This is a genomic window from Pseudomonas sp. B14(2022), assembly GCF_012030485.1.
In the GTDB taxonomy this organism is placed as follows: Bacteria; Pseudomonadota; Gammaproteobacteria; order Pseudomonadales; family Pseudomonadaceae; genus Aquipseudomonas.
On record NZ_JAAUVM010000014.1, the window covers coordinates 57,672 to 115,342 of the forward strand.

At 59.3% G+C, this 57,671-nt stretch carries 49 protein-coding genes (1 of these 49 only partly in view); 34 read left to right on the top strand and 15 right to left on the bottom strand.

Going from position 1 to position 57,671, the window contains the following annotated elements:
- Nucleotides 1–47 precede the first annotated feature (47 nt).
- From HCF10_RS19980 to trbL, 5 genes are all read left to right on the top strand, one after another.
- On the top strand, nt 48–893 hold the full coding sequence (locus tag HCF10_RS19980) for a helix-turn-helix domain-containing protein (RefSeq protein WP_237683156.1): 846 nt from the start codon (nt 48–50) through the stop codon (nt 891–893).
- Nucleotides 894–992: 99 nt separating this feature from the next.
- Nucleotides 993–1,154 (top strand): TraK family protein, encoded by a 162-nt coding sequence (locus HCF10_RS19985; RefSeq protein ID WP_237683158.1) that lies wholly within the window; start codon nt 993–995, stop codon nt 1,152–1,154.
- A gap of 328 nt (nt 1,155–1,482) precedes the next feature.
- Nucleotides 1,483–1,857 (top strand): conjugal transfer transcriptional regulator TraJ, encoded by a 375-nt coding sequence (gene traJ, locus HCF10_RS19990; protein WP_167656240.1) that lies wholly within the window; start codon nt 1,483–1,485, stop codon nt 1,855–1,857.
- 42 nt (nt 1,858–1,899) lie between these two features.
- Nucleotides 1,900–2,652 carry a P-type conjugative transfer protein TrbJ gene (trbJ, locus tag HCF10_RS19995; protein WP_167656241.1) on the top strand — a complete coding sequence of 251 codons (753 nt, stop codon included), beginning with the start codon at nt 1,900–1,902 and terminating at the stop codon, nt 2,650–2,652.
- A 205-nt stretch (nt 2,653–2,857) separates the two neighbouring features.
- Nucleotides 2,858–4,252, top strand: a complete 1,395-nt coding sequence (gene trbL / locus HCF10_RS20000) for a P-type conjugative transfer protein TrbL (protein WP_167656242.1) — start codon at nt 2,858–2,860, stop codon at nt 4,250–4,252.
- A 388-nt stretch (nt 4,253–4,640) separates the two neighbouring features.
- Here the strand turns inward: trbL and HCF10_RS20005 are convergent, their stop codons facing one another.
- Nucleotides 4,641–5,150 carry a hypothetical protein gene (locus HCF10_RS20005; protein ID WP_167656243.1) on the bottom strand — a complete coding sequence of 170 codons (510 nt, stop codon included), beginning with the start codon at nt 5,148–5,150 and terminating at the stop codon, nt 4,641–4,643.
- A 532-nt stretch (nt 5,151–5,682) separates the two neighbouring features.
- Here HCF10_RS20005 and HCF10_RS20010 point away from each other — a divergent pair.
- From HCF10_RS20010 to pqqE, 14 genes are all read left to right on the top strand, one after another.
- Nucleotides 5,683–8,481 carry a type I restriction endonuclease subunit R gene (locus HCF10_RS20010; RefSeq protein ID WP_167656244.1) on the top strand — a complete coding sequence of 933 codons (2,799 nt, stop codon included), beginning with the start codon at nt 5,683–5,685 and terminating at the stop codon, nt 8,479–8,481.
- A gap of 15 nt (nt 8,482–8,496) precedes the next feature.
- On the top strand, nt 8,497–10,221 hold the full coding sequence (locus HCF10_RS20015) for a type I restriction-modification system subunit M (protein ID WP_167656245.1): 1,725 nt from the start codon (nt 8,497–8,499) through the stop codon (nt 10,219–10,221).
- Nucleotides 10,218–11,678, top strand: a complete 1,461-nt coding sequence (locus tag HCF10_RS31095; RefSeq protein ID WP_205885780.1) for a restriction endonuclease subunit S — start codon at nt 10,218–10,220, stop codon at nt 11,676–11,678. Before HCF10_RS20015 ends, HCF10_RS31095 begins: the two co-directional genes overlap by 4 nt.
- A complete protein-coding gene (locus HCF10_RS20025) occupies nt 11,675–13,453 on the top strand; it encodes a restriction system-associated AAA family ATPase (RefSeq protein WP_167656246.1) in 1,779 nt (592 codons plus the stop codon). Before HCF10_RS31095 ends, HCF10_RS20025 begins: the two co-directional genes overlap by 4 nt.
- Nucleotides 13,453–14,541: an HNH endonuclease gene (locus tag HCF10_RS20030; RefSeq protein WP_167656247.1), complete on the top strand. Its 1,089-nt coding sequence runs from the start codon at nt 13,453–13,455 to the stop codon at nt 14,539–14,541. Before HCF10_RS20025 ends, HCF10_RS20030 begins: the two co-directional genes overlap by 1 nt.
- Nucleotides 14,542–14,871: 330 nt before the next feature.
- Nucleotides 14,872–15,318, top strand: a complete 447-nt coding sequence (locus tag HCF10_RS20035) for an Lrp/AsnC family transcriptional regulator (RefSeq protein WP_131699115.1) — start codon at nt 14,872–14,874, stop codon at nt 15,316–15,318.
- Between the two features lie 168 nt (nt 15,319–15,486).
- Nucleotides 15,487–17,169 carry a flavin monoamine oxidase family protein gene (locus HCF10_RS20040; RefSeq protein ID WP_145336948.1) on the top strand — a complete coding sequence of 561 codons (1,683 nt, stop codon included), beginning with the start codon at nt 15,487–15,489 and terminating at the stop codon, nt 17,167–17,169.
- 10 nt (nt 17,170–17,179) lie between these two features.
- Complete coding sequence (locus HCF10_RS20045; RefSeq protein WP_167656248.1) at nt 17,180–17,974, top strand: carbon-nitrogen hydrolase family protein; 795 nt, start codon at nt 17,180–17,182, stop codon at nt 17,972–17,974.
- A gap of 48 nt (nt 17,975–18,022) precedes the next feature.
- Nucleotides 18,023–20,392: a pyrroloquinoline quinone biosynthesis protein PqqF gene (gene pqqF / locus HCF10_RS20050; protein WP_167656249.1), complete on the top strand. Its 2,370-nt coding sequence runs from the start codon at nt 18,023–18,025 to the stop codon at nt 20,390–20,392.
- Nucleotides 20,393–20,551: 159 nt separating this feature from the next.
- Nucleotides 20,552–20,626, top strand: coding sequence for a pyrroloquinoline quinone precursor peptide PqqA (gene pqqA / locus HCF10_RS20055; RefSeq protein ID WP_003194766.1), 75 nt, complete (start codon nt 20,552–20,554; stop codon nt 20,624–20,626).
- A 71-nt stretch (nt 20,627–20,697) separates the two neighbouring features.
- Nucleotides 20,698–21,609, top strand: coding sequence for a pyrroloquinoline quinone biosynthesis protein PqqB (gene pqqB / locus HCF10_RS20060; protein ID WP_032883902.1), 912 nt, complete (start codon nt 20,698–20,700; stop codon nt 21,607–21,609).
- 106 nt (nt 21,610–21,715) lie between these two features.
- On the top strand, nt 21,716–22,468 hold the full coding sequence (gene pqqC / locus HCF10_RS20065; protein ID WP_131699111.1) for a pyrroloquinoline-quinone synthase PqqC: 753 nt from the start codon (nt 21,716–21,718) through the stop codon (nt 22,466–22,468).
- The gene (gene pqqD, locus HCF10_RS20070; protein WP_167656250.1) at nt 22,465–22,740 is read left to right on the top strand and encodes a pyrroloquinoline quinone biosynthesis peptide chaperone PqqD; all 276 of its coding nucleotides are present in this window, start codon (nt 22,465–22,467) and stop codon (nt 22,738–22,740) included. Before pqqC ends, pqqD begins: the two co-directional genes overlap by 4 nt.
- On the top strand, nt 22,733–23,863 hold the full coding sequence (gene pqqE, locus HCF10_RS20075; RefSeq protein ID WP_065938222.1) for a pyrroloquinoline quinone biosynthesis protein PqqE: 1,131 nt from the start codon (nt 22,733–22,735) through the stop codon (nt 23,861–23,863). Before pqqD ends, pqqE begins: the two co-directional genes overlap by 8 nt.
- A 5-nt stretch (nt 23,864–23,868) precedes the next feature.
- On the opposite strand, the gene HCF10_RS20080 is transcribed toward pqqE, so the two are convergent.
- Together HCF10_RS20080 and HCF10_RS20085 are read right to left on the bottom strand one after the other, a co-directional pair.
- Nucleotides 23,869–24,027 (bottom strand): YqaE/Pmp3 family membrane protein, encoded by a 159-nt coding sequence (locus tag HCF10_RS20080; protein WP_010207008.1) that lies wholly within the window; start codon nt 24,025–24,027, stop codon nt 23,869–23,871.
- A gap of 181 nt (nt 24,028–24,208) precedes the next feature.
- Nucleotides 24,209–25,477, bottom strand: a complete 1,269-nt coding sequence (locus HCF10_RS20085) for an aminotransferase class III-fold pyridoxal phosphate-dependent enzyme (RefSeq protein WP_167656251.1) — start codon at nt 25,475–25,477, stop codon at nt 24,209–24,211.
- A 209-nt stretch (nt 25,478–25,686) separates the two neighbouring features.
- Here HCF10_RS20085 and HCF10_RS20090 point away from each other — a divergent pair, with 209 nt between their 5' ends.
- Nucleotides 25,687–26,586, top strand: coding sequence for a LysR family transcriptional regulator (locus tag HCF10_RS20090; protein ID WP_131699108.1), 900 nt, complete (start codon nt 25,687–25,689; stop codon nt 26,584–26,586).
- Between the two features lie 240 nt (nt 26,587–26,826).
- Here HCF10_RS20090 and HCF10_RS20095 read toward each other — a convergent pair whose 3' ends face one another.
- From HCF10_RS20095 to bioB, 10 genes are all read right to left on the bottom strand, one after another.
- A complete protein-coding gene (locus tag HCF10_RS20095; RefSeq protein ID WP_131699107.1) occupies nt 26,827–28,605 on the bottom strand; it encodes an acyl-CoA dehydrogenase C-terminal domain-containing protein in 1,779 nt (592 codons plus the stop codon).
- Between the two features lie 122 nt (nt 28,606–28,727).
- Nucleotides 28,728–30,497, bottom strand: a complete 1,770-nt coding sequence (locus HCF10_RS20100; protein ID WP_167656252.1) for an acyl-CoA dehydrogenase C-terminal domain-containing protein — start codon at nt 30,495–30,497, stop codon at nt 28,728–28,730.
- Between the two features lie 90 nt (nt 30,498–30,587).
- Complete coding sequence (locus tag HCF10_RS20105) at nt 30,588–31,877, bottom strand: GGDEF domain-containing protein (protein ID WP_131699105.1); 1,290 nt, start codon at nt 31,875–31,877, stop codon at nt 30,588–30,590.
- A 203-nt stretch (nt 31,878–32,080) separates the two neighbouring features.
- Nucleotides 32,081–33,886, bottom strand: a complete 1,806-nt coding sequence (locus HCF10_RS20110; RefSeq protein ID WP_131699104.1) for a phenylacyl-CoA dehydrogenase — start codon at nt 33,884–33,886, stop codon at nt 32,081–32,083.
- A 253-nt stretch (nt 33,887–34,139) separates the two neighbouring features.
- Complete coding sequence (locus HCF10_RS20115; protein WP_053131056.1) at nt 34,140–34,421, bottom strand: hypothetical protein; 282 nt, start codon at nt 34,419–34,421, stop codon at nt 34,140–34,142.
- A 106-nt stretch (nt 34,422–34,527) separates the two neighbouring features.
- Entirely contained in the window at nt 34,528–35,208 is a 681-nt protein-coding gene (gene bioD, locus HCF10_RS20120) for a dethiobiotin synthase (protein ID WP_131699103.1), read from the bottom strand.
- Nucleotides 35,205–36,017 (bottom strand): malonyl-ACP O-methyltransferase BioC, encoded by an 813-nt coding sequence (bioC, locus tag HCF10_RS20125; RefSeq protein ID WP_167656253.1) that lies wholly within the window; start codon nt 36,015–36,017, stop codon nt 35,205–35,207. Before bioC ends, bioD begins: the two co-directional genes overlap by 4 nt.
- On the bottom strand, nt 36,010–36,741 hold the full coding sequence (locus tag HCF10_RS20130) for an alpha/beta fold hydrolase (protein WP_167656254.1): 732 nt from the start codon (nt 36,739–36,741) through the stop codon (nt 36,010–36,012). Before HCF10_RS20130 ends, bioC begins: the two co-directional genes overlap by 8 nt.
- Nucleotides 36,734–37,915 (bottom strand): 8-amino-7-oxononanoate synthase, encoded by a 1,182-nt coding sequence (gene bioF / locus HCF10_RS20135; RefSeq protein WP_131699100.1) that lies wholly within the window; start codon nt 37,913–37,915, stop codon nt 36,734–36,736. The genes HCF10_RS20130 and bioF overlap by 8 nt, the downstream gene beginning before the upstream one ends.
- A 46-nt stretch (nt 37,916–37,961) precedes the next feature.
- Nucleotides 37,962–39,017: a biotin synthase BioB gene (gene bioB / locus HCF10_RS20140; RefSeq protein ID WP_010207025.1), complete on the bottom strand. Its 1,056-nt coding sequence runs from the start codon at nt 39,015–39,017 to the stop codon at nt 37,962–37,964.
- Between the two features lie 92 nt (nt 39,018–39,109).
- Here bioB and HCF10_RS20145 point away from each other — a divergent pair, with 92 nt between their 5' ends.
- The 5 genes from HCF10_RS20145 to rarD all read left to right on the top strand — a co-directional run bounded on the left by HCF10_RS20145 (nt 39,110) and on the right by rarD (nt 44,809).
- Nucleotides 39,110–39,847: a ComF family protein gene (locus tag HCF10_RS20145; protein ID WP_145336849.1), complete on the top strand. Its 738-nt coding sequence runs from the start codon at nt 39,110–39,112 to the stop codon at nt 39,845–39,847.
- 52 nt (nt 39,848–39,899) lie between these two features.
- Nucleotides 39,900–40,664, top strand: coding sequence for a TOBE domain-containing protein (locus HCF10_RS20150; RefSeq protein WP_167656255.1), 765 nt, complete (start codon nt 39,900–39,902; stop codon nt 40,662–40,664).
- A gap of 79 nt (nt 40,665–40,743) precedes the next feature.
- Nucleotides 40,744–42,642 (top strand): PhoX family protein, encoded by a 1,899-nt coding sequence (locus tag HCF10_RS20155; RefSeq protein WP_167656256.1) that lies wholly within the window; start codon nt 40,744–40,746, stop codon nt 42,640–42,642.
- Nucleotides 42,643–42,821: 179 nt separating this feature from the next.
- Nucleotides 42,822–43,796, top strand: coding sequence for a serine/threonine protein kinase (locus tag HCF10_RS20160; RefSeq protein WP_015886213.1), 975 nt, complete (start codon nt 42,822–42,824; stop codon nt 43,794–43,796).
- Nucleotides 43,797–43,924: 128 nt separating this feature from the next.
- Nucleotides 43,925–44,809: an EamA family transporter RarD gene (gene rarD, locus HCF10_RS20165; protein ID WP_131699096.1), complete on the top strand. Its 885-nt coding sequence runs from the start codon at nt 43,925–43,927 to the stop codon at nt 44,807–44,809.
- Nucleotides 44,810–45,028: 219 nt separating this feature from the next.
- On the opposite strand, the gene HCF10_RS20170 is transcribed toward rarD, so the two are convergent.
- Nucleotides 45,029–45,541, bottom strand: coding sequence for a glycine cleavage system protein R (locus HCF10_RS20170; protein ID WP_145336852.1), 513 nt, complete (start codon nt 45,539–45,541; stop codon nt 45,029–45,031).
- Nucleotides 45,542–45,807: 266 nt separating this feature from the next.
- Between HCF10_RS20170 and HCF10_RS20175 the strand changes: the two genes are divergently transcribed.
- The gene (locus HCF10_RS20175) at nt 45,808–47,985 is read left to right on the top strand and encodes a malate synthase G (RefSeq protein ID WP_167656257.1); all 2,178 of its coding nucleotides are present in this window, start codon (nt 45,808–45,810) and stop codon (nt 47,983–47,985) included.
- A 118-nt stretch (nt 47,986–48,103) separates the two neighbouring features.
- Here HCF10_RS20175 and HCF10_RS20180 read toward each other — a convergent pair whose 3' ends face one another.
- Nucleotides 48,104–48,550, bottom strand: coding sequence for a response regulator (locus HCF10_RS20180; protein ID WP_131699148.1), 447 nt, complete (start codon nt 48,548–48,550; stop codon nt 48,104–48,106).
- 246 nt (nt 48,551–48,796) lie between these two features.
- On the opposite strand from HCF10_RS20180, the gene HCF10_RS20185 reads away from it, so the two are divergent.
- The 8 genes from HCF10_RS20185 to HCF10_RS20220 form a co-directional block, all read left to right on the top strand.
- The gene (locus tag HCF10_RS20185; protein ID WP_184745321.1) at nt 48,797–50,719 is read left to right on the top strand and encodes a putative nucleotidyltransferase substrate binding domain-containing protein; all 1,923 of its coding nucleotides are present in this window, start codon (nt 48,797–48,799) and stop codon (nt 50,717–50,719) included.
- The gene (locus HCF10_RS20190) at nt 50,716–51,423 is read left to right on the top strand and encodes a 3'-5' exonuclease (protein WP_131699092.1); all 708 of its coding nucleotides are present in this window, start codon (nt 50,716–50,718) and stop codon (nt 51,421–51,423) included. Before HCF10_RS20185 ends, HCF10_RS20190 begins: the two co-directional genes overlap by 4 nt.
- A gap of 100 nt (nt 51,424–51,523) precedes the next feature.
- Nucleotides 51,524–52,042 (top strand): RNA polymerase sigma factor, encoded by a 519-nt coding sequence (locus tag HCF10_RS20195; protein WP_131699091.1) that lies wholly within the window; start codon nt 51,524–51,526, stop codon nt 52,040–52,042.
- Complete coding sequence (locus HCF10_RS20200) at nt 52,039–53,007, top strand: FecR domain-containing protein (protein ID WP_131699090.1); 969 nt, start codon at nt 52,039–52,041, stop codon at nt 53,005–53,007. The genes HCF10_RS20195 and HCF10_RS20200 overlap by 4 nt, the downstream gene beginning before the upstream one ends.
- 204 nt (nt 53,008–53,211) lie before the next feature.
- On the top strand, nt 53,212–55,644 hold the full coding sequence (locus tag HCF10_RS20205; RefSeq protein WP_167656258.1) for a TonB-dependent siderophore receptor: 2,433 nt from the start codon (nt 53,212–53,214) through the stop codon (nt 55,642–55,644).
- 62 nt (nt 55,645–55,706) lie between these two features.
- On the top strand, nt 55,707–56,810 hold the full coding sequence (locus HCF10_RS20210; protein WP_167656259.1) for a PepSY-associated TM helix domain-containing protein: 1,104 nt from the start codon (nt 55,707–55,709) through the stop codon (nt 56,808–56,810).
- On the top strand, nt 56,807–56,989 hold the full coding sequence (locus HCF10_RS20215; protein WP_131699087.1) for a hypothetical protein: 183 nt from the start codon (nt 56,807–56,809) through the stop codon (nt 56,987–56,989). Before HCF10_RS20210 ends, HCF10_RS20215 begins: the two co-directional genes overlap by 4 nt.
- 189 nt (nt 56,990–57,178) lie before the next feature.
- On the top strand, nt 57,179–57,671 hold the 5' portion of the coding sequence (locus HCF10_RS20220; RefSeq protein ID WP_167656260.1) for a glutathione S-transferase. It continues 137 nt past the right edge of the window; only the first 493 of its 630 coding nucleotides appear in the window; it begins with the start codon at nt 57,179–57,181; the stop codon falls past the right edge of the window.

Consider the following 57,671-nt stretch of genomic DNA (forward strand, 5'->3'; position numbering starts at 1 on the left):
CTATAACTTTGATCGTGGAAAGACAGGGCCACTCAAAGGGTTTCACAATGATACCCAATCATATAATCAATGACGAAAACCTTAGCCTGAAGGCTAAAGGAATAATCGCATCATTACTTTCATTGCGCCCAGACTATGAGGGTCTCAGTATCGAGCATCTTGCCAAAATACACCAGGCAGGGACCACGGCCATTAGGTCTGGGGTGCAGGAGCTGAAGGATGCAGGCTATTTAGAAATCGAGCAAAAATATGACGCGCGAGGGCATTACTCTGGGTACGAATGGAGACTAAGGGATCGTTCAAAGCGGTCCAAAATGCCAGAGCCCGGCATCGAAATTCCGAATGTGGAAAATCCGCGATCGGATCATCCGACTGCGGGAATACCTAGACCTACAAATACATATACAAAACAAAAACTAAAAAAACCAAATACAACTACATCTCAGGCAAATGCCGATGGGCTTCCGGTGCCGCCGCTGCGGTTGACAGCCCCAATGCTTACGGAAACCCGTGAGCAGGTTTTCAAAGCACTTGAGCAGGTTCCGCTCGCCGACCAGCAGCGGATGCTCGACGAGTTGTCCGCTGCGATCAAGGCGGGGACGATCAAAACGACGGCTATCCGCTGGTTCCACGGGGTGATCAAACGATATCGGGAAGGGACCTATAACTTTAAGCCACAGGCCCTACAACCTGATTTGGAGCGAGGCCCACAGCCACTGCCCAGCACGCCTCAAAAAGCAGCGCAAAACGCCCCCCCAAGTGTTAGGGCTAACGAGCGCTCTGATTTAGGCAAGGAGTACTTAAGCAAATTAAAGAGATCTAGGCGTAGCTCGAATTCGTCTCCAGTTTGCGAGTTATCAAATGAGGGGCGGCTACTAGGTCAAGACGAATAACGTCGTCAGGAGGAAGCAATGAAACCATTAACGCTCAGAATCGCAGAGTATGTGATTCAACACGCAGATCCATCTAGTCCATCAGCCCATCGTGCAGTGATGGTCATACATCGGCCGCAGATACAGGATGCGGTTCAGCGCGGATATTCATTGTTGAGTATTTGGAAAACGCTGAGCGAGGAAGGCGTAGTTAATTTTGGTTACCAGGCTTTTCGTCGGTACAGTCGGAAGCTCATCACGAAAAAAAGCGACGATTGCTAAAGAGATCAATCAGGCTTTCACCTATCGGTATTTAGCCGTTGTTATCCCGAACAATATTGCTTTTGACGTTCATTTACCGAACAACAGAGTTGTTTTTCAGATCAACACTCGATTTATCCGCAAAACAACGTCATAGCTCGTCCTAAGAAATGGACACTGTTCGCCAAAACAACAGCGAGATCTTGGGCAAGATAGGTGAAGTTAGCCAACCGACAAGTCGGTTAGCCAATTTCACTATCGCGTATTCGCGCCTGCGGCACTCAATGCTGTCTTGCTCTGCGAGGCATGTCGCTACCGCAACGTTCTGGACACCAGAAGGAGGTTAACTATGAGTTCTAACAAACGGCTGGAACACACTCGAAAACACGGAAAGCATCTTCGAGTGCCGGTCTTACCGAGCGAGGAGCAAATCATTAAAGAGAATGCAGAAAATGTGAGTTTGACAGTTGCGGAATATCTACGGCGGCTAAGTCTAGGTTACGTGATTAAAAGTACGCTCGACTCTCAATACGTATTGCAACTCGTTAAGGTCAACGCGGACCAGGGCAGACTTGGTGGATTACTGAAGCTGTGGCTAACCGATGACCCCAAGCTGGCTGCCTGCGGCAGTGCTTGGACGCCCGGTGTCGTGCGAGCTCTTTTGAAGCGAATCGAAGCCAACCAAGACGAAATGCTCCGGCTAGTCCAGGCGCTGAAATTTTAGCGGCTAAAAAATCCGTACCTCACTTTTCCTTTTGGAGTCCACATGAGCATGCCACGAACCATACGAAGAATAAGCTGGCTGATTGTAGCCCTGCCCTTCCATGTCGTTGCCGGCATTCCGGTGATCGACGCTGCCAACGCCGGTCAAGCGACGATCAGCGCGCTTCAAAACGTCGCGGCGGTGACCAAGCAGATTGAGCAATACAAGACCCAACTGCAGCAGTATCAAAACATGCTGCAAAACACTGCTGCGCCTGCGGCCTACATCTGGAGCGAAGCCGACCAGACGATTTCTAAGCTGCTCGCAGCGCAGGACACACTCAGCTATTACAAAACTCAAGCAGGGAGCCTCGAACAATACCTTTCGCGCTACCAGGACACAGCTCATTACGACGAAGCACCCTGCATAGGTGTGGACACTTGTACGACTCAGGACCACGAAGCCATCGCCAATGCACAGAGCCAAGCCACCACTGCCCGTAAAAAGGCAAACGACGCCCTTTTAACCAGCGTCTCGAACCAACAGGGGACCCTGCAAACAGATGCCGACGCGCTTGCGCGCATGCAACGCTCGGCGACCAGTGCCACTGGCCAAATGCAGGCGATTCAATCGGCCAATCAGTTGGCCAGCGCTCAGACCAACCAACTTCTACAAATTCGCAGCCTGCTAATCGCTCAGCAAAATGCTCTCGCCACCAGTGCCCAAATTGAAGCTGATCGTGACGCTCAAAGTCTTGCAGCTAGTAACAGGGCGCTTGCCGGTCGCAACAGCAAAAGCAGCGACAAGGAGTGGTGAGCAAATGCGCCGAGCTATTCGACTTATCTCCGGTATAGCGCTCGTGGTTCTACTCATGAGCGGTTGCGATGCACCGGACAATCCCAAGCCTCCCGGTTGCCTTGGATCAGATGGACGACAGTTACAGCAGAGCGGCCCCACCGACTATGCAGGCTGCGTCCTAGGGCATGGAAACACCCCAAGCACAGACAGGAAATGGTGACCCATGAAGAAGCTACTCCCCATCTACCTATTGCTCATCACACTGGCATTTAGTCATACCGCTCAGGCAGCCGGCCTGGACAGCGGCAACATGCTCAACAAAATTCTCGATAGCTTTTCGACGGTTGCGGTCACCTGGCGCTCCGAGATCACCAGCAAAGCATCTTGGCTATTTTGGGGATTAGCGTTAATCAGCATGACTTGGACCTATGGCCTGATGGCACTGAGGAACGCTGATATACAGACCTTCTTTGCCGAAACAATTCGCTTCTTCGGTACTTTGGGCTTCTTTTGGTGGCTACTCGTCAATGGCCCCGCTATATCTTTAGCCATCATCGATACCATGCGGGCCATCAGTGCAAACGCCTCTGGGCTAGGTAGCGGCTTGTCGCCATCGAGCATCATCGATATCGGTTTCAATATTCTCACGAAGGTCGGGGAATCCTCATCGGTGATGTACCCAGTAATTACAGCGCTGATGCTTGCCGCTGCCATCGTGGTGCTGGTGATACTGGCCCTAATCGCGGTCAATATGCTCCTGCTGCTCGTATCGGCATGGTTGCTTGCTTACGCAGGTATCTTCCTCTTAGGATTTGGTGGCAGCCGCTGGACCTCGGATATCGCAATCAACTTCTATAAAACCGTGCTTGGCGTGGGCATCCAGCTTTTCACCATGACGTTTCTGATCGGCGTAGGTAAGTCATTCCTGGACCAGTACTACAAGGCGTTTGAGGTTGGAACTCCAGATTTGAATAGCCTCTGCGTGCTGCTTGTGGCTTCCGTGATATTGCTCACGCTGGTCAACAAGCTCCCGCCCATGCTGGCTGGCATCGTCGGCTCAGGCGGACAAGCTTCGGGGATCGGCAGCTTCGGTGCTGGAGCCGCACTAGGGGCAGCCACAATGGCGGCATCAGCAGTAGCGTCAGCAGGTAGCGCCGCATTGGCAGGAGCTAATGAGTTATCAGGAGGCGCTTCGGCAATCAGCGCAGCTTTCAAATCGGCTCACGCCAATATGGAAGGCACCTCGAACGACACCGGTACCGTTATGAGTGACTCAGCGAGTGATCAGCAAACATCAGGCGGCCAAGGGCAATCTGCTTTTGCGCAAGCTATGGGCTCAGGCACCGGGCAAGAATCAGGGTATGCATCGCGAGTGGCGACTGCGGGAAGGCTAGCCGCTAACGCAGCTTCGCTTGTTGCGGACCATGTGGGTCAAAGCATCAGCAACCGTGCCAGTGACGCGATAGCAGGTACGGCAGGTGGAAGGTTAGCGACAGAGATTGATGAAAGCAGTAAGAAATCGCAGTCTGGCGAGAATCCTGTATTCGAGGGCAACAGTTTGAGCATGCGCTCTGATGACATTTCGGACTTCGTTAACAACCATCCAACCCAGGACTAGGCTCAAATGGCACCGCCGCAGGCATACTGCTGCGACCAGTCCTAACCTTTCAGCTCGGGAGCAGGCATATGAAGCAATCTATTCCTCCAATTGAACCACGATTCATTGATGATCAAAACGAACTTATTGATTCGCTGCCTACCTTCGTCACGCGCACGACACTTCGATCTATCCTTCATGCGAATGGCGCGAAAACCCTCCTGGAGCTTAAAGCTCGTTCAACCGCCTCAATAGGGGTTGAAGCGGTGCCCTCTGAGGAACGTAGGATCGAATAGCTACTATCTGACACGGCAGCCCCCATTGGCAGCCTTGGCAGCCTTGTCTGCCTTATTCACGAGCTGAAGGACGATAGGCGTTTCGTTCCTGACCTATCCTCGCCCGCTGTGTATCAACGAACTAGTTCATCGAAGGCCAATGTAGCTCGGGCATTTGCAAGAAATCCATCTTCCTTTTCGAATTTCTCACACACGTACTCACCATCCCGATTTCGGTAGCCCAAGGCCAGATCCGTCAGATGCTCTCGATGAATCATGTATGCCGCAGTTACTCTCGCTTGGCTAGCGTACGCTGAGCCTTGAAAAATCGCCCTCAGCCCACCCATGGCGCAATCCATTGCCTCGTTTTGCTCGCGCAAAAAGTCGATGAAAAGCTGTTGTCGTTCAGCCGGTTCCGTTTTGACGCCCCTCGGCCGGCCGTCCTCATGCTCAATCCCGAAGATGAATGCGGCACCATTGGACTCAACGAACATTACGTCGCTGAACACCTGACATTTGCCGCCTGACACACATGCTTTGATATCAGCTACCCATAGCTCGTCGGCATTGCTATCTGGAAATTTCCCAGCAAAGCGTGGGGTTGACGCTGCATAGATCGATGCGGCCCGCATAGACTCAGCCATAGACGGTTCCTCCTATTGAGCAGTTCACTGGTCCACAATTGTAGTATCAACTCAGGCATGTGCAGACGTTGCTGGCAATGGCTCCTATCAGCTTCAAAGGTGGTATCGACACGCTGCTTTACTAGGCAGTGGTCAACGTATCTGGAGCCACTGCAAACCATCACTTGGGCGAATAGTGAGAAACACCGGATGCGGCCTCTGTCTGGCCGCAGGCGCAGCATCCACCTCCAACTCGATAATGGGATGCCTGCGTCAGAGAAGCGACTTGAGAAAGCGGGGGCCGAATGGCTCCGTAGAGATGCCCACGGCTGACTTGCTCAAACTGCGATCAATTTCACCTAGTTACGTTAGAATCAGCAGCTGGACATATTGGAGGCAGGATCGGTCGATCTGTATGGGCAGAGGTATCCATGACATAGATGAGCACCCAAACTGACCAGACCAGCTGCCCTCGCGGAAATCTGCTGTTCTGGGCGGAGCATCCGCACACGGGTTGATCTCAAAGTCGCTAAATTGGAAGAGACTATAAAAAATGTTTCAATCGGAAGCGCAAACACGATCAGAGCTTGTAAATCAGCAGCTTGCGCGATCTGGCTGGAACGTCAAAGACCCCACACAGGTGGTTGAAGAGTTCGATATCTTGATCGGCTTGCCTGAAGGCGTGGCTGAACCACGTACGACTTACGAAGTTCATCAGTTCAGTGACTACGTTTTGTTGGGCAAGGATCGCAAGCCGCTGGCCGTCATTGAGGCCAAGAAGACCAGCCGAGACGCCGCCATAGGCCGCGAGCAGGCCAAGCAGTATTGCTACAACATTCAAAAGCAGCTGAGCGGCGAACTGCCTTTCTGTTTCTACACTAACGGTCACGATATCTACTTTTGGGATCTGGAAAACGCCCCGCCGCGCAAGGTCATCGGCTTTCCCACGCGCGACGATTTGGAGCGCTTCGCCTATATTCGCCGCAATCGCAAGCCGCTGACGCAAGAGTTCATCAACACTTCGATTGCAGGTCGTGATTATCAGATCCGCGCCATCCGTTCAGTACTCGAAGGCATCGAGCAGAAAAAGCGCGACTTTCTGCTGGTGATGGCTACTGGCACCGGAAAAACCCGCACCTGCATCGCCATGGTCGATGCGCTGATGCGCGCGGACCACGCCGAGAAGGTGTTGTTTCTAGTCGACCGTATTGCCCTGCGCGAGCAGGCACTGGCGGCCTTCAAGGAACACATGCCCAACGAGCCGCGCTGGCCCAATATGGGCGAAAAGCTGATTGCCACGGACCGTCGCATTTACGTTGCCACCTATCCCACAATGCTCAACATCATTCGGGATGAGGCGCAACACCTGTCGCCACACTTCTTCGATTTCATCGTCGTCGATGAAAGCCATCGCTCCATTTACAACACCTTCGGCGAAGTACTCGACTATTTCAAAACCATCACCTTGGGTTTGACGGCTACGCCAACCGATATCATTGATCACAACACATTTAAGCTCTTTCATTGTGACGACGGCCTCCCGACCTTTGCCTACACCTTCGAAGAAGCCGTGAACAACCTACCGCCTTACCTCTCCGATTTCCAGGTCATGAAGATCCAGACCAAGTTTCAGATGGAGGGCATCAGCAAGCGCACCATTTCGTTGGAAGACCAGAAAAAGCTGATATTGCAGGGCAAAGAGGTTGAAGACATCAATTTCGAAGGCACCCAGCTCGAAAAGCAGGTAATCAATAAGGGCACCAACACCCTGATCGTCCGCGAGTTCATGGAAGAATCCATCAAGGACGCCAACGGCGTGCTGCCAGGCAAGACCATTTTCTTTTGCGCCACTAAGGCGCACGCCCGGCGTATGGAAGAAATCTTTGACAAGCTCTACCCACAGCACCACGGCGAGTTGGCCAAGGTGCTGGTGTCGGACGATCCGCGCGTCTACGGCAAAGGCGGTCTGCTCGACCAGTTCACCAACAACGACATGCCACGCATCGCCATCAGTGTGGACATGCTCGACACCGGCATTGATGTGCGCGAAATCGTGAACCTCGTGTTCGCCAAACCAGTTTATTCTTACACCAAGTTTTGGCAGATGGTCGGGCGCGGCACTCGCTTGCTGGAAACCAGCAAGCCCAAGCCCTGGTGCCTTGAGAAAGATGCGTTCCTGATCCTCGACTGCTGGGACAACTTCGAATACTTCAAGCTCAATCCCAAGGGCAAAGTACTCAAGCCGCAATTGTCGCTGCCCGTGCGGCTGGTGGGTCTGCGGCTCGATAAGATCGAGAAGGCCAACGACAGCGGCCATGTCGACATTGCCAGTCGTGAAATCACCAAGCTCCGCCTGCAGATTACTGCGCTGCCCAAGGAATCCGTGGTGATCAAGGAGGCCGCCGCTGCCCTGGCAAGGTTGGACGACGACAACTTCTGGATCAGCCTCAGCCACGACCGGCTAGAATTCCTGCGCGCCGAAATAAAGCCGCTGTTCCGCACCGTCTCCGAGGCCGACTTCAAGGCCATGCGTTTCGAGCGCGACCTGCTCGAATATTCGCTGGCCATACTGAACGAAGACAAGGAGCAAGCGGAAATCCTCAAAGAGGGCATCGTCGAACAGATCAGCGAGCTGCCACTCTCGGTCAGTTTCGTGAAGCAGGAAGAAACCCTGATCCGCGCCGCGCAGACCAGCTACTACTGGGCCAAGGCCGATGAAGACGCCTTCGACAATATGGTCGCCAAACTCGGCCCGCTGATGAGATTTCGAGAACAGAGCACTGGCCAGGAGCAAACCCACCTCGACCTGGCCGATGAACTGCACAAGAAGGAGTGGGTGGAATTCGGCCCGCAGCACGAGGCCGTGAGCATCACCCGCTACCGTGAAATGGTAGAAAGCCTGATTGCGGAACTGACCGAGCGCAACCCTGTGCTGCAGAAAATCAAGAACGGTGAAGTAGTGAGTGCAGATGAGTCCTGTGAGCTAGCCGATATACTCCACGAAGAGCATCCGCATATCACCGAAAACCTACTGCGCCAAGTCTATAGAAACCGTAAGGCGAGCTTTATCCAGTTCATCCGCCATATCCTGGGCATAGAAGTGCTCAAGAGCTTCCCGGACGAGGTCAGCGCGGCCTTCGCCCAATTCATCCGCGCCCACACCACGCTCAGCAGCCGGCAGATGGAGTTCCTCAACCTGCTGAAGAACTTCATCATCGAGCGCGAAAAGGTGGAGAAGAAAGACCTGATCAACACCCCCTTCACGGTCATTCACCCACAGGGCATCCGTGGAGTATTCAGTCCGGGCGAAATCAACGAAATCCTGCAGCTGACCGAACGGTTGTCTGCCTAAATATCAGGGCAACTCATGCTACAGAACAACCGCGAACTCAAAGGCAAAATCGATCTGCTCTGGGACAAATTCTGGAGCGGTGGCATCAGCAACCCGCTCACCGCCATCGAGCAGATCACCTACTTGCTTTTCATGAAGCGGCTAGATGAGCTCGATCTCAAGCGCCAGTCCGACGCCGAATGGACAGATGAAAAGTACACATCCAAGTTTGAGGGTGTCTGGGTTCCACCGGAACATCGAACCAAGCTCAGTGGTCGTGAGAGCGCGACGGAGTTAGTCGAAATCCTTGCACATGACCGACACCAGTACGGCGTTGATAAACGTACTCTGCGCTGGAGCGAGTTCAAGCGCATGCAGGCCGAAGAGATGCTGCAGCATGTGCAGGGCAAAGTATTTCCCTTTCTCAAAGACCTGAACGGCGCGGAGTCCAACTTCACCCATCACATGAGAAACGCAGTATTCATCATCCCCAAGCCCGCCCTGCTAGTGGAGGCGGTGAAGACTATCGACGACATCTTCGAGGTGATGGAGCGCGACTCGCGCGAGAACGGCCAGGCCTTTCAAGACATACAGGGCGATGTCTATGAAATGCTGCTGTCAGAGATAGCCACCGCTGGCAAAAATGGCCAATTTCGCACCCCCCGTCACATCATCAAATTGATGGCCGATTTGGTGCAGCCTCAACTGGGCCACAAGATCGCCGACCCGGCCTGTGGTTCCGGCGGTTTTTTGCTCGGTGCTTACCAGTACATTGTCACGCAGCTAGCCATCAATGCGGGCACAAACAACCTCACACCTGATGAAGACGGCTTCGTCCGCACCTCAGTAGCCGCAACCCTCACGGAAAAAGCTCAGGCAATTCTCGCCAGCTCACTGTGGGGGTACGACATCGACGCCACCATGGTACGCCTGGGACTGATGAACCTGATGATGCACGGCATCGACGAACCACACATTGACTACAAAGACACCCTCAGCAAGAGTTACACCGAGGAATCTGAATACGACATCGTGCTGGCCAACCCTCCCTTCACCGGCAGCATCGACAAGGGAGACATCAATGAAAATCTGCAACTGGGCACAACCAAAACGGAGCTGCTGTTTGTCGAGAACATCTTCCGCTTACTCAAGAAAGGCGGCACTGCCTGCGTGATTGTGCCGCAGGGTGTGCTGTTCGGCTCAGGCGGCGCATTCAAGACCCTTCGCCAGTTGCTGGTGGAGCGCTGCGACCTCAAGGCCGTCATCACGATGCCCAGCGGCGTGTTCAAGCCCTATGCCGGAGTCAGCACAGCCATTCTGCTGTTCACCAAGGTCTGGGGGTCGAAGGACAAAGTCACCCAGCCTGCGACCGAAAAAGTCTGGTTCTATGAGATGGCCGCCGACGGCTATTCGCTAGACGACAGACGCAGCAAGCAAGAAGGCAACGGCGACCTTCAAGACATCATTGTTCAATTCCATAACCGCGATTCCTGCAGTACCGCCGCCGACACCGACACCGACCGCACGACCAAGTGCTTCATGGTGCCGCGCACCGAGATTGCGAGCGAAAAAAACAACTACGACCTCTCGCATTCCCGCTACAAAACCAACGTGTTTGAGGACGTACACTACGACGCACCGGGCGTGATTCTGGAACGTTTGATTCAGGCCGAAGTAGGTGAAGTGGATGAAATGGAACTCGCCAGGGTGCAAAGCGGCATAGTGCGCGAGCTTCTCGAATTGAAGGGGATGCTGGGATGAAGTGGTACCCCTTTTCCGAGGTTATTACAGATGCCACTTCCAAGTTTTCGAAAATCAAGGCCTCTGAATATCACGCTCAAGGCAAATACAAAATCATTGATCAAGGCAAAGCGCCAATTGCCGGTTACACCGATGACACAAACCTTGTTAATGGCCAATTACTTCCAATATTGATTTTTGGCGATCACACGCGTGCACTGAAATATGAAAATGATCCGATTGCACTCGGTGCAGACGGTGCCAAAGCGCTTTGGGTAAATCCTGACCTGGCGCACACCCGCTACATTTACTACTACCTTCGTTCCATTCAGCTTAAAGAAGCCGGATACAGCAGGCATTTCAAATTTCTCAAACAGATTGAAATACCGATTCCTTTCGAGAATAACGCCCCAGATTTCAACAACCAAATACGCATTGCACATCTGCTCGGCAAAGTGGAAGGGCTCATCGCCGTACGCAAACGAAATCTGAAGGAGCTTGACGACCTGCTTAAGAGCCTATTTTTAGAATTCTTTGGCGATCCGGTGCGGAATGAAAAGGGGTGGGAACCAACGATAATTGGGCAGCTCATCAAGGTGGCCAGTGGAAATGGCCTAGTGGCCAAAGACATGAACACCGAGGGGCCGCATAAAGTTTACGGCGGGAATGGTGTAAATGGTGTTCATTCAGAATATATGTTTGATGCGCCAACGCTTGTCATTGGACGAGTGGGGTACTACTGCGGTTCAGTGCACATCACAGAGCCAAAGTCATGGGTTACTGATAATGCGCTTTACGTTAAAAAATTTTTGAAGAGAACAGACCTCGTGTTTCTCAAGCACTTGTTAGCAGCTCATGATCTCAACAAGATAGCAGGAAGGGCCGCGCAGCCGCTTGTGTCTGGTTCTCGAATATATCCAATCCCCACAATTGACGTGCCGTTTGAAAAACAACAGGCGTTTTCAGCCATCGTCGAAAAAGTCGAAGAGCTCAGATCCCGCTACCAACAAAGCTTCATTGATCTGGAAGCCCTCTTCAACACGCTGAGCCAGCAGGCATTCAAGGGTACGCTGGATTTGTCGCGCGTTCCGTTGCCGGGCATACAACCTGAAGAAGAGAAAGCCATGCCAGTAGAACTCTTACATAATCCGTCCGCAGAAGGCTTCGCCATCCACCTACCCGACACTGAAAACTTGCTGGAGACGCTTGAGAATGCTGACGCGAGAGCGGCGTTGATCACGCAGTGGCTGGAGGCCTACCGAGGTCAACTGGGAAACACGCCGTTTTCGATACAGCACTTTATGACGGCGGCGCAAACCCGCTTGGTGGAGCGGCATCCCGACAACGATTTCGAGCTGGGCACTAATGAATTTGAACACATCAAGACGTGGGTGTTCGAGGCACTGGCTGCTGGCAAGCTGGTGCAGGCTTTTGACGACGCAGGCAACCGTATCGAACTCAAGGCTGTGCAGGTATGAAACTGCTGCGCATCAAGATCACCGACCCGGCAGGCTTTCGCAGTTTGCCCTGCGGCTTTGAACACCTTTTTCGCACCGAATGGGGACTCCAGGACGAGCTGACAGAACCCGAAGACTTCGCCCCTTTCGTATGCGCAGGCCCCAATGGCAGCGGAAAATCCAACTTGCTTGAAGCCCTGGCAGCGATCTTTTTCCAACTTGAAATTTTGCGTGTACGCCGTAGCTTCCTGCCAGAGGTACTCCAGAACGCAGGTGAGGATTTCTCGCCTGTGGCGTTCGAGTTGGACTACCTGATTCGTGTGCCAGCGGAATACATCCAGCCCGATGGTCCAGTGTGGGCCGAGGTAGGCGTCTGGAAAAAACCCGGCGAATCCGTACGTTTCCTTTGGAACAACCAAGGCGACTTCAACGCTAATGTTTACGACGCGCTTGACGGCGGCCACGCTGACATTCTGATGCCGCAATACGTGCTGGGCTACTCGTCAGGCGAAAACGAAATTCTCAGCCTGCCATTCTTCAAACTGCGCTTCGTGCAGTTCGACGAATACTGGAATTCGCTGATTCAACAGTTGAGCTATCCCGGGCACCCCGAAACACGGCTGGCCTACCTGGACAACGGATTCAGTCAGGCCATTCTGCTTTGCAATCTGCTTTTCCAAGACCACACAACACTGCAACCCTTCCGCGAAGATGTAGGTATCGAGGCGCTTAGGCAGTTTCGCATCATCCTCAAGCGGAGCATTGAGGTGCCTGCTAAGCAAGCAGCACAATTGACTTCAGGCGACTACTTCTCCCTTGGATATTCAGAGGACGGCTATTTCACAGACAACCCGGCCATATCATGGAATTCAGAGACGGGTGCCTATACAGTTAATCTAATGCGCCTTCTGGAAGGCGATGAAAGATCTTCAATAATAGAAAAGCTAAAGCGTTGCGCCACTTTGAGTTATCAAGATGACGCCACAGACACACTGACTCTCGATTATTGGGTAAATGAAGCTACCAGGGAGGCATTTCATGACAACTTCGACGGGTCCCCCCTCAACTTGTTTCAAGCTTTTCAAGTGTTACTAGTACTAAATCTTCATTCGGTGAGTGACAGCCTAAAGACCGATATCTATCGATCAAAAAGTTACTACGTGAGTGAAACGGTACCTACGCTGGCCTCCGACGAACGTGCTATGCGCTTTAAGAATTTTTACTTAAAGAAGAAGGGTGTAGCCAAACCGATGCTACTCAAAGAGTTGTCGGACGGTGAGCACCAGTTATTGCACAGCCTAGGCCTATGCCTGCTATTTCGTAATACTAACAGTCTGTTTCTGCTGGATGAACCTGAGACTCATTTTAATCCAGCGTGGCGAGCGAGTTTCATCAGCCGTCTACGTGAATGCTTACAAGCACAAGCGGAAACCAGTCAGGAAATGCTCATTACTACCCACTCGCCGTTCCTAATATCAGACAGCAAGCCCGGTAAGGTACTGGTATTCGACAAAGACTCGGATACCGGTACGGTTAGCATCGCGCACCCTGAGTACAACACGCTAGGCGCATCAATCAACAAGATCACCATGACAACTTTCGGCAAGCGCGAAACCATCGGTGGACATGCTCAGTCAATCCTTGCAGGGTTACGGGAACGCTTTGAACGTGGAGAGGATGTCTCCACTCTCATTACCGAGCTTGATCGAGAGCTTGGCGACTCGTTGGAAAAAGTACTTTTGGTCAACACCATGCTCGACCGCGTTCAGATGCGCCGAGAGAGGGGGGAAAGCTGATGTTGTTCCCTTATACCTATGTGCCGCACCAAATGGAGAAGATGCAGGAGTTCGTCGACTACATCTTCTTTGAAGTGTGGTGCAACGCGCCAACTGTGGGTACGTTCGGTCTGCACCTATTTGATTACAAGATCGAACTGCGCGAGGTGATGGAGGCGTTTTACTACTCAGATAAAAATAACGCAGACTTTTTTTATGGTCACGTTGAGAGGATTTTCCAGGGCTTTAGCAATCTGAATCAAAAACAGATTCGGCGGTTGAAATGGTGGTACTGTAGTAACAATAATATCGAGCAGCTATGTACCAACCATTCTGGAAATCACGCTACTCGACATTCAGACATTGAAAGCAAATTCCCAGCTATCGCTCGCGACATACGCATGTTCTTTGTCGGGCTCTATGACTTCGATGCCTCAGCCATGAAGAAAAAAACCGGTGACATAGGTGATCATTATAAGCAATTCGTAAATACCAACGACAGTGGCACTTGCCCTTTCTGCGGCATCAGCGATCTGCTGGGGGGAAATCATACCAAACGCGAAGCATATGACCACTATATGCCAAAGACGATCTATCCATTCAACTCTATCAATTTCAAGAATTTAGTACCGGCCTGCCACCACTGCAACAGTAGCTATAAGAGCAGTAAAGATACGGCATTTTCACCTAAAGACCCGTGCGGCTTGCAGGTTCGCCGCAAGGTGTTCTACCCGTTTTCGACCCAGCCTTACAGCATTAGTTTGCAGGTGCTCATCCGGCACGCTGACCATGAAAAGCTGACTACCGCCGACATTAGCCTTAGCTTCGGCCCACCTGAACTGGACGAGCAAATTGCTACCTGGAAGGAAATCTATAGCATTGAAGAGCGTTATCGCGCAAAGCTGTGCGGCTCAGATGCAAAGGCATGGGTCGTAGAAGTTATGGATGAATGGCGCTGGCACGAGGAATCAGCAGGCGCGGACGGAAGAGCCCCCGAAGCCTATCTGCAAGCTGTGGCCCGGCACACAGCAAAATCACCATATACCAACGAGAATTTTTTGAAGTATGGATTTCTGCAAGCCTGCAAAGCAGCCGGAACTTTTGGTTAAAAAGCTAACGCGCCCTCCGACAGTTCGAGGCGTGGCCTTTAGTACCAAACGTTTGACCAGCGGTACACCAGCAGTACAGTGCAAAGCTTCCGCTTCTTTCCCCAAATTACGTTCAACACCTTTAACTATGATATTTTCAGCTCTTTGTACCTACGTTAAACTACCGCCGCTTTATCTAGACATATCAGCTCGCCCAACAACTCATAATCCTTTGGTCCACGGTTCAAGTCCGTGTGGGCCCACCAAACAAGAAAGCCGCGCATTGCGCGGCTTTTGCGTATCTGGAAGATTGTAATATGGCTCCCCTCACCGCCCATACTGGAGCCACCCTTGGCCGTCCTCGATGAAATCGATCGTCAATTGATCGCCGCCCTGCAGATCAACGCACGCGAAAGCGTGGCCATGCTTGCCCGGCAGTTAGGCATCGCGCGCACCACGGTGACGTCGCGCCTTGCGCGCCTGGAAAAAACCCAGGTGATCACCGGCTATGGTGTGCGCCTGGGCCAACGCATGGCAGATGGCGGCTTGCAGGCCTATGTGGGGATCACCGTGCAACCGCGTTCGGGCAAAGAAGTGCTGCGCAGGCTGAGCGCCATGGCCCAGGTTCAACAACTGTGCGCGGTCAGCGGCGAGTTCGATTACGTGGCCTGGTTGCGCACCGATTCGCCGGAACAGCTCGATCAACTGCTGGACCAGATTGGCAGTGTCGATGGCGTGGAGAAAACCACCACATCGATCATCCTCAGTAACAAATTAGACCGCGGACAACCAATCTGACCACTAAATTCGTCACTATGACTAAAAACAATTCATTCCGACGACACTTTGCGTCTTATTAACGAACGCAACGCTCCCTAAACTGGCTGCCATCTTTTCCTATACTCAGCGGGTCACTTCCCGCCGAGTCGTCAGCAAGGGCCCGCCATGAGCATTCCGTCCAGCACCATCAGCAAGACCAATCGCCACCCAGCAGACGGTAAAAAACCCATCACCATCTTTGGCCCGGATTTCCCGTTCGCCTTCGATGACTGGATCGAACATCCGGCTGGACTCGGCAGTATCCCCGCCGCCAACCATGGCGCTGAAGTGGCCATCGTCGGCGCCGGTATCGCCGGGCTGGTCGCCGCCTACGAATTGATGAAGCTGGGCCTCAAACCTGTGGTGTATGAAGCCTCGAAGATGGGCGGCCGTTTGCGTTCCCAGGCCTTCGAAGGCGCCGAAGGCATCATCGCCGAGTTGGGCGGGATGCGTTTTCCGGTGTCATCTACCGCGTTCTATCACTACGTCGACAAGCTGGGCCTGGAAACCAAACCCTTCCCTAACCCGCTGACACCAGCCTCCGGTAGTACGGTGATCGACCTGGAAGGCCAAACCCACTACGCACAAAAGCTGTCCGATCTGCCTGCGCTGTTCCAGGAAGTGGCTGACGCCTGGGCCGACGCCCTGGAGGCCGGCTCGCAGTTCGGCGATATCCAGCAAGCCATCCGCGACCGTGATGTACCGCGCCTCAAAGCGCTGTGGAACAAGCTGGTGCCCTTGTGGGACGACCGCACCTTCTACGACTTCGTGGCGACCTCCAAGGCTTTCGCAAAGTTATCGTTCCACCACCGCGAGGTGTTTGGCCAGGTAGGTTTCGGCACCGGCGGCTGGGACTCGGATTTCCCCAACTCGATGCTGGAAATCTTCCGCGTGGTCATGACCAACTGCGACGATCACCAACATCTCATCGTCGGCGGCGTTGCCCAGGTGCCGATGGGCATCTGGCGCCATGTGCCGGAGCGTTGCGCCCATTGGCCGGCCGGTACCAGCCTGAGTTCGCTGCACCGCGGTGCACCGAGGGCCGGGGTCAAACGCATTGCCCATGCTGCCGATGGCCGTTTCGCGGTGACCGACAATTACGGCGACACTCGCGAATACGCGGCCGTGCTCACCACCTGCCAAAGCTGGCTGCTGACCACCCAGATCGAGTGCGATGAAACCCTGTTCTCGCAAAAGATGTGGATGGCCCTGGACCGTACGCGCTACATGCAATCGTCAAAGACCTTCGTGATGGTCGACCGCCCGTTCTGGAAAGACAAAGACCCGGAGACCGGCCGCGACCTGATGAGCATGACCCTCACCGATCGCCTCACTCGCGGCACTTACCTTTTCGACAACGGCGACGACAAACCAGGGGTGATCTGCCTGTCGTACTCGTGGATGAGCGACGCACTGAAAATGCTCCCGCAGCCCATCGACAAGCGCGTGAAACTGGCGCTGGACGCCTTGAACAAGATCTACCCGAAAGTCGACATCAAGGCGCGCATCATCGGCGACCCGATTACCGTGTCCTGGGAAGCCGACCCGCATTTCCTCGGTGCCTTCAAAGGCGCGTTGCCGGGTCACTACCGCTACAACCAGCGCATGTATGCGCACTTCATGCAGAAGGACATGCCCGCCGAACAGCGTGGGATTTTTATCGCCGGTGACGACGTTTCCTGGACCCCAGCGTGGGTGGAGGGTGCGGTACAAACCTCGCTGAACGCGGTATGGGGCGTCATGACCCACTTTGGCGGCAGCACTCACCCCGAGAACCCGGGGCCGGGTGATGTGTTCGATGAGATCGGGCCGATAGCCCTGGCTGACTAAGGAGTTGAACATGCGCGTCGCCCTTTACCAATGCCCACCGCTGCCGTTGGATGTCGCAGGCAATCTCAAGCGTCTGCACCAACTGGCGCATGAAGCGTCGGACGCCGATGTACTGGTGCTGCCGGAGATGTTCCTCACCGGTTACAACATCGGTGCTGAAGCCGTGGGTGCGTTGGCCGAAGCGCAGGATGGGGAGTCTGCGCAAGCTATTGCCGAAATCGCACAAAACGCCGGGCGGGCCATTCTGTACGGCTACCCGGAGCGGGCCGATGATGGGCAGATCTACAACGCCGTGCAGTTGATCGACGCCCACGGCCAGCGCCGGTGCAACTACCGTAAGACCCATCTGTTCGGCGATCTGGACCACTCGATGTTCAGTGCCGGCGACGATGATTTTCCGCTGGTGGAACTCAACGGATGGAAGCTGGGGTTCCTGATCTGCTATGACCTCGAGTTCCCGGAGAACACTCGACGCCTGGCCCTGGCCGGTGCCGAGCTGATCCTGGTGCCCACCGCCAATATGGTGCCGTTCGACTTTGTCGCCGACGTCACCGTGCGGGCACGGGCCTTCGAGAACCAGTGCTACGTGGCCTACGCCAATTACTGCGGGCACGAAGGCGAGATTCAGTACTGCGGGCAAAGCAGCATTGCCGCACCGGATGGCCGGCGAATCGCCCAGGCGGGCTTGGATGAAGCCTTGATTGTCGGGACCGTGGATCGGCAATCGATCCTCGACGCCCGCGCCGCCAACCATTACCTGCAAGACCGGCGTCCCGAGCTTTACGGCCCGCTGCACAAGCCCTGATTGAACGGGTTTGTTAGCATAGGCACTTGCCCCGTTCTGGAAGTGCCCATGCCCGCCCCGGCCCACCTTTATCCCGTTCATCTGACCCTGGCCAATGGCCTGCGGGTTTCCCTGCGCCATGCACCGCGCTTAAAGCGTTGCGCGGCGGCGCTGCGGGTGGCTGCCGGTAGCCACGACGTGCCGTTGGCCTGGCCGGGGCTGGCACATTTTCTTGAGCATTTGTTGTTTCTGGGAACCGAGCGCTTTCCTGCAGGCGAAGGGCTGATGGCCTACGTGCAGTGTCACGGTGGACAGGTCAACGCCAGCACTCGCGAACGCACCACAGACTTCTTCTTCGAACTACCGGTGTCGACCTTTGCCAATGGATTGGAGCGACTGGCTGACATGCTGGCGCGTCCGCGCCTGGATCTGGAAGATCAACTGCGCGAGCGCGAAGTGCTGCACGCCGAGTACGTCGCCTGGTCCCAGGATGCCAAGGCACAGCAGCAGGTGGCGCTGCTCGAAGGTTTGGCAGCGGATCATCCGCTACGCGGCTTTCACGCGGGCAACCGTGACAGCCTGCCGGTGGAGCACGAGGAATTTCAAAAAGCACTCAGGGAATTCCACGGACATTTCTATCAAAGCGGGCAGATGACCTTGAGCCTCGCCGGCCCACAGACGCTGGATGAGCTGGAAGCCCTGGCGCAACGCTTCAGCGCGCAACTGATCACTGGCCCCCTGCATCCGCAGGCCTCACCACCGGCCTTGATGCAAGGCCAGGCTCGGCGTTATCAACACATCGACAGCGGCCATCTGCACCACGTCATCACCTGTGACGCGCCCCGTGAAGCCCTGGATTTCCTCTGCACCTGGCTCAATACCTCCGCGCCGGGCGGGCTGCTCGCCGAGTTGAAAAACCGCCACTTGACCAGCGCACTGCAGGCGTCAGTGCTGTATCACTTCGCCGGACAAGCCGTGCTGGACATCGACTTTACGCTCGATAGCGAAGACGAACCGACCACACACATTGAGGCGCTGCTGTACGACTGGCTGAGCTTTTTCGCACACAGCGATTGGACGCCACTGCGCGAAGAGTTCGCCCTGCTGAACGCTCGCCAACAACAGACCCAGGGCGCCCTGGCATTGGCCCGCAACGATAGCGAAGACCTCAGTGAACAGGGCGTCGCTGCGCTCAAGGCCCTGCTTGACTCACTGCATTTGCCGCCCGCCGAACACCGTTGGCAGTTGCCCCCGAACAACCCGTTCCTGCGCCCACCGGTCAAAGAAGAACGCGCCGGCCTGATTCGCGGCCAAACCAGCGCTCACCGAGGCTTGCGCACGTTTGCCCAAGATCGTTCACGGGGGCGAAGGGGCGTAACGGCGCTGACCTTCAGCCAAGCCTTGACGGATGACAGCGATGAGGGCGCGCTGTACCTGAACTGGCGCTTCGACGCGCCAGCGCCTGCTGGGCTGGAAAACACCTTGCAGCCATTGCGTGAGAACGCGCGCCAGGCGGGCGTGGAATTATCTTTCGAAACCACCGGCCATGATTGGCTGGTGAAGATGACCGGGCTGCACGAGCCCATGCCGGCCGTGCTGGAGGCGTTGGCGCAGAGCCTGCATCTGACGCAAGACGCCGCCCCGCCAGCACCGCCCATGATCGCAATCCGAGAACTGCTCAAGGCGCTCCCCACGTGCTGCGCCACCGACAGTGTCGACGCCAGCGATCAGCCTGCATCTTGGGCCACCGCACGCTGGCACGGCCTGGGGCTGGGTGTGCCAGCCGCGTGTGAGGCATTGATAAAGGCCGCAGCCGTCCGTCTGCCTGGGCAACCTGCACTCATCGAACGATCTCTTCAACACCTCGGCGGTCAACGTGTGTGGCATGAGGTTAAAACCGACTCAACCGAAGCCGCCTTGCTGCTGTTTTGCCCGGCGCCCAGCCAGTCCCTGGTCGATGAAGCTGCATGGCGACTGCTTGGGCACGTGCTCCAGGGGCCGTTTTACCAGCGCCTGAGGGTCGAGTTGCAGTTGGGTTACGCCGTATTCAGTGGCATTCGGCAGATCAACGGGCAAACCGGGCTGCTGTTTGGGGTGCAGTCACCCAGTGTGTCCCGTGACGCAATCGTTGATCACGTGCTGACCTTGCTTGCGCAGCTACCTGAGCTGATAGACAGTCGCGATGACCTGAGCAACCTGGCCTTGGCGCAACAGTTCTCATCCGAAGTGCTGACCCCATCCCAAGCCGCCGAACTGCTTTGGCAGGCGAGCTTGGCCGGTCATTCGTCGGATTACCTGGAACAGCTCCAGCCACTGATCCAGAGTCGCTCCCGCGAAGACTTGCAGCGCGCGGCGCAGCAACTGAACGAGGCGGCAGGCGGTTGGCGGTGTGTCGCCAACGGCCCGCGCATCTCGGAGGCCTGGCACTCGGCAGGCTGATCATTGCCAACCCTGCAACAGGCTTTTTCCACCAAGACAGCGCTAACTTGCAAAGAATTGCGTAACATTCCTACGCACACATCTGAACATCTCCGACTGGAGGTGGACTATATGTATTACTTGGTAGTAAACGTCCCATCCCTTCGTAGGAGTAAGAATATGACCTGGTCCAAACCTGCTTACACTGATCTGCGCATCGGCTTCGAAGTCACCATGTACTTCGCCAGCCGCTAAGCCGCTGGGTAATACAACGCCTCGGTTCGCCCGGGGCGTTTTTGTTTTGAGCTTTGCTTGATGGAGCGGCCATGTTTGTCCAGATTCTAGGTTCCGCCGCTGGCGGCGGCTTCCCGCAGTGGAACTGCAACTGCGTGAACTGCGCAGGTTTTCGTGACGGCAGCCTGCGGGCGCAGGCGCGGACCCAGTCATCCATCGCCATTTCCGACGATGGCGTGAACTGGGTACTGTGCAATGCCTCGCCGGATATCCGCGCGCAACTCCAGGGTTTTGCGCCGATGCAGCCCGGCCGCGCACTGCGCGACACCGGCATCAGTGCCATCATCCTGATGGACAGCCAGATCGATCACACCACCGGTTTATTGAGCCTGCGCGAAGGCTGCCCGCACCAGGTGTGGTGCACCGATATGGTCCATGAAGACCTGAGTACCGGCTTCCCGCTGTTCACCATGCTCACCCACTGGAACGGCGGCCTGGCCTGGAACCGCATCGAGCTGGATGCCAGCTTCACCATCCCGGCCTGCCCGAACCTGCGCTTCACCCCACTGCCACTGCGCAGTGCCGCCCCGCCCTACTCGCCGCACCGCTTCGACCCGCACCCAGGCGATAACATCGGCCTGATCGTCGAAGACCTGCGCACCGGCGGCAAACTGTTCTACGCCCCGGGCCTGGGCAAAGTCGATGCGCCGTTGCTGGAGATCATGGCCGGCAGCGATTGCCTGCTGGTGGACGGCACGATGTGGGACGACGACGAAATGCAGCGCCGTGGCGTCGGCACCCGTACCGGCCGCGAGATGGGCCACCTGGCGCAGAACGGCCCCGGCGGCATGCTCGAAGTACTGGAGCAGTTGCCCGAGCAACGCAAGGTGCTTATCCACATCAACAACACCAACCCGATCCTCGATGAAGACTCCCCCGAGCGCGCGGAACTGGTGCGGCGCAATGTCGAAGTCGCTTACGACGGCATGAGCATCGAACTGTAGGAGCGGGCTTGCCCGCGAAAAACCCAAGGGCACCGTGCTCATTCAGAATGCCCACGTCATCGTTAACGACCTTCGCGAGCAAGCTCGCTCCTACAGGAGACCTCTTATGACTGATAGACCTATGAACACCGACGAATTTGAAAAAGCCCTGCGGGCCAAAGGCGCCTTCTACCATATTCATCACCCGTACCATGTGGCGATGTATGAAGGCCGTGCCACCCGCGAGCAGATCCAGGGCTGGGTCGCCAACCGTTTCTATTACCAAGTGAATATCCCGCTGAAAGACGCCGCAATCCTGGCCAACTGCCCGGACCGCGAGATCCGTCGCGAGTGGATCCAGCGCCTGCTCGACCACGATGGCGCACCGGGTGAAGACGGCGGTATCGAAGCCTGGTTGCGTTTGGGCCAAGCGGTCGGCCTCGACCCTGACCAGCTGCGTTCCCAGGAACTGGTGTTGCCCGGCGTGCGCTTTGCGGTAGACGCCTATGTGAACTTTGCTCGCCGTGCCAGCTGGCAGGAAGCCGCCAGCAGCTCGCTCACCGAGCTGTTCGCGCCGCAGATCCACCAGTCGCGCCTGGACAGCTGGCCGCAGCACTACCCGTGGATCGATCCCACCGGTTATGAGTATTTCCGCACCCGCCTGGGCCAGGCTCGGCGCGATGTGGAGCATGGGCTGGCAATCACCTTGCAGCACTACACCACCCGTGAAGGCCAGGAGCGCATGCTGGAAATTCTCCAGTTCAAACTCGACATCCTGTGGAGCATGCTGGATGCCATGAGCATGGCCTACGAACTGAAACGCCCGCCGTATCACAGCGTGACCGAGCAGCGGGTCTGGCACAAAGGGATCACCCTATGAGTTTTGATCGCAGCAGAAAACCGACCTGGCGCCAGGGCTACCGCTACCAGTACGAACCCGCGCAAAAAGGCCATGTATTGCTCTACCCCGAAGGCATGATCAAGCTCAACGACAGCGCCGCGCTGATTGGTGGCTTGATTGACGGTGAGCGCGACGTGGTGGCGATCATCGCTGAGCTGGATAAGCAATTTCCCGGCGTGCCTGAGCTGGCGGAAGACATCGAGCAATTCATGGAGGTCGCCCGTGCTGAGCACTGGATCACCCTTGCCTGAAAAACCAGCCATCGGCCTGCCGCTATGGTTGCTCGCCGAGCTGACCTACCGCTGCCCGTTGCAATGCCCGTATTGCTCCAACCCGCTGGACTTTGCCGAGCAGGGCAAGGAGCTGAGCACCGAACAGTGGATCAAGGTGTTTCGCGAGGCCCGTGAGATGGGCGCCGCGCAATTGGGGTTTTCCGGCGGTGAGCCACTGGTACGCCAGGACCTTGCCGAACTGATCGCCGAGGCGCGCAAGCTGGGGTTCTACACCAACCTGATCACCTCGGGCATCGGCCTCACCGAGCAGAAAATCAGCGACTTCAAGAAAGCCGGCCTGGACCACATCCAGATCAGCTTTCAGGCCAGCGACGAACAGGTGAACAACCTGCTGGCCGGCTCGAAAAAAGCCTTCGCGCAAAAGCTGGAAATGGCCCGCGCAGTGAAGGCGCACGGCTACCCGATGGTGCTGAACTTCGTCACCCATCGGCACAATATCGATAAGATCGACCGCATCATCGAGCTGTGCATCGCGCTGGAGGCGGACTTTGTCGAGCTCGCCACCTGCCAGTTCTATGGCTGGGCGCAACTCAATCGCGTGGGTTTATTGCCGACGAAGGAACAGCTGGTGCGCGCCGAACGCATCACCAACGAATACCGCGCCAAGCTCGAAGCCGAAGGCCACCCGTGCAAGCTGATATTCGTCACGCCGGATTACTACGAGGAGCGCCCGAAGGCCTGTATGAACGGCTGGGGCAGTATCTTTCTGACGGTGACGCCAGACGGCACCGCCCTGCCCTGCCACGGCGCCCGACAGATGCCGGTGCAGTTTCCCAATGTGCGCGACCACAGCATGCAGCACATCTGGTACGACTCTTTCGGCTTCAACCGCTTTCGCGGCTACGACTGGATGCCCGAGCCGTGCCGTTCATGCGATGAAAAGGAAAAGGACTTCGGCGGCTGCCGTTGCCAGGCCTTCATGCTCACGGGGGATGCGAGCAATGCCGACCCGGTGTGCAGCAAGTCCGAGCAGCACGGCATCATCCTCAAGGCGCGGGAAGAGGCCGAACATGCTACCCAGACCATCGAGCAACTGGCCTTTCGCAATGAGCGCAATTCACGGCTCATCGCAAAAGGCTGAGGCCATCAGCGTTTGGCGATGATGTACACGGCGTGAATGATGCCCGGGAAGTAACCGCACAACGTCAGCAGAATATTCAGCCAGAACGCGCCGGCGAAACCCACTTGCAGGAACACACCCAGTGGCGGCAGCAGGATGGCGATGATGATACGAATGATGTCCATGGGTCAGCTCCAGAAAATCGGCTCGTGTGAGCCGTGTAGCTAATCGACCTTGGGCGTTCGTGAGGGTTCAGTGGGATCTGGCACCAGGCCATCCTTTAATGGCCAGACAAAAAAACGCCCCCAGCCGAAAAAATCAGGCTGGAGGCGCCGCGTATACCGCGAGACGGTTCAGGAATGTGGGTTAAACGGCGATGCCCTTGCGGCACTGCAACTGGGCGGTGCGCACCCGGGAAAAAGCGCGAGCCAGGCGCAGGAGCATTTCGTCGATGTTGCTTTTGCTCACCGTAAGCGCCGGGGTGAAGCGCAGGCAGTCAGGTTGCGGGGCGTTGAGGATCAGGCCTTCGTGCAGGGCGGCGTTTACCACTGCATCTGCAGAATCATCCGACAACGTCAGGCCCCACATCAGGCCGTGGCCACGTAATGGGCCCTGATCGTAGCGGTAGCCCAGGCGGGCAAGGCCTTCGCTCAGGTAAAGGCCGGATTCACGTACGTGTTCCAGGAAGCCATGCTCCAGCACCGTATCGAGCACCGCCAGCCCGGCCGACGCCATCAGCGCGTTGCCATGATGGGTGCCTTCCAACTCACCCACTTCGAAGCAACAGGCGTTGCCGCGCGCCAGCAGGGCTGCCAACGGCACGCCTCCGCCCAGGCCTTTGCCGAGGGTGATGATGTCGGCCCGCACGCCGTACTGCTGTTCGGCAAGCAAGGTGCCGCAACGACCGAGGCCGGTTTGTACCTCATCGAGGATCAGCAGGATCCCCAGTTCGCGGCACAGCCGTTCAACCCCCTTGAGGTAATGTTCCGTCGCGGGGATCACGCCGGCTTCGCTCTGGACCGGCTCCAGCAGGATGGCGACTGTCTGTGCATCGACCGCCGCATGCAGGGCCGGCAGATCGTTGAACGGCACATGGCTGAAGCCGGGCAATTGCGGTTCAAAGCGGTTTTCCAGATTGCCGGCCGACGCCGCCAGTGCGGCGAAACTGCGCCCATGGCAACCATTGCTCGCGCTGATAATGCGGTGGGCCCCGCCGCGATGCAGTTGGCCCCACTTGCGCGCCAGCTTGATCGCCGCTTCGCAGGCCTCGGCGCCACTGTTGAGCAGGTAGGCCTGGTCGCTGCCGGTACGATGGCACAGGCGGTCGACAAGATTGAGTTGAGCGCGGTTATGCAGACCCATGCCCGGATTGATCAGGGCCTGGGTCTGCTCGGCGAGGGCTTTGATCAAGACCTGCGGGCTGTGGCCGAGGCTGTTGGCGGCGTTGCCCTGGCTGAAATCCAGGTAGGCACGGTCGTCGCTGTCCCACAGCCAGGAGCCCTGGCCACGTACGAAAACCTGAGGCGGCCTCGCCACGGTGGGCATGAGCGCCTCGCTGGACAGCGTATCGGGTGAAGCCTCCAGAACCAGGTCGTCCAGGCTGGGCACGGGACGACGTATATTGAAGAGATTCACAGCTTCCCCCCGATGGCAACCGGGCCTTGGTCGGTTTCTCCTGCAATCATTGTCTGCGGGTGTGTTGCCTTGCCTATGTAAACGTCATCAACATAAACACTGTTCATTGCCCGATCCGGCCCTGTAAGCCCTGCGAATAGGCGCTAGACTAGGCGCCTCGGGGGCCATCGGCCATTTCGATTTTCCAGCTTTTTCGATAAGTAAGTCTTATGGATTTCAAGCAACTGCGTTATTTCGTCGCGGTGTATGAAGAAGGCCATGTGGGCCGTGCCGCTGAACGCCTGTCGATCTCTCAGCCGGCGCTCTCACAACAGATCCGCCAGTTGGAGCGCAACCTCGATGTGAGCCTGTTCGAACGCAGCAGCAAACGCCTGCTGCCCACCCTGGCCGCCCATACGCTGTACAACCATGCCTTGCCGCTGATCGATGGCATGCAGCAAGCCATCGAAGCCTTGCGTAACTTCAAGGGTCAGGCCATGCGCACCCTGGCCATCGGCGTGCTGCAAACCGTGCACACCAGCCTGGTCCCGCAAATGCTCGAGCGCGTGCGCAAGGCCCAGCCGCACCTGGTGGTGCAGATCTACGAATTGACCGGGCTTGAGATTGAACGGCGATTGCTTAACGGCTCGCTGGACATCGGCATCAGCTACCTGCCGCCACGCCAGCCGGGGCTGCACGGCGTGTTGCTGTATGAGGATGAGCTGAAGGTGGTCATCCCGGAAGATCATCCGCTGCGCGAATTCAAGAAAGTCTCGCTGAAGCAGGCGGCCGAGTTGCCGATGTTGCTGTTGGGGGAGGAGTTTCAAGTCAGGCAGATCTGGCAAGGCCAGCTCGCAAACCTTGGGCGACGGCCCCAGGTTCAGGCGGAGCTCAATACCATGGTGGGGATTCTCGACAGCTTGCCTAACACCCAATTGGCAACGGTGCTGCCGGGGCGCTCTCAGGACGAGCACAACAGCCAAATGCTGCTGTGGAAACCCTTGAGCGAACCGAGGGTGCCGCTGAAAGTCGGGCTGGTCTGCCGCGATGTACAACGCCAACAGGCGACGGTGGCACTGTTACGCACGTTGCTGGAAGACGTGATGAATGCGCCGCCGGCCCTGGCTTGAAATTCGGCGCCTGACTTTTTCGCTGGCAAAAGAAAACCCCGCCGAAGCGGGGCTTTGCAGACTGTTTCCCTGACATCCATTTCACTCCGCCATCCTGGCAGAATCCTACGTGTCCGTGTTGTTGCTTTGCGCTTCCTGCGCGACGTCCATGTGAAGTAGATTATCTGTGGATCCAATTTGGCGATAGAGGACGATTAGCAGTACGTCATGTAAGAGAATGCTTACACGCCCTCCAAGCCCTTAGAACAGTGCCTCATCCAGCAAAAACAGGGATTCGCTACCGGCTTTTACCGACGCACTCAGCGAGTGAATACGTGGCAACAGACGCGCAAAGTAGAAGCGCGCGGTGCCCAGCTTGCTGGCGTAGAAGTCTTCCTCCGTCTCCTTGCCCCACGCGGCCTTGGCCATACGCGCCCACATATAGGCGTAGGCCATGTAACCAAATGCATGCAAATACTCCACCGAGGCTGCGCCGATCTCGTTCGGGTTGGTCTTGGCGCGATCCAGCACCCAGGCGGTCAACTCGTCCAGGTTATCCACCGCCGCGCTCAGCGGTTGGCTGAACTCAGCCAGTTCGGGCCCCGCCGAGGCGATGAACTGGCGAATCTCGTCGGCGAACAAGGTGTAGAACGCACCGCCGCTGCCGACGATCTTGCGCCCCATCAAGTCCAGTGCCTGAATGCCGTTGGTGCCTTCGTAGATCTGGGTGATGCGTACATCACGCACCAGTTGCTCCTGGCCCCACTCACGAATGTAACCGTGGCCGCCAAACACTTGCTGGCCGAGCACGGTGGTTTCCAGGCCCAGATCGCTGAGGAACGCCTTGGCCACCGGCGTCAGCAACGCCACCAGGTTATCGGCCCGCTCGCGGGCAGCGGCATCTTCACTGAACTTGGCGATGTCCAGCTGCGTCGCCACGTAGGTGGAGAACGCGCGACCGCCTTCGTTCGCGGCTTTCATGGTCAACAGCATACGGCGCACATCGGGGTGGACGATGATCGGGTCGGCCACCTTGTCTTTGGCCTGGGCACCGGTCGGCGAGCGGCTTTGCAGGCGGTCGCGGGCATATTCAATCGCGTTCTGGTAGGAGCGCTCGCCGGACGCCAGGCCCTGGATACCCACGCCAAGACGCTCGTAGTTCATCATGGTGAACATCGCCGCCAACCCACGGTTAGGCTCGCCCACCAGATAGCCCACGGCTTCGTCGAAGTTCATCACGCAGGTGGCGGACGCCTGGATACCCATCTTGTGTTCGATGGAGCCGCAGCTCACCGGGTTACGCGCGCCCAGGCTGCCGTCGGCGTTGACCATGAACTTCGGCACCAGGAACAGCGAAATCCCCTTGGGACCGGCCGGTGCGTCCGGCAGTTTAGCCAGCACCAGGTGAATGATGTTCTCGGTGAGGTCGTGTTCACCGCCAGTGATAAAGATCTTGGTCCCGCTGATCGTGTAGGAACCGTCTGCCTGCGGCTCGGCCTTGGTGCGGATAATCCCCAGGTCGGTACCGGCGTGTGCTTCCGTCAGGCACATGGAGCCGGCCCACTCACCGGAATACATCTTCGGCAGGTAGGTGGCCTTGAGCTCTTCACTGGCGTGAGTGTTGATCGACACACAGGCGCCGGAGGTCAGCATCGGGTACAGGCCGAACGCAAGGCTCGACGAGTTGATCATCTCTTCAACCTGGGCCGATACAGCCTTGGGCATGCCCATGCCGCCAAACACGGGGTCACCGCCTACGCCGACCCAGCCACCTTCAGCGTAGGTTTTGTAGGCCTGTGGATAACCATCCGGAGTAAACACCGCCGTATTATCCCAGCGGCAGCCCTGCTCATCGCCACCGCGGCTGAGCGGGGCGATGGATTTGGCGGTGACCTTGCCGGCTTCTTCGAGGATGGCCTCTACGGTTTCGGCGTCAACGCTGTCTGCCAATGCCGGCAATTGGGCCCAAGTGGTGGCGACCTCAAAGACTTCGTTGAGGACGAAGCGCATATCACGCAGCGGCGCTTTGTAATCAGCCATGGCAAACCTCGTGAGAACGTGAAAAGTGATTCGATAGGATCGGTTTTACAGGCTCCGAGTGTACCCGAACAACTTTTCAGACACATAGGGTCCACTTGTGACTGGCTGGTATTTTTAAGTCATCACAGCGCAAACGACTCCGCAGGCAGACTCATCAGGCATTCGCTGCCCGCTTCCACGGCGGCGCGATGGGTTGCGGTACGTGGCAGCAGGCGCTTGAAGTAGAAGTCGCAGGTGGCCAGCTTGGCCTTGGCGAAGTCTGTGTCATCGTGCGCCAGCGCTGCAATGGCCATCCGCAGCCACAAGTAGGCGAGGATGATGTAACCGCTGTACATCAAGTAATCCACAGCCGCCGCGCCCACTTCATCAGGGTTTTTCATGGCCGCCATACCGACCTGGGTGGTCAGCTCGCCCCATTCCTGATTCAGTTGATTGAGCTGCACCACATAACCCTTGAGCTGCGCATGTTCGGCATTCGCCGCGCAAAACTTATGCACAATCCTGGTAAAGCCGCGCAGCAACTTGCCCTGGCTGCCCAACACCTTGCGCCCCAGCAGGTCGAGGGCCTGGATGCCGTTGGTGCCTTCGTAGATCGGCGCAATCCGCGCATCGCGTGCCAGTTGCTCCATGCCCCACTCACGAATGTAGCCATGGCCGCCGAATATCTGCATGCCGTGGTTGGTCACCTCCAGCCCGGTGTCGGTCATAAAGGCTTTGCAGATTGGGGTAAGGAAGGCCAACAGGTCTTCGGCCTCCTGGCGCTGGTCGGCGTCGCTGCTCAGGTGCGCGGTGTCGAGCAACTGTGCAGTGAAATAGGTCAGTGCGCGGTTGCCTTCGTTGAAGGCTTTCATGGTCAGCAGCATACGGCGCACATCGGGGTGCACGATGATCGGGTCGGCGGCTTTCTCCGGGGCCTTGGCGCCGGTCAGCGCGCGCATCTGCAGGCGATCGTTGGCGTACTTGATCGCGCCCTGGAAGCTCGCTTCGCCATTGCACAGGCCCTGCATGCCGGTACCCAGGCGGGCGTGGTTCATCATGGTGAACATGCAGTTGAGGCCTTTGTTCGCCTCGCCAATCAAAAAGCCCTTGGAGCCGTCGAAGTTGAGCACACAGGTAGCCGAGGCCTTGATGCCCATCTTGTGCTCGATGGAGCCACAGTGCACTGCGTTGCGCTCTGCCGAATCCGTATGGAACTTGGGCACGATAAACAGCGAGATACCTTTGGTGCCCGCCGGCGCATCCGGCAGCTTGGCCAGCACCAGGTGGATGATATTGGCGCTCATGTCGTGTTCACCGGCCGAGATGAAGATCTTGCTGCCGGTGATCGCATAGCTGCCATCCGCCTGGGGCACGGCGCGGGTCTTGATCAGCCCCAGGTCGGTGCCGCAATGGGCTTCGGTCAGACACATGGTGCCGGTCCATTCGCCGGCGGTGAGTTTGCTCAGGAACGTGGCCTTCTGCTCTTCGGTGCCGTGGGCGTGGATCGCCGACATGGCGCCGTGGGTCAGGCCCGGATACATGCCCCACGAGGTGTTGCTGGAGCCGATCATCTCGCTGAGCACCAAGCCCAACGATTGCGGCAGGCCCTGGCCACCGTAGGCCGGGTCTGCCGCCACACCGTGCCAGCCGCCCTCGACGTACTGGGCGAAGGCTTCCTTGAAGCCCTTGGGGGTGGTCACCACGCCATTGTCGAAATGGCAGCCCTCTTCATCACCACTGCGGTTGAGTGGCGAAAGCACGTTCTCGCAGAATTTCGCGCCTTCTTCCAGGATTGCACTGACCATGTCCGGGCTGGCGTCCGTGGCGCCCAGGGCAGCGTAGTGGCCGTGGAAATCAAACACGTTGTCGATCAGAAAGCGCATGTCGCGCAGGGGAGCTTTGTACTCAGGCATGGCGATGTCTCCGGCAGCAGATCCTTTCAACCTACTGCCGGCCGGCGCCCCGGACAATCATTGTAGAACCGCTGAATACACCGCCATCACTCAACCGGCAGCGCTCTGCATGCGCACCGCGCCACGGCGGGTCTGCCCGGCCGCAACCACACAGTTACGCCCCGCGCCCTTGGCGGCGTACAGCGCCTGGTCGGCGGACTTGAGCACTTCTTCCGCCGTACGCTGGTCGATCTGGCGTTCGGCCACGCCGATGCTGACCGTCACCGACACACTCGACGCGCCGCTGCCCGCCCGGCGTTGACGGCCTTGTTGATCGTCCTGGGGCCGGTCCGAGTTGCGCAGCTTGATGTCGTAGTTGGCGACGATCTCGCGGATTTCCTCCAGGTGCGGCATGCACTCATCCAGGGTCTTGCCGGCAAACACCACAGCGAATTCTTCACCGCCGTAGCGGTAGGCACGCCCACCACCATTGACCTTGGACAGCTTGCTCGCCACCAGGCGCAGCACCTGGTCGCCCACATCGTGACCATGGGTGTCATTGAAGCGCTTGAAGTGATCGACGTCGGTCATTGCCAGCACATAGTTGCGCCCCAGCCGCTGCATGCGTTCATTCAAGGCACGGCGCCCCGGCAGGCCGGTCAGTTCATCGCGGAACGCCATTTGATAAGCCTCGTGGGCCACACCGGCGGCGATCATCAGCATGACCTGGCTGCACATGATATTCAGCGTGAACGGCAGGATGAAGGTCTGCGGCAACATCCAGAACATCCCCAGCAAACCCACCAGCTGCGCTGCATGCAACGGGCGCGGCTGGTACCAGTACTGCGCCGCCAGGGTGAGGAAGCCGATCAGGAACATCGGGTATGACAGCTGGATCAGGCTCATCCAGGTCCCATGCAGGGCGGGCCAGCGGATCTCCGCCAGCCAGTTCAGCAGTGCCTGGGGATAACTTTGCTCCAGAGCCAGCGCCACGCTGCCAATTGCCAGCAGCACCGCACAACGGGCGACGAAGTCGCGGAACAGATGGGTCTTCTCCTGCCACAGCGCGTAGATGCTGAACAGCAGCGGCAATAACAGGCAACACAGGTGAAACACCACGGCCGCGTCTTCGCGCACGCGGCCATTGTCGCGGTAGTAGTCAGTCTGGGTATCGAGCAGGAAATAGGCGATGTACACCGTGATCATCAGGAACAATTCACGCTGACGGCGATACACCGCGCAGTACGAACCGCCCAGCAACAGCACCAGGGTCGGCAACACATTGAACAGTGAAGTGAAGAAGACGCTGAGGTCCTTGACGTACGCAGCCGAGAGCCCGGCCAACAGCAGCAGTAACGAAGGGAGAAAGTGACTGAAACGTAAAGCAGACACGCGTGACAAGGGTAAAACTCCGACCCGCAAAAGTAGTGGCACTGTGCCTTGATGCGGACAGTTAAGCACAACCCGCCCGTTGTGTATCACATTGCCATCACTGTAACGGCAGCCGGAAGCAATCCCTGAGCGCTGTACTGTGTTTTTTATCCCCCAATGAAAAAACCGCCGCTCCCAAGGGAAGCGACGGTTTCAGATGAACCCGGTAAGGCTTAGTAAGCCAGGCCGAAGTCTTCTTCTTTCATGTCCATCAGGTTATTGGCGCCCGACAGCATGGTGGCCACGTGGGTACGGGTACGCGGCAGGATGCGCTGGAAGTAGAAGCGCGCAGTTTGCAGCTTGGCGGTGTAGAACGCTTCTTCGCTGGTACCGGCAGCCAGTTTTTCGGCCGCCAGGCGTGCCATGTCGGCCCAGAAGTAAGCCAGGCACGCGTAACCGGAGTACATCAGGTAGTCCACCGAGGCAGCACCCACTTCTTCACGGTCCTTCATCGCAGCCATGCCGACCTTCATGGTCAACTCGCCCCACTCTTTGTTCAGTGCAGCCAGCGGCGTCACGAATTCCTTGACCGCTTCGTTGCCTTCGTTGGCCTGGCAGAACTTGTGCACGATCTTGGTGAAGCCCTTGAGCGCTTCGCCCTGGGTCATCAGCACTTTACGGCCGAGCAGGTCCAGCGCCTGGATGCCGGTGGTGCCTTCGTACAACATGGAGATGCGGCTGTCGCGAACGTTCTGCTCCATGCCCCACTCGGCGATAAAGCCGTGGCCGCCATAGATCTGCACGCCGTGGTTGGCCGATTCAAAACCGACTTCGGTCATGAACGCCTTGGCAATCGGGGTCATGAATGCCAGCAGGCCGTCGGCCTGTTTCTTGGCCTCGTCGTCGGTGCCGTACTTGACGATGTCCACTTGCTTGGCGGTGAAGTACACCATCGCACGGTTACCTTCGGCGAAGGCTTTCATGGTCAGCAGCATGCGGCGCACGTCGGGGTGCACGATGATCGGGTCAGCGGCCTTTTCCGGCGCTTTCGGGCCAGTCAGGGAGCGCATTTGCAGGCGATCGCGGGCGTATTTCAGGCCGCCCTGGAAGCCGATCTCGGCGTGGGCCAGGCCTTGCAGCGCAGTGCCCAGACGAGCGGTGTTCATAAAGGTGAACATGCAGTTCAGGCCTTTGTTCGCCGGGCCGATCAGGAAACCGGTGGCCGCGTCGAAGTTCATCACGCACGTGGCGTTACCGTGGATACCCATCTTGTGTTCCAGGGAACCACAGCTCACTGCGTTGCGCGCACCGATCGAACCATCGGCTTCAGGCAGGAATTTCGGCACGATAAACAGCGAGATGCCTTTGGTACCGGCCGGTGCGTCCGGCAGGCGGGCCAGCACGATGTGGACGATGTTGTCGGCCATGTCGTGTTCACCGGCCGAGATGAAGATCTTGGTGCCGGAGACTTTGTAGGAACCGTCGGCCTGAGGCTCGGCCTTGGTGCGCAGCATGCCCAGGTCGGTACCGCAGTGTGGCTCGGTCAGGCACATGGTGCCGGTCCATTCGCCCGACACCAGCTTGGTCAGGTAAGCCTCTTGCTGCTCGGGGGTGCCGTGCTCGGAGATGGTGTTCATCGCACCATGGGAAAGGCCCGGGTACATGCCCCACGACCAGTTGGCTTCGCCGACCATTTCGCTCACGGCCAGGCCCAGGGATTCCGGCAGGCCTTGGCCGCCGTGCTCCACGTCGTGGGCCAGGCTTGGCCAGCCGCCTTCGACGAATTGTTTGTAGGCTTCTTTGAAACCAGCAGGGGTTTTAACGCCAGACTCACTCCAGGTGCACCCTTCGATGTCACCCACGCGGTTCAACGGTGCCAGCACTTGCTCACAAAACTTGGCGCCTTCTTCGAGAATGGCGTCAACCATGTCCGGGGTAGCGTCCTGGCAAGCCGGCAGGCTCTGATAGTGCGCTTCATAGCCGAGCAGTTCGTCACGAACGAAGCGAATATCACGCAAGGGGGCCTTGTAGTCAGGCATAGCGATAAACCTCTGCTGATGTATCTGGAATGAACAACCGCGTGGATGTGTTGTGGCGGTCAAACAGGTGTTTGAAACATACGTTTACGACCTGGGGATGTCAAGCGTCGTCCAGACACCGTTTGTCATGACGCGGGTCAATGCCAGGCAGGGCGAGGCCTGCGGCGGGATGCCACAAGGTGTTCAGAAGAAAATGGAGGATTGCGCAAGACTGACCAGCCCCCAGAAAGAAGCCGGTCGTACGCAAGAGGGGTTAAGCGAAGGTGTCGATCAAGGTGCCAAGCATTTCGTCCGAAGCCTTGGCGACCTTGGCGCCCAACTCCACTTGAAACTTGCCTTGGGCCATTTCGACCATATTGCTCGCCGAATTCGTCGGCTGGGCGCGGTCATTGGCTTGCAGCCGGTCGCTCTGTGCGTCCGACGGCTGAGTGGTCGCGGTGCTGGCAATTCTGCCGGCGGCCTGGTCGACACGGCTCTGCCCGGCCTGAATAGTGCTCAGCCCCGAGTAAAACGCGCTGCTGCCAGAGATTTCCATGGCTTTAACCTGCCTTTAGAGAATCGTGAAGTTGAATTGAAGCAGACATCCTGGCAAAAAGCCCGTCAAAAACACTAATGGCATAATGCCTTGTCGATAGCCAGAATCAGTCAAGCAGGTCCAGTTGCAGGTGCTCAGCCACCGCTTCGGCGCTGGCGTGCTTGAGCTTGGGCACTCGGCCCAGGCACGGCGCGGGCAAGCGTTCGGCCAGGGTTGCGAGGTTTTCTTCCAGACGAGAGGTCTTGGGGTCGATGATATTCGCCACCCAACCGACCAAGGGCAAACCGTCCCGTGCGATGGCTTCGGCGGTGAGCAAGGCATGGCTGATGCAACCCAGGCGCACGCCCACCACCAGGATCACCGGCAGTTGCAGCGCTATGGCCAGGTCCGACAGGTTGTCCTGGTCGGCCAGCGGTACGCGCCAGCCGCCTGCGCCTTCGATTAGGGTGAAATCCGCTTGTCGCGCCAGGATCTGCTGCATGGGTTTCAACAACGACTGCACCGTCAGCGCGACGCCGGCCTCTCGCGCAGCCAGGTGCGGGGCGATGGCGGGTTCGAACGCCACCGGGTTGACCTCGGCATAACTCAACGGCAATGAACACTCGGCCAGCAAGGCCAGGGCATCGGCGTTGCGCAAGCCCTTGGGCGTAACTGCGCAACCGGAAGCCACGGGTTTTCCAGCCGCGGTGCTTTTGCCGGCAAGCCGCGCGGCGTGCAACAGGCCCGCGGCGATGGTGGTCTTGCCGACATCCGTGTCGGTGCCGGTGATGAAATAAGCGGCGCTCATAGGGGCTTCTCCAGGACGGCGTACACCACTTGATAAGTGGCAGGCAGTCCCTCGGCCTGACGGAACTGCTCGTAGGCGTCTACCAGTGCAGCAATCCGCGCACGGCCCGTCAACCCTCCCGGGCGGCCCGGATTGAGATTGTGCGCCCCCAGCGCCTTGAGCTCATGGGTCAGGCTGCGCACATCCGGGTAATGCAGCACATGGGGGCGCCGCTCCAGGCTGAGCACGCGCAAACCACTGGCCGCGCACAATTGCTGGTACGCCTCGAAGGTGCGAAATCGGTTGACGTGCACCAGGCCATCCGCCGCCCGCCAGCTTTCGCGCAGCTCATCCAGCGTCCCGACGCACAAACTGGCGAACGCCAGCACGCCACCCGGTTGCAGCACGCGATAGGCCTCGCTGAGCACCGCCTCGAAGTTCGCACACCATTGCACCGCCAGGCTGGAGAAGATCAGCCCGCAGCTGCCATCCTTCAAAGGCAGACGCTCGGCATCGCCCGCGATGAAATACTCAGCACCGCCCAAAGGCCGTGCGTGATCGAGCATGCCTTCGGCAATATCCACCGCCACACCTTGGCTCGCTGGCAACAACTCACCCAGCACGCGGCTGAAATAACCCGTACCGCACCCCATATCCAGCCAACGTCGTGGCGCACACGCTGATGGCAGACGGGACAGCAGCTCATGCCCCACCGCTCGCTGCAACTCGGCGACACTGTCGTAACTGGCCGCCGCACGGGAAAACGATGCCGCCACCTGGCGCTTGTCCGGCAAGGCGCCCGGCAGTGGGGGAAGGGATAAATCAGTCATCAACGCACTCATGCAAAAAAGCCTGGATGGCCCCCGCTACACCGTGGGGGTCTTCCAGAAGAAAAGCGTGACCAGCCTGTTCAATCAGGCCGATTTCCACATCAGGCAGCAGCGCCAGCAGGTCGCTGGCGGCTTCGGCGGGCACCAATCCGTCCATGCCGGCGAACAGATGCAACTGTGGGCCACGATAGGCCAGCAAGGCGTCGCGGGTATCCAGCTGGGCCAGCAGTTCCAGTCCGGGCATCAACACACTGGACGCTGAATTCGGCGCGCCACTGACCAGCAGGCGCGACAGCCCGCGCGGGTCTTCGGCGCCTTTGGCGCACAACAGGCCGAAGCGCTTGAGGGTGACTTGGGAATCGGCATGACAACCGGCCAGGAACGCATCGAAGGTCTCGGCGGGCATCGCATTCGGCCAGCCTTCGTGGGCGACAAAACACGGGTTGCTCGCCAGGGTCAGCAAACCGCAGCAACGCTCGCCGCGCCGCGCCGCCAGTTCGGCAGCGAGCATGCCGCCCAAGGACCAGCCGCCGAGCCAGGCGTTGTCAGGCAGGGTGGCGTCGAGTTCGTCGAGCCATTCATGGAGGTCGCTGGAATCGAGCGCCGGCAACGGCTCGATCTGCACCTGCAGGTGTTCGTCCAGGCCACGCAAGGCGGCGGCCAATGGCTCCAGCGGCGATACGCCGAGGCCCCAGCCGGGCAGCAAGATCAGTCGATCACGCATGGTCGGGCTCCGTGGCACCAGACAAGCGGAAACACTCTTCCAATGCGTTTAACAATAGCTGTACCTGCGCTTCGCTGTGGGCGGCCGTCAGTGTCACGCGCAAACGCGCGCTGCCGGCAGGTACGGTGGGCGGGCGGATCGCGGTGACCATCAGGCCGCGCTCACGCAGCAGCTGCGACAGGCGCATGGCTTTGGCACTGTCGCCGATCAGAATCGGCTGGATCGGTGTAAAGCTGTCCATCAAGTCCAGGCCAAGCTGCTCGGCGCCCTGGCGGAACTGACGAATCAAGCGGTCGAGGTGCTCGCGCCGCCAATGCTCGGTGCGTAGCAGCTCCAGGCTTTTCAGAGTGGCGCAGGCCAGCGCCGGCGGTTGGCTGGTGGTGTAGATATACGGCCGGGCAAACTGGATCAGGCTTTCGATCAAATCCTCACTGCCCGCGACAAACGCCCCGGCCGTGCCGAACGCTTTGCCCAGGGTGCCCACGAGTACCGGCACGTCGTCCTGACTCAAGCCGAAATGCTCGACGATCCCGCCGCCATTAGCGCCGAGCGGGCCAAAGCCGTGGGCATCATCCACCATCAACCAGGCGCCTTTGGCCTTGGCTGCACGGGCCAATGCCGGCAGGTCGGCCAAGTCGCCGTCCATGCTGAACACACCATCGGTGACCACCAGCGTATTGCCGATGGCTTTCTCCAGGCGCTTGGCCAGGCTGGTCGCGTCGTTGTGCAGGTAGCGATTGAAGCGCGCACCGGAGAGCAAACCGGCATCCAGCAGCGAGGCATGGTTGAGACGATCTTCCAGCACCGTATCGCCCTGCCCCACCAACGCCGTGACCGCACCGAGGTTGGCCATATAGCCGGTGGTAAACAACAGCGCCCGCGGGCGGCCGGTGAGGTCGGCCAGCGCCTCTTCCAGTTCATGGTGCGGCGTGGCGTGGCCCACCACCAAGTGCGAGGCACCGCCGCCCACGCCCCAGCGGGACGCCCCGGCGCGCCAGGCCTCGATCACTTGCGGGTGATTGGCCAGGCCTAGGTAATCGTTATTACAGAATGCCAGGAGGGGTTGACCGTCAACCACCACTTCCGGGCCTTGAGGGCTCTGGAGCAGCGGGCGTTGACGGTAAAGGTGTTCGGCACGGCGGGCAGCGAGGCGCGCGGAAAGATCAAAAGACATGCAGGCCTCGGGGTGGCAGGTGCAACTCGGTCAAAACAGGTGGGAATCAAACAACGGCGTTATAGAACTGCTCGCTGCTCTTCTGCTCCACCAACGCCTGTTCAATCGCCGCCTGGTGCACTTCATCCGCATGCTCTTCACGGGCTTCCGGCAGGATGCCCAGGCGCGAGAACAGTTGCATGTCCTTGTCGGCCTGCGGGTTGGCGGTGGTCAGCAGTTTGTCGCCGTAGAAGATCGAGTTGGCACCGGCAAAGAACGCCAGGGCCTGCATCTGCTCGTTCATCGCTTCACGGCCGGCGGACAGGCGCACATGGGATTGCGGCATCAGGATGCGCGCCACGGCCAGCATGCGGATGAAGTCGAACGGGTCGATGTCCTCGGCGTTTTCCAGCGGCGTTCCGGCAACTTTCACCAGCATGTTGATCGGCACCGACTCCGGATGCTCCGGCAGGTTGGCCAACTGGATCAGCAGGTTGGCGCGGTCGTCGAGGGACTCGCCCATGCCGAGGATACCGCCCGAGCAGATCTTCATTCCCGACTCACGCACGTAGGCCAGGGTTTGCAGGCGCTCGCTGTAGGTGCGGGTGGTGATGATGCTGCCGTAGAACTCCGGCGACGTGTCGAGGTTGTGGTTGTAGTAATCGAGGCCCGCCTGGGCCAGGGCTTCGGTCTGGTCCTGGTCGAGACGGCCGAGGGTCATGCAGGTTTCCAGGCCCATGGCCTTTACGCCTTTGACCATCTGCAGCACGTAGGGCATGTCTTTGGCCGACGGGTGCTTCCAGGCGGCACCCATGCAGAAACGGGTCGAACCGATGGCCTTGGCGCGGGCAGCCTCTTCAAGGACCTTCTGCACCTCCATCAGCTTTTCTTTTTCCAGGCCAGTGTTGTAGTGGCCCGACTGCGGACAATATTTGCAATCTTCCGGGCAGGCGCCGGTCTTGATCGACAGCAGCGTCGACACCTGTACACGGTTGGCATCGAAGTGCGCGCGGTGCACGGTCTGCGCCTGGAACAGCAGGTCATTGAACGGTTGCACGAACAACGCTTTGACTTCGGCTAAAGACCAATCGTGACGCAAGGTGGCGGTGGTGCTGGCGCTCATGGGCGATTCCTTGATTATGCTTTGGCAAGCGCTGCGGGAAGGGCAATACCCACAGGCACGACACGGATGCTCGGCATATTTAAGGAAGACTCATGCACTGTCAACCAATACGAAAACACGAAGTTTACATCTGGTTAAAAAGCATACAGAAATGCTTAATCTGCGACGAGACGACTGAAACAGCCGACTGTGTCTGCAACGCCTGCGAAACCCAGCTGCCCTGGCTGATGGAGCATTGTGAAGTCTGCGCCTTGCCTTTGGCGATGGACGGCCTGGTCTGCGGCCAATGCCTGAGACAACCGCCCGCCTTTAAACAGGTGATCGCCCCCTGGACCTACAGCTTTCCCGTGGACACCCTGATCAGTCGCTTCAAGCACCAGGCACGCTGGCCCCTCGGGCATATGCTAGGGCGCTTGTTGGGGCACTACTTGCAACATCGCTTCGACAACCACCCACTCACCCGCCCGGACATTCTGTTGCCGGTGCCCATGGCCCGCAGGCGCCTGCGTGAACGGGGCTATAACCAGGCGCTGATGCTGGCGCGCTGGCTCAGTGCCGACCTGAACCTTCCCCACGATGAACATCTGTTGCTACGCCCTTATGAAACCGTCGCGCAGCAAGCCCTCGACGCCAAGACGCGCAAACGCAACCTGCTCAACGCCTTCGCCCTGGCCCCTGGCGCCGAGGTGCGCGGCCGCCACCTCGCGTTGGTGGACGACGTGCTCACCACCGGTGCCACTGCCCACAGCCTGGCGCGGCTGTTGATCAACGCCGGAGCGCGACAGGTGGACGTGTACTGCCTGGCCCGCACGCCAAAGCCTGGTACTTGACTCTCATGCCTCGCGGCCGCAACGTCCGCTCATCCCAACACAGCGTGCGCCCATGTCTCTACCGACTCTGCTCAGCCAACATATTGTCCGCCGTCCCCAGCGTATCGCCCTACTGGGGCATATCGCCGAACAGGGCTCCATCACCCGCGCAGCCAAAAGTGCGGGTTTGAGCTACAAGGCCGCCTGGGACGCCATTGATGAGCTGAACAACCTGGCGCAAAAACCCTTGGTCGAACGCAGTGTCGGCGGCAAGGGCGGCGGCGGGGCCCGACTCACGGCCGAAGGTGAACGGGTGTTGCGCCTCTATCAACGCCTGCAAGTGTTACAGGCCGAAGTACTCGGCTCGGACGAAGCCGCCAGCGACTTCAACCTGCTCGGCCGCTTGATGCTGCGCACCAGCGCCCGTAACCAGTTGCATGGCCAGGTCATTGCGATTGAACAGCATGGCCGCAACGACCTGATTCACTTGCAGCTCGCCGGTGGGCTGACCCTGGCGGCGCAAATCACCCACGACAGTACGCAACGGCTGGAGCTGGAGATCGGCGTGGAAGTCGTTGCGTTGATCAAGGCCGGCTGGCTGGAATTGCTGGCACTCGATAAGCCTGCAACACCTGGACACAATTGCGTGAGTGGAACCGTCGACGCGATTCTCGACGCCGAGGACGGCCCCAGCGAAGTGCGCATCGCCCTGCCCAATGGCCAGGTTTTATGCGCCTTGGCGCAGCCCGCCGAGCTCAAGACACTGGATGCCGCCGCAGGCCAGACACTCCAAGTGCAATTTGCCCCCAGCAATGTGCTGCTCGGCACGCCGGTCTAAGCCGAGTAGCGCTTCAAACTGCAACAATTTCGTCACGCCCGCTCCTTATGGTGTCTGCAAAAACCGCAGGGAGCCTGAGATGAGCCTATTAGAAGAAAACCAAGCCACCGACCTCGAACACATGGTCGGCCTCACCCGCCGCCGCTTCATCGGTGCCGGTGCCCTGTGCGGTGCCGCGATGTTCCTCGGTGGCAACCTGCTGAGCCGCAGCGCCCTGGCCGTCAACGCCGCCTCCGCCAGCCCGCTGCTGGGCTTTACCAGCATCGCCGCAGCCACCAGCGACGCTATCACCCTGCCGCCGGGCTACAGCGCTTCGGTGCTGATCAGCTGGGGCCAGCCGCTGCACAAGAACGCCCCGGCCTTCGACCCATCCGGCAATGGCACCGCCAAAGCCCAGGAACAACAGTTCGGCGACAACAACGACGGCATGAGCCTGTTCGCCTTCCCCGGCGACGACAACCGCGCGCTGATGGCGATCAACAACGAATACACCAACTACCGCTACCTCTACGCCCACGGCGGCGCCCCCCAATCGGCCGAAGACGTACACAAGGCCCAGGCCAGCGAAGGCGTGTCGGTGATCGAAGTGCGGCGCAAGGGCGATACCTGGCAGTTCGTCCAGGACTCGCGCTACAACCGCCGCATCCACGGCAACTCGCCGATCAGCCTGAGCGGCCCCGCCGCCGGCCACGAATGGTTGAAAACCAGCGCCGACACGTCCGGCAAAAAAGTCCTCGGCACCTTCCAGAACTGCGCCAACGGCAAGACCCCATGGGGCACTTACCTGACCTGCGAAGAGAACTTCACCGACTGCTTCGGCAGCAGTAACCCGCAGCAAGTCTTCGACGCCGGGCAGAAACGCTACGGTGTGGTGGCCGCCAGCAAAGAGATCAACTGGCACCTGCACGACCCGCGCTTCGACATGGCCAAGAACCCCAACGAACTCAACCGCCACGGCTGGGTAGTGGAAATCGACCCGTTCGACCCGCAATCCACCCCGGCCAAACGCACCGCCCTGGGCCGTTTCAAGCACGAGAACGCCGCCCTCGCGGAAACTCGTGACGGCCGCGCCGTGGTGTACATGGGCGACGACGAACGCGGCGAGTTCATCTACAAGTTCGTCAGCCGCGACAAGATCAACCACAAGAACCCCAAGGCCAACAAAGACCTGCTAGACCACGGCACCTTGTACGTGGCCATCTTCGATGCGGGCGATGGCAACGCCGATCATCCGAAAGGCAAAGGTCAATGGGTCGAGCTGACCCATGGCAAAAACGGCATTGACGCCAGTACAGGCTTCGCCAGCCAGGCCGAAGTGCTGATCCACGCACGGCTGGCCGCCAGTGTGGTGAAAGCCACACGCATGGACCGCCCGGAATGGATCGTGGTCAGCCCTACCGACGGCCAGGTCTATTGCACCCTGACCAACAACGCCAAGCGCGGCGAAGACGGCCAGCCGGTGGGTGGGCCCAACCCACGCGAGAAAAACGTCTACGGTCAGATCCTGCGCTGGAAGGCCAACGCCGATGACCATGGCGCAGCGGACTTCAGCTGGGACCTGTTTGTGGTGGCCGGCAACCCGGGCGTGCATGCCGGCACGCCAAAAGGCGGCTCGTCGAACATCAACCCGCAGAACATGTTCAACAGCCCCGACGGCCTGGGATTCGACAAGGCTGGGCGCCTGTGGATCCTTACCGACGGCGACTACAGCAACGCCGGCGACTTCGCTGGCATGGGCAATAACCAGATGCTCTGCGCCGACCCGAGCACCGGGGAAATCCGCCGTTTCATGGTCGGGCCGGTAGCGTGTGAGGTGACGGGCATCAGCTTCTCGCCGGATCAGAAAACGCTGTTTGTGGGGATTCAGCACCCAGGCGAAACCGGTGGCTCGACGTGGCCGGAGCACCTGCCGAATGGCAAGCCGCGTTCGTCGGTGATGGCGATTCGGCGCGAGGATGGCGGGATTGTCGGCGCCTGATAGACCGCTATCGGGGGCAAGCCCCCTCCCACACTGGACCGCATTCCTAAAGGATAAACGCGGTCACCTGCGGGAGGGGGCTTGCCCCCGATGACAATGGCACAGGCGCCCCCTATCTCCAGCCTGGTGCGTTACCATACCCGGCCGGACGCGGCGCCCTGCTGCGCGCAGGAGTTCGCATGGCCCATCCGTTTGAAACCCTCACACCCGATCTGGTACTCGACGCTGTCGAAAGCATCGGTTTCCTCAGCGATGCTCGCGTTCTGGCGCTCAACAGCTACGAAAACCGCGTATATCAGGTGGGCATCGAAGACTCCGAACCGCTGATCGCCAAGTTCTACCGCCCCCAGCGCTGGACCAACGAAGCGATCCTCGAAGAACACCGTTTCACCTTCGAGTTGGCCGAGTGCGACGTGCCGGTGGTCGCGCCGATGATTCATAACGGCGAAAGCCTGTTCGAACACGCGGGTTTCCGCTTCACCCTGTTCCCGCGCCGTGGCGGCCGAGCACCGGAGCCGGGCAACCTTGACCAGCTTTATCGCCTTGGGCAGCTACTCGGCCGCTTGCACGCCGTGGGTTCCACCCGCCCGTTCGAACACCGCGAAGCCTTGGGTGTGAAGAACTTCGGTCATGACTCTCTCAATACGTTGCTCGAAGGCAATTTCATTCCCAAGAGCCTGCTGCCGGCCTACGAGTCCGTGGCCCGCGACCTGCTCAAGCGTGTGGAAGAGGTGTACAAAGCCACGCCGCACAAGAACATCCGCATGCACGGCGATTGCCACCCCGGCAACATGATGTGCCGCGATGAGATGTTCCACATCGTCGACCTCGACGACTGCCGCATGGGCCCGGCGGTGCAGGACTTGTGGATGATGCTTGCCGGTGATCGCCAGGAATGCCTGGGCCAGCTGTCGGAACTGATGGACGGCTACCAGGAATTCCACGACTTCGACCCACGCGAACTGGCGCTGATCGAACCGCTGCGCGCGTTGCGCCTGATGCACTACAGCGCGTGGCTGGCACGGCGCTGGGATGACCCGGCGTTCCCCCACAGCTTCCCGTGGTTCGGCAGCGAACGGTATTGGGGCGACCAGGTGCTGGCACTGCGTGAGCAACTCTCAGCGCTCAACGAAGAACCCCTCAAACTCTTCTGATTGCTTTGTGTGGGAGGGGGGCTTGCCCCCCTCCCACACAAAGCAGACCGCATTACCAATGCCAGTCCCATTGGTTGACAAATATCCTTACAATCGCGCTTTGTTAGCTGCCTAAGCAAGGATTACGCATGCAAGCCGCCAACCCCCGCAAGGGGTACATCCTGGGCCTGAGTGCCTATGTCATCTGGGGTCTGTTCCCGCTCTACTTCAAAGCCATCGCCAGTGTGCCCGCCGCTGAAATCATCGTGCACCGGGTGCTCTGGTCGGCGCTGTTCGGTGGTTTGCTGTTGACGGTGTGGAAGCACCCGGGCTGGTTCCGCGAACTGCGCGACAACCCCAAGCGCCTGGCAATCCTGGCACTCAGCGGTTCGTTGATTGCCGGTAACTGGCTGACCTATGTGTGGTCGGTGAACAGCGGGCGCATGCTCGAAGCGAGCCTGGGTTACTACATCAACCCGCTGGTGAATGTGCTGCTGGGCATGCTGCTGCTTGGCGAGCGCCTGCGTCGCCTGCAATGGGTGGCCGTGGGGCTGGCCGCAGTGGGTGTGGCGCAACAGGTGTGGCAGGTGGGCAGCTTGCCGTGGGTGTCTTTGGTGCTGGCGCTGACCTTCGGTTTCTACGGCCTGATCCGCAAGCAGGCGCCGGTCAAGGCGCTGCCGGGGCTGGTGGTGGAGACCTGGATGCTGGTGCCGATTGCGGTGGCCTGGTTGTTGTTCAACCCGTCGGCCCACAGTGCGCAACTGGCGTTCTGGAGCACATCCGAAGCCTGGTGGCTGGTGGCGGCCGGCCCCGTAACGTTGATCCCGCTGGTGTGCTTCAACGCCGCCGCACGGCATTTGCCTTACACCGCTTTGGGCTTTTTGCAGTATGTGGCACCGACGCTGGTGTTGCTGGAAGCGGTGCTGCTGTTCGGCGAGCACCTGGCGTCGAGCACGCTGATCGCGTTTGCCTTTATCTGGGCCGGGCTGGTGGTCTACAGCGTCGATGCCTGGTTGACCGTGCGCAAACGCTGATCAAATAACGCACAAACCTCTGCAAGCCCCAGCCGGCTTGGCTTGCAGAGATCCACCCCAAGGTTATCCACAACCTGATCCCCGCCATTTGTGCACAAGCCCTTGAAACTGCTCGTTTTTTGCTCAGCCCGCGCAGAAGCCCGGTCGGCGTGGCCTGGCGCCGGGTCTCTACAGGTTATCCACAGGCCCATGCAAGATTTCCATGCATAACCTTGTGGGTTATTCCTCGCTACGCAACTCCACCATCAGGTCATCGGCCAAGGTTTCCAGCGACTCCTGCAACTTATCCAGGGACAACGTCGACGGCACCTGCAACAAAGCCTCCGCGCTGAACAGCGGGTCACCGCTCATCGGGGCCGGCCGTACATCGGTGCTCAGGCGTTCCAGGTTCACACCCTGCTTGCTCAACAGCGCGGTAATCTCACGCACGATGCCCGAGCGATCATTGCCGACCAAGGTCATCACGATGGGTTTGGACGCCGATGCCTGCCCGGTACTGCCCTCTCCTACCAGCACGCGAATGCCGTGGGTGGATAAGTCTTCCAGCGCCCCTACCAGCGCCTGACGGCTTTCCGCAGGAACGCTGACCCGCAGGATCCCGGCAAACTGCCCGGCCATATGCGCCATTCGGCTTTCCAGCCAATTGCCGCCGTGGGCCGCAATGTTCTGCGCGATGCGTTCTACCAGGCCGGGTTTGTCGGCGGCAATAATAGTGAGTACAAGATGGTCCATGGCGAAGCCCTCTGAATTCAATCTACAAGGTGGACTCGGAAGCCCGCAAAAACAAATCGTGTACCATTTTTATATTTATCTGGAACAATCTAATAGTTTTTTGAGAACATCCGATTCTCCGCTGTGACCGTACGACCAAAGTGGGTCGCTAAACGACGTATTTAGTCTAATTTTCACAACCGCAAGTCATCATGTAGTATGCCCTCCCGAGCACTACATAATGAAAATCTGAATCAGCGCATAAGCTCCGCAGAGTGAGGCAAGCAATGACTGAACACGTTCAAGTCGGTGGCCTGCAGGTCGCCAAAGTCCTGTTCGACTTCGTGAACAACGAAGCCATTCCCGGTACCGGCATCACTGCCGATCAGTTCTGGGCCGGTGCCGACAAGGTCATCCACGACCTGGCTCCGAAGAACAAAGCCCTACTCGCCAAACGCGACGATTTCCAGGCGCGGATCGATACCTGGCACCAGACTCACGCCAGCCAGGCCCACGACCCGGTGGCCTACAAAGCCTTCCTGCAAGACATCGGATACCTGCTGCCAGAAGCCGCAGACTTCCAGGCCTCGACCCAAAACGTCGATGACGAGATCGCCCGCATGGCCGGCCCGCAACTGGTGGTGCCGGTGATGAACGCCCGCTTCGCCCTCAACGCTTCCAATGCGCGTTGGGGCTCGCTGTACGACGCCCTGTATGGTACCGATGCCATCAGCGAAGCCGACGGCGCCGAAAAGGGCAAGGGCTACAACAAAGTGCGTGGCGACAAGGTGATTGCCTTCGCCCGTGCCTTCCTCGACGAAGCCGCGCCACTGAGCGCCGGCAGCCACGTCGATTCCACCGGCTACAAGATCGTCGACGGCATGTTGATCGTCAGCCTCAAGGGTGGCAGCAACAGCGGCCTGCGTGACGATGCGCAGTTGATTGGTTTCCAGGGCCCTGCGGCCGAGCCGATCGCGATCCTGCTGAAACACAACGGCCTGCACTTCGAAATCCAGATCGACGCCAGCACCCCGGTCGGCCAGACCGATGCCGCCGGCGTCAAAGACGTACTGATGGAAGCCGCACTCACCACCATCATGGACTGCGAAGACTCCGTCGCCGCCGTCGATGCCGATGACAAGGTGGTGATCTACCGCAACTGGCTCGGCCTGATGAAGGGCGACCTGGCCGAAGAAGTGGCCAAGGGCGGCAAGACCTTCACCCGCACCATGAATGCCGACCGCGTCTACACCGGCGTCGACGGCAAGGACGTGACGCTGCACGGCCGTTCCCTGCTGTTCGTGCGCAACGTTGGCCACTTGATGACCATCGACGCGGTCCTCGACAAAGACGGCAACGAAGTACCCGAAGGCATCCTCGACGGCCTGCTCACCAGCCTGGCAGCGGTCCACAGCCTCAACGGCAACAACACGCGCAAGAACAGCCGCACCGGTTCGGTCTACATTGTGAAGCCGAAGATGCACGGCCCGGAAGAAGCCGCGTTCACCAACGAGCTGTTCGGCCGCATCGAAGACGTGCTGAACCTGCCGCGCAACACCCTCAAGGTCGGGATCATGGACGAGGAGCGCCGCACCACGGTCAACCTCAAGGCCTGCATCAAGGCGGCCAGCGAGCGCGTGGTGTTTATCAACACCGGCTTCCTCGACCGCACCGGCGACGAAATCCACACCTCCATGGAAGCCGGCGCGATGGTGCGCAAGGCGGCGATGAAGGCGGAAAAATGGATCGGCGCCTACGAGAACTGGAACGTCGATATCGGCTTGAGTACCGGCCTGCAAGGCCGTGCGCAGATAGGTAAAGGCATGTGGGCGATGCCCGACCTGATGGCGGCGATGCTCGAACAGAAAATCGCCCACCCACTGGCCGGCGCCAACACCGCCTGGGTGCCATCGCCGACGGCAGCCGCACTGCACGCGCTGCATTACCACAAGGTCGACGTGTTCGCACGCCAGGCCGAACTGGCCAAGCGCGAGCGTGCGTCGGTGGACGACATCCTCACCATTCCCCTGGCCAGCAACACCGATTGGTCCGACGAAGAAATCCGCAACGAGCTGGACAACAACGCCCAGGGCATCCTCGGCTATGTCGTGCGCTGGATCGACCAAGGCGTGGGTTGCTCGAAAGTGCCGGACATCAACGATGTCGGCCTGATGGAAGACCGCGCCACCCTGCGCATCTCCAGCCAGCACATTGCCAACTGGCTGCGCCACGGCATCGTCAACGAAGCCCAGGTGATGGAAAGCCTCAAGCGCATGGCGCCGGTGGTGGACCGTCAGAATGCCGGAGATGCGTTGTACCGCCCACTGGCGCCGGATTTCGACAGCAACATCGCGTTCCAGGCAGCGGTGGAGTTGGTGATTGAAGGGACCAAACAGCCGAATGGCTATACCGAGCCGGTGTTGCACCGTCGGCGTCGGGAGTTCAAGGCTAAAAACGGCCTGTAAATGAAAAAGCCCTGATCGTGAGATCAGGGCTTTTTCTTTGGGGCTGTGGTGTGGATGTACGCGGTCAACTGTGGGAGGGGGCTAGCTCCCGATGAGGCCCGTACAGACACCGCAAAAATCAGGAAGCCAACCCCAACTCGCGCTTGACCAGCTTCGCCAACTTCACGCTGTCGATCGGCTTCAACAGAAAATCCACCACACTCAAATGCATCGCATCGATCACATCCGGCGCTTCGGCGTCCCCCGACATGATGATGATGGGCAACGCAGCGCGAGTGGATTCGCGCACTTGCTTGATCAACTCCAGACCGTTGCTGGGTTTCATGCGCAGATCGGTGATCAGCAAACCGATGGAGCTGCTGGACTTCAACAAGTTCCACGCCGCCTCGCCACTGTCGGCAGTCATGCAGCGAATACCATCCAAGCCCAGGATCTCCGCCAGCAGTTCACGCGCATCCTTGTCGTCGTCAACAATCAACACGCGTTGTGGCGGTAAATCAGGCTCCAGCATCACGGCGCTCAGCGCCTCGCGCTCGGCATCACTCAAAATATCGTGGTCGGACATACGGTTCTCAGCAATTCTCATCAATCTCCCTGCACACTCGTCAGACATCTGCGGAAGGGCGATCAATGTGCACTTCGTCGGAAAGTTTGCCTAGTGGGTGTTCTACGGGGTTTGGACGATAGTCGTGTAAGGTTTTTCCTTAGTTATGCGGCGTTTTCATCGACCTAGACTTACGTCCAATGGGCACCCGCCGCTCAGGAGTCGACCATGCAGGACGATAACGACAAAAAAATTGCGGTCATGGTTATGAGTAAAGCTGATGCTTTCGCCCAGGCGGGAAAAACTGCTGTATTGCAGAACATCCACGGCACCCTGCAGTTCCTGCAACGCTTCCCGCCGTTCAACCAGATGGAAAACGCGCACCTGGCGTTCCTGGTGGAACAGTGTCAACTGCGCTTCTTCGGCCCCGGCGAGAGCATTCTCAAGCCGTCGGGCGGACCGGTGGAACACTTCTACATCGTCAAGCAGGGCCGCGTCGTGGGTGAACGGCCGGACTCCACCCAAGCCACCTTCGAAATCACCACTGGCGAGTGTTTCCCCCTCGCGGCGCTGTTAGGTGAACGCGCCACCCGCACCGAACACAAGGCCGCTGAAGACACCTTCTGCCTGCAACTGAACAAACCGGCCTTTATCAAGCTGTTCGCGCTGTCCAGCCCGTTCCGCGACTTCGCTTTGCGGGGCGTCAGCAGCCTGCTCGACCAGGTCAACCAGCAAGTGCAGCAAAAAGCCGTGGAAACCCTCGGCACCCAATATTCCCTGAACACCCGCCTGGGCGAATTGGCCATGCGCCATCCGGTCACCTGCAGCCCGCAGACGCCGCTGCGCGAAGCGGTAACGCTGATGCATGAGCAGCAGGTGGGCAGCATTGTGATCGTCGACGAACACAAGGCGCCCCTGGGTATTTTCACCCTGCGCGACCTGCGCCAGGTGGTGGCCGACGGCACCGGTGACTTCAGCCAGGGCATTGAAGGCCATATGACCCAGGCGCCGTTCTTTTTGACCCCGGACCACAGCGCCTTCGACGCGGCCATCGCCATGACCGAGCGGCATATCGCCCACGTCTGCCTGGTCAAGGACCAGCGCCTGTGCGGCGTGGTGTCCGAGCGCGATCTGTTTTCCCTGCAACGGGTCGACCTGGTGCACCTGGCCCGCACCATCCGCAACGCGCCACGGGTGGAGAACCTGGTGGCGCTGCGCGGCGAGATCGGCCAACTGGTGGAGCGCATGCTCGCCCATGGCGCGTCGTCTACCCAGATCACCCACATCATTACCCTGCTCAACGATCACACCGTGTGCCGGGTGATCGAGTTGACCCTGGCCGAAAAAGGCGACCCCGGCGTGCCCTTCAGTTGGCTGTGTTTCGGCAGCGAAGGCCGGCGCGAGCAGACGCTGTACACCGACCAGGACAACGGCATCCTGTTCGAAGCCAAGGACGCGGTGGAAGCCGCCGAGATTCGCGGGCGGCTGCTGCCCCTGGCACAACAGATCAACCAAAGCCTGGCGCTGTGCGGGTTCAGCCTGTGCACGGGCAATATCATGGCCGGCAACCCGGAGCTGTGCCTGTCGCGGGCGGAATGGGCGCGGCGGTTTGCGGCGTTCATTCGCGAGGCGACGCCGGAGAACCTGCTGGGGTCGAGTATCTATTTTGACCTGCGCGTGGTGTGGGGCGATGAACGCGGCTGCGAGCAACTGCGCCAGGGCATTCTCGACCAGGTCGGGGATAACCGGCTGTTCCAACGCATGCTGGCCGAGAATGCCTTGCGCCAGCGCCCGCCCGTAGGGCGTTTCCGCGATTTTGTGCTGACGCGCAAAGGCGGGGAAAAAGCCACCCTCGACCTCAAGGTGCAGGGGCTCACCCCCTTTGTCGACGGCGCACGCCTGCTGGCCCTGGCCAATGGCATCCACGCCAATAACACCCTGGAGCGCCTGCGCCAGTTGGTGGTCAAGGAAGTGATCGAGCCCCTGGACGGCGCCGCCTATGAAGAGGCGTATCACTTTATCCAGCAAACCCGCATGCAGCAGCATCAGTTGCAGACCCGCGAGAACCAGCCGCATTCCAACCGCGTCGACCCCGACAGCCTCAACCACCTGGACCGCCGTATCCTGCGCGAATCCCTGCGCCAGGCCCAGCGCCTGCAAAGCAGCCTGACCTTGCGGTATCAGTTGTGAGCTTGTTTGGTTGGCTGCGCGCGGCCAAGCCCAGACTGGATGCCGCGCAACAACGGCGCCTGGAGCAACTCCCCACGCCTCTTGTATTGGGCGACAACGCGTTGCGCAGCCAGCGCTGGGTGGTGGTGGATCTGGAGACCAGCGGCCTGAATCTCAACCGCGATCAGGTGCTGTCCATCGGCGCGGTGGTGATCGAGGACGGCGCGGTGGATTTTTCCCAACTGTTCGAGCGCACCTTGCACCGCGCCGAAGCCAAACTCAGCCCCAGCGTGCTGATCCACGGCCTCGGCCCCAGCGCCATCGCGGCGGGCAGTGACCCGGTCGAGGCACTGCTGGACTTCATGGAGTTTGTCGGCGACAGCCCGCTGCTCGCCTTCCACGCGCCATTCGATCAACACATGCTCGGCCGCGCCCTCAAGGACAGCCTCGGGTATCGCTTGGCCCATACGTTCCTGGATGTGGCCGACATCGCCCCGCTGCTGTGCCCCGAGGCGCATATACGCGAGGCCGGGCTGGACGACTGGATCAACCACTTCGACCTGCAGGTAGGCGAACGCCATCATGCCAGCGCCGATGCCCTGGCCACGGCGGAGCTGATGCTGATCCTGTTCAGCCGCGCGCGTCAGCAGCAGATCGACACGCCTCAGGCGCTGCAAGAGCGCTTGAGCCAATGGAAACGGCGTAAACACGCGCCATCGTTTTAATGTCATCTCCCGACAGACGCTAATTGCGCCCGCCCCACGCCTCTGACACAATCGCGAATAATTCTCGTTAGTTTAAACCTTTTGTTTATTCGGTGATGCCTTGTCGTCGGCCCAGAACCCACACAGTGAGCTTGTTGGCGCGTTGTATCGCGACCATCGTGGCTGGCTGCTGGCCTGGCTGCGGCGCAATGTGGCCTGCCCGAGCCGTGCCGAAGACCTGAGCCAGGACACCTTCATGCGCCTGCTCGGCCGTGACGAGTTGCGCGAGCCCCGCGAGCCACGGGCGTTTCTGGTGGCCATCGCCAAGGGCTTGCTGTTCGACTACTTCCGCCGCGCGGCCCTCGAACAGGCCTACCTCACCGAATTGATGCTGATCCCGGAAAGCGAACACCCTTCGCCCGAAGAGCAGCAACTGATCCTCGAAGACCTCAAGGCCATCGACCGCCTGCTTGGCAAACTGTCGAGCAAGGCCCGCGCCGCCTTCCTCTATAACCGCCTCGACGGCCTCGGCCATGCCGAAATCGCCCAGCGCCTGGGCGTGTCGGTGCCGCGTGTGCGCCAGTACCTGGCCCAGGGCATTCGCCAGTGCTACATCGCCCTGTATGGCGAGCCGCTGTGACCTTTGTCAGCGCCAAGCCGGTGTCGGCCCGCGTGCTGGATGCGGCGATTGCCTGGCAGTTGTCCCTCGATTCGGGTGATGGCAGCGCGGTGGAGCGAGAAGAGTTCAGCAAATGGCTGGCCAGTGATGAAGAACACGCCCGTGCCTGGCGCCAACTGGGCATGCTCGACCAGCGTTTCAGCGTGGCCTCGGGCCCGGCGCGTGCGGCGTTGTTGCAGTCGCGCGAAGGCATTCGCCAGCGCGTGCGCAAGCTCGGCAGCGGCCTGGCGAGTATTGCGCTGGTGTGCGGCCTGGCGTTGTTTGCCGGCGAACGCTACGTGCCGATCCACTATTGGCTGGCCGACCAACGCACCGCCACCGGCGAGCAGCGCACGCTGAAACTGGCGGACGGCACGTTGATCAACCTCAACACCCACAGTGCCATCGACGTGCGCTTCGATGAGAAGCGCCGGCTGATCGTATTGCAGGAAGGCGAAATCCTCGTCGAGACCGGCCACAACGATGCGCGCCCGTTTTATGTGCAAACCCGCGACGGCAGCCTGCGCGCGCTGGGCACGCGGTTTATCGTCAAGCGCGAAGACGACGCCACGCGCCTGAGCGTGCTGCAATCGGCGGTGGGCGCCCAGCCCGAAGCGCTGCAGCAGGAACAGGTATTCAAGGAAGGCCAGCAAGTGCTGATGCGCAGCGACGGCCTCGGCCCTGCGCTGGCCGTCACCCCCGCCACCGATGCCTGGACGCGCGGCATGCTGGTGGTCGACAACGCCCGCCTGGGCGATGTGGTGCAGGAACTCAGCCGCTACCGCACCGGCCATCTCGGGGTGGATAAAGACGTGGCCGACCTGCGCATCACCGGCAGCTTCCCGCTGCACGACACCACCCTGGCGCTCAACGCGCTGCTGCCGACCCTGCCGGTGCAGATCGAACAGCACACACCGTGGTGGGTGACGGTCACGGGTAAGCCTTAGGTTCTGTGGGAGCTGAGCTATCGCTATCGGGAGCAAGCCCCCTCCCACATTTGAAGGTATTCGCAAATCAACCTGTGGGAGGGGGCTTGCCCCCGATGAGGCCCTCAAACCCACCACAAAAAATATTTTGATCCTGCCCTATCACTTTTCAATTCTCGTTCGGCACATAGGCAATTGCGAATTACTTCCATTCAGGAGCCGCCCATGTCCCGCACGCTAGACACCTTGTTGCGCCCCAGCCTGTTAGCCGTGGCCATTGCCCTCAGCGCCCCACTGGCCAGCACTGCGCTGATTGCCGCCGAACAAGCCTCCAGCGTGCACGCCTACAACCTGCCGGCCGCCCCGCTGGCGAGCACCCTGAACCAGATCGCCAGCCAGGCCGGCCTCGCACTGACCCTCAACCCAGCGTTGGCCTCGGGCAAGACCTCGGCCCCGGTCCAGGGCCAGTTCGATGCACCAGGTGCACTGCGTGAAGCCTTGCGTGGCACCGGGTTGCAACTGGAGCAAAGCAGCGCAGGGACGTACACGCTGGTGGCGGTTCCGGAGGGTGTGATGGCGCTGCCGGTGACCAACATTACGGGGCAGGAGGGTAACCAGGAAAGTGCCTGGGGCCCGGTACAAGGCTACCTGGCCACACGCACCGCCGCCGGCACCAAGACCGACACCGCCCTGGTGGAGGCACCGCGTTCGATCTCCGTGGCCACCCGCGAGCAAATGCAGGATCGTAACGTCCAGAACCTGGATGACGCGGTCAAATACATGCCCGGCATCGTGTCCGCCAGCTATGGCAGCGACACCCGCTACGACTGGATGCGCGTGCGCGGCTTCGAGCCCACCCAGTTCCTCGATGGTCTGCCACTGCCGCGGGGCGTGTACGCCAACCCCAAAGCGGAAACCTGGAACCTCGACCGCCTCGCCCTGCTGCGTGGCCCGGCTTCGTCGGTGTACGGCCAGACCCCGCCGGGCGGCCTGCTGGACATGGTCAGCCGACGTCCCAGCGCAGAGTCGAGCAACGCTATCCAGGTGCAATACGGCAGTGACAACTACCGCCAGATCAACTTCGCCAGCACCGGCAAAATCGATGATGAAGGCCAATTCCTCTATGGCCTCAGCGGTGTGGTACGCGATGCCGGCACCCAGGTCGATCACATCGACAACAAGCGCTACAACATTGCGCCGAGCCTGACCTGGAACATCGATACCGACACCAAGCTGACCCTGCTCTCGCAGTTCACCCGCGACGATACCGGTACCACCAGCCAGTTCATGCCGATCCAGGGCACCAAGATCAAATCGCCGCTGGGCGAGGTCTCCCACCACAAGAACCTGGGCGACCCGGATTACGAGTTCTACGACCGCACCTACTACGCGCTGGGCTATGCCTTCGAGCATCGTTTCAACGACACCTGGCAGTTCAAGCAAAACCTGCGTTACACCAAGTCGGATTTGTCGTTCCAGCAACTGACCGTGGGTTCCTACGCGTTCTCCCCCGCGGATGCGGCAGGCAATATCAGCCGCTCGACCACCAACGTCGACGAGGACATCGGTCAGTTCGCGGTGGACAACAACTTCCAGGCAGACTTTGCCACTGGCGATGTCATCCACACCCTGCTGCTCGGCCTGGACCACCAGCGCACCGATACCTCCTATCGAGCGATATTCGGGACTGCGTCGGGCATCAATATTTTCAACCCGATCAACACCCAGCCGACGCTGCGCCCGACCGATGTCCGGCCTTTTTACGACTACAACCAGAAAACCGTGCAGACCGGTCTCTACGTGCAAGACCAGATGGCCCTGGATAAGTGGCGCCTGACCTTGGGCGGGCGTGAAGATTGGGTGCATCAGGGCACCACCTACTTCAACGACAGCGATGCGACCAACACTGACCGCATCAAACACTTCAGTGGCAACGCAGCGCTGAGCTATGTGTTCGATTCGGGCTTCGTACCCTACTTGTCCTATGCCGAGTCGTTCCAACCAGCGAGCAACGCCGATACAAACGCGCTCAAGACGTTTAAACCCACGGAAGGCAAGCAGTGGGAAATGGGGGTCAAGTATCAGCCGCCCGGCTCCAATACGTTGCTGAGTGCAGCTGTCTATGACCTGACCCAGAAGAATGTGCAGGTGACCACCCTCGGCGCTGGGGGCCAGCAGATCAACAGCCAGACCGGCGAAGTGAAGGTCAAGGGCCTGGAGCTGGAAGCCGTGTCCGACGTGACCGAGAACCTCAAGGTCATCGCCGCCTACACCTTGGCAAAATCCGAAGTGCAGAAAGGCATCTACAAAGGCAACCGTCTGACATTGATGCCCAACCAGCAAGCCTCGCTGTGGACCGACTACACCTGGCACACCGGCATGCTCGACGGTTTCGGCATCGGCTTTGGCGCCCGCTACACCGGCAACACCTACGGCGACCAGGCCAATACCTGGCTGGGCAAGGCCAATGCCTATACCGTGTTTGACGGTGCGGTGCATTACGACCTGGGCCGACTGGACAACAGTCTGAAGGGTGCGTCGGTAAAACTGAACGCCACCAACCTGTTCAACAAGGACTACCTGTCTACCTGTGACGGCAACTACTGCTACTTCGGCGACCAGCGCAGCGTCGTCGCCAGCGCCACCTACCAGTGGTAATCGGCAGAGTTAACCACCGGGCCGCCCTTGTGGGCGGCTTTGGCGTGTCCGAAGGCTAGAAAATGAAAAGCAAAACCATCCGCCGCTGGTCCTTCATCCACACCTGGACCAGCCTGATCTGCACGGTGTTCCTGCTGCTGCTCGCCCTCACCGGCCTGCCGCTGGTGTTTCACCACGAGATCGATCACCTGCTGGGCAACGAGCCCGAACTGGCGCAGATGCCCGCCGATACGCCACAGCTCGACCTCGAGCAACTGGTGACCAAAGCCCAGGCCCATCGCCCGGGCGAGGCCATGCAATACCTGGCGTGGGACGAAGACGACAAGAACGGCGTGATCGCGATCATGGCCGCCACGGCCGGCACCGAACCCAACTCATCCCACACCTTCATGATCGACGCGCGCACCGGTGATGCGGTCGAGATGCCGTCGGCCAATGGCGGACTCACCCTGTTCCTGCTGCGCCTGCATGTGGATATGTTCGCCGGCCTGCCGGGCAAGTTGCTGCTGGCGTTCATGGGTATTCTGTTTGTGCTGGCGATTGTCTCGGGCACGGTGCTGTACCTGCCGTTCATGCGCCGCTTGAAGTTCGCCACCGTGCGCCAGGACAAGTCCACGCGCCTGCGCTGGCTCGACCTGCACAACCTGATCGGCGTGGTCACCCTGACGTGGGCACTGGTGGTGGGCGTGACCGGCGTGATCAGCGCCTGTGCCGACTTGATCATCGCCGCCTGGCGCACCGACAGCCTCAGCGCGATGATCGAACCCTATAAAAACGCCCCGCCCCTGACCCAACGCGCACCCGCGAGCGAGCTGCTGAGCATCGCCGCCAAGGCCGCGCCCGGCATGCAGCCGGACTTTATCGCCTTCCCCGGCACACGCTTTTCCAGCGAGCACCATTACGCGGTGTTCATGAAGGGCAGTACACACCTGACCTCGCACCTGCTCACGCCGGTCCTGATCGACGCCAGCACCCTGGCCGTCACCGCCATCGCCGAACGACCGTGGTACATGGACGCCATGGGCATGTCGCAGCCTCTGCACTTTGGTGACTACGGCGGCATGCCGATGAAGATCCTCTGGGCGGCGCTGGATGTGCTGACCATCATCGTGCTGGTGAGTGGGATTTACCTGTGGATCGTGCGGCGCAAGGCGGGCAAGGCATGAAGCCAAGGCAGTCGAGTTTCTGGAAGGTATTTGGTATTCCGCTGGGGATTGGCCTGCTCAGCGCCACCGGGTTGTTTGCGGCGTTGCTGGGGGATGGGCTGTGGGATTCGTTGAGTTGGTTGGGGTTGGGCCTGCCGGCTGCCATTGGCATTTGGGCGTTGTTCAAGCGGCGTGGCTAAGGGTGCTATCGGGGGCAAGTCGAATCGTCGCACCGCCCCTCCCACATGTGTTACGCGGTCGTCATGACAACTCGGTCAACTGTGGGAGGGGGCTTGCTCCCGATGAGGCCCTCAAGAACACCCGCATTCCCCCTCGCCAGCCACAGCGCAACCCTCTAGGCTAGCCACAGTCAATTTTGAGGTTTGCCCATGTCCACTCCCAGCATGACCTTGTTCCACAACCCCGCGTCACCGTTCGTGCGTAAAGTCCGCGTGTTGCTGGCCGAGACCGGCCAGCAGGACCGCGTCGCCCTGCATGGCTGCATGCCGACACCGGTCAACCCCGATGCGCATCTGGTGCAAGACAACCCCGTGGGCAAGATCCCGGCCCTGCGCCTGGCCGACGGCACCGTGCTGCACGACAGCCGGGTGATCCTCGATTACTTCGACCACCAGCACGTCGGCAACCCGCTGATCCCCCGCGATGGCTCGGCCCGCTGGCGGCGCCTGACACTGGCCTCGATGGCCGACGGCATCATGGATGCCGCCGTGCTGGTGCGTTACGAGACCGCCCTGCGCCCGGCGGAAAAACACTGGGCACCGTGGCTCGACGAACAGCGCAACAAGATCCGTCGCGCCCTCGCCGAGCTGGAACAGGACGCCATCGCCGAGCTGACCAGCCACTTCGACATCGCTTCGATCA

Excerpts from the sequence above, each read along its gene's own strand:
- HCF10_RS19980 (WP_237683156.1), top strand. The coding sequence starts at position 48 with ATGATACCCAATCATATAATCAATGACGAAAACCTTAGCCTGAAGGCT.
- HCF10_RS19985 (WP_237683158.1), top strand. The coding sequence starts at position 993 with ATGGTCATACATCGGCCGCAGATACAGGATGCGGTTCAGCGCGGATAT.
- traJ (WP_167656240.1), top strand. The coding sequence starts at position 1,483 with ATGAGTTCTAACAAACGGCTGGAACACACTCGAAAACACGGAAAGCAT.
- trbJ (WP_167656241.1), top strand. The coding sequence starts at position 1,900 with ATGAGCATGCCACGAACCATACGAAGAATAAGCTGGCTGATTGTAGCC.
- trbL (WP_167656242.1), top strand. The coding sequence starts at position 2,858 with ATGAAGAAGCTACTCCCCATCTACCTATTGCTCATCACACTGGCATTT.
- HCF10_RS20005 (WP_167656243.1), bottom strand. The coding sequence starts at position 5,150 with ATGGCTGAGTCTATGCGGGCCGCATCGATCTATGCAGCGTCAACCCCA.
- HCF10_RS20010 (WP_167656244.1), top strand. The coding sequence starts at position 5,683 with ATGTTTCAATCGGAAGCGCAAACACGATCAGAGCTTGTAAATCAGCAG.
- HCF10_RS20015 (WP_167656245.1), top strand. The coding sequence starts at position 8,497 with ATGCTACAGAACAACCGCGAACTCAAAGGCAAAATCGATCTGCTCTGG.
- HCF10_RS31095 (WP_205885780.1), top strand. The coding sequence starts at position 10,218 with ATGAAGTGGTACCCCTTTTCCGAGGTTATTACAGATGCCACTTCCAAG.
- HCF10_RS20025 (WP_167656246.1), top strand. The coding sequence starts at position 11,675 with ATGAAACTGCTGCGCATCAAGATCACCGACCCGGCAGGCTTTCGCAGT.
- HCF10_RS20030 (WP_167656247.1), top strand. The coding sequence starts at position 13,453 with ATGTTGTTCCCTTATACCTATGTGCCGCACCAAATGGAGAAGATGCAG.
- HCF10_RS20045 (WP_167656248.1), top strand. The coding sequence starts at position 17,180 with ATGCGCGTCGCCCTTTACCAATGCCCACCGCTGCCGTTGGATGTCGCA.
- pqqF (WP_167656249.1), top strand. The coding sequence starts at position 18,023 with ATGCCCGCCCCGGCCCACCTTTATCCCGTTCATCTGACCCTGGCCAAT.
- pqqB (WP_032883902.1), top strand. The coding sequence starts at position 20,698 with ATGTTTGTCCAGATTCTAGGTTCCGCCGCTGGCGGCGGCTTCCCGCAG.
- pqqC (WP_131699111.1), top strand. The coding sequence starts at position 21,716 with ATGACTGATAGACCTATGAACACCGACGAATTTGAAAAAGCCCTGCGG.
- pqqD (WP_167656250.1), top strand. The coding sequence starts at position 22,465 with ATGAGTTTTGATCGCAGCAGAAAACCGACCTGGCGCCAGGGCTACCGC.
- HCF10_RS20080 (WP_010207008.1), bottom strand. The coding sequence starts at position 24,027 with ATGGACATCATTCGTATCATCATCGCCATCCTGCTGCCGCCACTGGGT.
- HCF10_RS20090 (WP_131699108.1), top strand. The coding sequence starts at position 25,687 with ATGGATTTCAAGCAACTGCGTTATTTCGTCGCGGTGTATGAAGAAGGC.
- HCF10_RS20095 (WP_131699107.1), bottom strand. The coding sequence starts at position 28,605 with ATGGCTGATTACAAAGCGCCGCTGCGTGATATGCGCTTCGTCCTCAAC.
- HCF10_RS20100 (WP_167656252.1), bottom strand. The coding sequence starts at position 30,497 with ATGCCTGAGTACAAAGCTCCCCTGCGCGACATGCGCTTTCTGATCGAC.
- HCF10_RS20110 (WP_131699104.1), bottom strand. The coding sequence starts at position 33,886 with ATGCCTGACTACAAGGCCCCCTTGCGTGATATTCGCTTCGTTCGTGAC.
- HCF10_RS20115 (WP_053131056.1), bottom strand. The coding sequence starts at position 34,421 with ATGGAAATCTCTGGCAGCAGCGCGTTTTACTCGGGGCTGAGCACTATT.
- bioD (WP_131699103.1), bottom strand. The coding sequence starts at position 35,208 with ATGAGCGCCGCTTATTTCATCACCGGCACCGACACGGATGTCGGCAAG.
- bioC (WP_167656253.1), bottom strand. The coding sequence starts at position 36,017 with ATGACTGATTTATCCCTTCCCCCACTGCCGGGCGCCTTGCCGGACAAG.
- HCF10_RS20130 (WP_167656254.1), bottom strand. The coding sequence starts at position 36,741 with ATGCGTGATCGACTGATCTTGCTGCCCGGCTGGGGCCTCGGCGTATCG.
- bioF (WP_131699100.1), bottom strand. The coding sequence starts at position 37,915 with ATGTCTTTTGATCTTTCCGCGCGCCTCGCTGCCCGCCGTGCCGAACAC.
- bioB (WP_010207025.1), bottom strand. The coding sequence starts at position 39,017 with ATGAGCGCCAGCACCACCGCCACCTTGCGTCACGATTGGTCTTTAGCC.
- HCF10_RS20145 (WP_145336849.1), top strand. The coding sequence starts at position 39,110 with ATGCACTGTCAACCAATACGAAAACACGAAGTTTACATCTGGTTAAAA.
- HCF10_RS20150 (WP_167656255.1), top strand. The coding sequence starts at position 39,900 with ATGTCTCTACCGACTCTGCTCAGCCAACATATTGTCCGCCGTCCCCAG.
- HCF10_RS20155 (WP_167656256.1), top strand. The coding sequence starts at position 40,744 with ATGAGCCTATTAGAAGAAAACCAAGCCACCGACCTCGAACACATGGTC.
- HCF10_RS20160 (WP_015886213.1), top strand. The coding sequence starts at position 42,822 with ATGGCCCATCCGTTTGAAACCCTCACACCCGATCTGGTACTCGACGCT.
- rarD (WP_131699096.1), top strand. The coding sequence starts at position 43,925 with ATGCAAGCCGCCAACCCCCGCAAGGGGTACATCCTGGGCCTGAGTGCC.
- HCF10_RS20170 (WP_145336852.1), bottom strand. The coding sequence starts at position 45,541 with ATGGACCATCTTGTACTCACTATTATTGCCGCCGACAAACCCGGCCTG.
- HCF10_RS20175 (WP_167656257.1), top strand. The coding sequence starts at position 45,808 with ATGACTGAACACGTTCAAGTCGGTGGCCTGCAGGTCGCCAAAGTCCTG.
- HCF10_RS20180 (WP_131699148.1), bottom strand. The coding sequence starts at position 48,550 with ATGTCCGACCACGATATTTTGAGTGATGCCGAGCGCGAGGCGCTGAGC.
- HCF10_RS20185 (WP_184745321.1), top strand. The coding sequence starts at position 48,797 with ATGAGTAAAGCTGATGCTTTCGCCCAGGCGGGAAAAACTGCTGTATTG.
- HCF10_RS20205 (WP_167656258.1), top strand. The coding sequence starts at position 53,212 with ATGTCCCGCACGCTAGACACCTTGTTGCGCCCCAGCCTGTTAGCCGTG.
- HCF10_RS20210 (WP_167656259.1), top strand. The coding sequence starts at position 55,707 with ATGAAAAGCAAAACCATCCGCCGCTGGTCCTTCATCCACACCTGGACC.
- HCF10_RS20215 (WP_131699087.1), top strand. The coding sequence starts at position 56,807 with ATGAAGCCAAGGCAGTCGAGTTTCTGGAAGGTATTTGGTATTCCGCTG.